Here is a 40,455-nt window from a genome sequence, read left to right as displayed (position 1 = left end):
CGCCACCGGGCATTGAAACGGGAAGGGGACTGGATGCCTGTTGCCGGGCGGCGCTGCACTTGCCCGGCCTACAGGAGCGCGCAGGGAGAATGTAGGCCCGGTAAGGCGCAGCCGCCACGGGGCGTTGAAACGGGAAGGGTGCTGGATGCCCATTGCCGGGCGGCGCTGCGCCTGCCCGGCCTACAGGAGTGCGCAGGGAGAATGTAGGCCCGGTAAGGCGCAGCCGCCACCGGGCATTGAAACGGGAAGGGGACTGGATGCCTGTTGCCGGGCGGCGCTGCACTTGCCCGGCCTACAGGAGTGCGCAGGGAGAATGTAGGCCCGGTAAGGCGTAGCCGCCACCGGGCATTGAAACGAGAAGGTTGCAGAATGCTCATTGCCGGGCGGCGCTACGCTTGCCCGGTAAGGCGGGTTACGTAGCGGGTGGAGACAGAATGTTGGCCGGGGTAACAGACGCTGCTGAACGGTTCCCTCTCCCTCCGGGAGAGGGTTAAGGTGAGGGAAACTGGCGTGACACTGTCACCGAACAACCCACTCCTGCAGGGCCTCGGACATCAGTTCGCCGAGCAGCGTGACCGCGGCGGAATGGGGTTCCTGACGCGGGGTTTGTTGCAGACTGACGGCCAGGTTGCCGGGGGATGGCAGTAATCCGCCGGCGGGGCGCAGATTGCCTGGCATGCCGATGCGGGTGCGTACCGTCAGCCCCAGGCCGGCCTGCACCGCCGCCCAGATGCCGCTCAGGCTGTGGCTGACGAACACCACCTGCCAGGGGATCCCTGCGGCATCGAGACAGGCAATAGCGCGGGAACGCATCAGGCACGGGCTGTCGAACATCACCAGCGGCAGCGGCTCGCCGGACGCCAGCCGCGCGCGAACGTCAAAGTCAGGATGCGCAAACCACGCCAGCGGGCAGCGGCCCAGCCCAAGGCCCTGATCTTCGGTTTGCCACAGCAGCGCCAGATCCAGCGTCTGCTCCGCCAGCGCCTGGCGCAGCGGGCCATTGCGATCCACCCTGGCGACGATCCGCACCTGCGGATGGTGGCGGGTAAACTGCCCAAGGATCCCCGGCATCAGCGATTCGCCAAAATCTTCCTGCATGCCAAGGTGAATTTCGCCAGTGAGCCGTTCGCCCTGCAGCGCGCGCAGGGTTTCATCATTGAGCGCCAGCAGCCGTCTGGCGTAGCTCATTAGCTTTTCGCCCTCCGCGGTCAGCGCCAGGTGCCGCCCCTGTTTAACCACCAGCGCGGCGCCGCACTGACTCTCCAGCTTTTTGAGCTGGGCGCTGACGGCGGAAGTGGAGCGCGCCAGACGCTGCGCCGCCAGGGCGAAGCTGCCGCACTCCATGCCGGTCACAAAGCTGCGCAGGGCGTCGAGATCGAGGCCGGGTAAGCGTTTCTCCATTATCATCCTTATTACCGGGACGTTGGATTCTGGCGATTGCCATTATCGGGATCCTACTGTGGCATCGCGGCGGGCAGGCGTCAACGGACCCTGCGGCGAGAAGCGTAGAAGTCGCGCAGGCAGGCATAAAAAAAGCCGATAAGGGAACTTATCGGCTTAGTACAGGCAGGGCTGGCCGCTGAGCGGGGCGACAGGCGCCGCCTCGCTCAGGCAGATTATTGCGCCAGCAGCTCCTGAGCGGTGCGCTCCACCAGGCTCAGCAGGACCTTCACATCATCCAGCGTCACCACCGGATTCAGCAGGGTCAGCTTCAGGCAGGTAACGCCGTTGTGCTCGGTCACGCCAACGTTGGCGCGGCCGGAAGCCAGCAGGGCGTCGCCGACGCGCTGGTTGAGCAGGGCGATAGCCGCCGCGTCGCTCTGCGCCATCTGCGCCGGACGAGAACGGAACAGCACGCTCGCCAGCTGCGGCTGCATCACCAGCTCCAGCGTCGGCTGCGACTTCACGTACTCCGCGACGTTTTTCGCCATGGTGACGCCGTGATCGATGATCGCCGCATACTGTTTCTGCCCCAGCGCTTCGAGGCCCATCCACAGCTTCAGGGCATCGAAGCGGCGGGTGGTCTGCAGCGATTTAGAGACCAGGTTCGGCACGCCGTGTTCTTCATCGAACTCGGAGTTCAGATAGGCCGCCTGATAACGCATCAGCTCGTAATGGCGGGCATCCTTCAGCAGGAAGGCACCGCAGCTTATGGTCTGGAAGAACTGCTTGTGGAAGTCCAGGGTAACGGAATCCACTAGCTCCAGACCGTCAAGATAGTCGCGATACTGCTCAGACAGCAGCAGCGCGCCGCCCCAGGCCGCGTCAACGTGCAGCCAGATCTGATGCTCCGCGGCGATACCGGCGATGTCGCGCAGCGGGTCGATAGCCCCCGCGTCGGTGGTCCCGGCGGTGGCGACGATCGCCATGATCTGTTCGCCGTTAGCCTGCGCCTGCGCAATCTTCGCCTTCAGGTCGGCCACGTCCATCCGCGCGAATTCGTCGGTTTTCACCAGCGTAACCGAGCGGTAGCCGAGGCCCATCAGCGCCATATTCTTCTGCACCGAGAAGTGGGCGTTTTCCGAGCACAGCACTTTGTACTGGCGGATATCCCCCGGCAGTCCATCCTGCTGGATGGAGTGTCCCTGACGGGCGAAGAAGGCGTCGCGCGCCAACATCAGGCCCATCAGGTTGCTCTGGGTGCCGCCGCTGGTGAAGACGCCGGCGTCGCCTGCCGGATAGCCGACCCGGGCGCGCAGCCACTCGATCAGCTTCATCTCAATGATGGTCGCCGACGGGCTCTGATCCCAGGAGTCCATGCTCTGGTTGGTGGCGTTGATCAGCACTTCCGCCGCCTGGCTAATCACCAGGCTCGGGCAGTGCAGGTGCGCCACGCACTGTGGGTGATGCACCGACAGGCTGTCTTTCAGGAAGTACTCGATCGCACGATCAATCGCCGCCTGGTTACCCAACCCCTGTTCGTTAAATTCAAGGGAGATACGCTCACGCAGTTCGTCAACGCTTTTCCCCTGATACATCTCAGGTTGCTTCAGCCACTGCACAACGGCCTGACTGGTCTGCTCGATAACCTGCTGATAGGCCTCAACGCTCTGCGCCGAACCAGCAAGAATCGGATTCAATGTGGACATGGTGGTCACTGACTCCACTCAGACCGGTTTCACACCGGCGGCCAGCAGGGCCTGTTCAAATTTGTCGAGGAACACATTCAGTTCCGCGTCGCTGATCAGCAGGGACGGCAGCAGGCGCAGCACGCAGCCGTGACGGCCACCGCGCTCCAGAATCAGGCCCGCTTCGAAGCATTTCTTCTGCAGCAGGGCAGAGAGTTCGCCGTCAGCCGGGTAGCAGCCCATGTGATCCTGCGCGTCGTTCGGCTTGACGATTTCGATACCGATCATCAGACCGAGACCGCGAACGTGGCCAATGACCGGGTAGCGCTTCTGCAGCTCCGCCAGTTTGCCTTTCAGCCACTCGCCCTGGGCGGCGACTTTGTCGGCAATGTTGTTGTCGCGCAGGTGACGCAGGGTGGTCAGGCCGGTAGCCATCGCCAGCTGGTTGCCGCGGAAGGTGCCGGTGTGGTGACCCGGTTCCCAGGCGTCGAACTGCTTTTTAATGCCCAGCACCGCCAGCGGCAGACCGCCGCCAACCGCTTTCGATATCACGATGATGTCCGGCTGAATACCGGCGTGTTCGAAGGCGAAGAATTTACCGGTACGGGCAAAGCCGGCCTGCACTTCATCGACGATCAGCAGAATGCCGTGCTCTTCGGTCACTTTGCGGATGCGCTGCAGCCACTCGACCGGCGCCGGGTTCACGCCGCCTTCGCCCTGAACGGCTTCGAGGATCACGGCCGCCGGTTTACGGACGCCGCTCTCCACGTCGTTGATCAGGTTTTCGAAGTAGTAGGTCAGGGCTTTGACGCCGGCTTCGCCGCCGATGCCCAGCGGGCAGCGGTACAGGTGCGGGTAAGGCATAAACTGCACTTCCGGCATCATGCCGTTGACCGCCGCTTTCGGCGACAGGTTACCGGTGACCGACAGCGCGCCGTGGGTCATCCCGTGATAGCCGCCGGAGAAGCTGATCACCGACGTACGGCCGGTGTATTTTTTCGCCAGCTTCAGCGCCGCTTCCACGGCGTCAGCGCCGGAAGGACCGGTGAACTGCAGGCAATACTCTTTCCCTTCGCCCGGCAGGCAAGAGAGCAGGTATTCGGAGAAACGATCTTTTAACGGAGTAGTCAGATCGAGAGTATGTAACGGCAAGCCGCTGGTAATGACACTTTGGATGCTCTGCAATACATCAGGGTGGTTGTGGCCCAGAGCGAGAGTACCGGCGCCGGCGAGGCAGTCCAGGTACTGTTTGTTATCCGCATCCGTCAGCCACACGCCTTCAGCTTTAGTGATAGCCAGCGGTAACTTTCGCGGGTAACTCCTGACATTCGATTCGAATTCGGCCTGACGGGCCAAAAAGGTTTCGTTGTTTGCGTCTAATAAATCGGCACGTAAAGTATCAATACGGACTTTATCCGTCATCATATCACTCCCACAACCAGCATTGCGGTTGAACGCTGGTTGAATAATTGGTGTAAGGAATTGAATTGGCATTCATAAAGCGCGCACAATATATGGCTTTTTAAATCCGCATTCAACGTTTTATTGATTGCGTTATTTTGACGCTATTCTTACCGGGGTAAAAATTAACGTAACCTGCTGAATTATAATAAAACAACCCAAGGTAACGATAACCCTTTAAAGTGTAATTATTAGTGAGAAAGTCTCTATATTTTTATTGCCGCTGCGTTAAAGCGCTGACGGAAAGCCTTCCGTCAGCGATAGCAAGAGTCAATGCAGCTCAACCGCATAATTTGTTAAAGGTGTAACTTTTTTCACCAACTTATTGTTATATAAAAACTGTTCGTAAGTGTCGTAGCGCGCTTTATCCAGCGCCGCCGGATCGGCGGCGAACAGGGGCACGGTTTGCAGCCACGCCTGATGGTTAAGCTCGGTCTTCAGCTCCGGATGCGCGGCGGCGAACGCCTCCCAGCTCTCCTGCGGATGCGCGCGCAGGTAGCTGACCCCGGCCTGCAGGGCGGTGAGGAATTTACGGATTTTCGCCTCATGAATCGCGTCGCGGTGGGCGACAATCACCAGCTCGTCATAGGCCGGTACGCCATAATCCTCAACGTTCATCACCACCGGGGCTTTGCCCTGCAGCTTCAGCTCCTGCGCTTCTATATTACGATAGCCGCCGATGACCGCATCCACCTGGCCCGCCAGCAGAGCGCTGGTCAGCTGAAAATTGACGTTGACCAGCTTGATACTGGCCGGATCGATCCCCGCATGCTGCGCCATGGTCGACAGGGTGGCCTGCTCAATGCCGCTGACCGAGTACCCCACCTTCTTGCCTTGCAGATCCGCCGGGGTTTTGATCTGCTTATCCAGGGCGATCACCGTGTTCAGCGGCGAGCCGATCAGGGTGCCCACGCGCACCAGCGGTAACCCTTCGTCAGCGAAGAAGTGCACCTGCGGCTGGTAGGTGATGGCCAGGTCCGCCTGACGGGCGGCCACCATGCGGGGCGGCAGCGCCGGATCCGACGGGGGAACAATCTTGACGTCCAGACCCTGGGCCTTAAAGGCGCCGATCTGCTCGGCCACCATAATCGGCGCATGGTCGGGGTTAATATACCAGTCCAGCACCAGGGTGAGCGGTTCATTGGCCAGCGCGTGACCGCTGAGCAGCGCCGTCAGGGTTGCTCCGGCGAAAAGCGACGTTTTCATCTGTTTTCCTTTATTACTTCATGATTATTCCGGCGACCAGTCGATCAGCCGGTGCAGCAGGGTGTCTACCGCCAGCCACAGGAAGAGGGTCAGCAGTACTAAAATAAACAGCGCGGCGAAGCAGATATCGGTTTGCAGCCGCGCGTTGGCATTGAGCATGACGTAGCCCAGCCCCTCGGCGGAGCCGACCCATTCGCCGATAATGGCGCCGATGGGGGCCACCGCCGCCGCCATGCGCAGGCCCGAGCCCAGCGCCGGCAGGGCGGCCATCAGGCGGACATGCCGCAGCTGAGCGCCGAAGGAGGCGTTCATGCTGCGCGCCAGATCGAGATACTCGTGGTTGACCCGTCGCAAGCCGTCAAAGAAGGCGGACGTGACGGGAAAGAAAATCACCAGCACCGCCATCGCCACTTTGGCGCTCATGCCAAACCCCAGCCACAGAACCAGCAGCGGGGCGAGGGCAAAGACCGGGATCGCCTGACTGGTGAGCACCAGCGGCATCAGCCAGCGCTGCAGGCGCGGGGAGAGGATCATGCCCAGCGCCAGCGTGACGCCGAGCGCCACCCCCAGCGCCAGGCCGCTGAGGATCTCGCTCAGGGTAATCAGCGTGTGCCAGCCGAGATAGGCGCGATTGACCCACAGCGCCTCGGCGACCGCCGCCGGGGAGGGTAAAAGAAAGTGCGGAATGCCGCTGCGGCTGGCCAGACCCCAGAGAAGCATCAGTCCGCAGAACACCATGCCGCCGCGCCAGAGACGTCCAGTCATGAGTGGGCCCTCATCAGCTGCTGCAGCAGCGCCGCCTGGGCGTTTAACAGCTCGGGCGCATCCGGCGCGCGCGGAGGCGCGCCGGTGAGGTGATGGCTGTCGTCGATCTCCCCGTCGGCGGCCGAGAGGACCAGCAGACGGTGGCTCAGCCGGCAGGCTTCCAGCGGATCGTGGGTGATCAGCACCACCGTGCGCCCCGCCAGCAGAGTGGCCGCGAGGGTCTGAATGCGCGTGCGGGTGAGGGTGTCCAGCGCCGAGAAGGGCTCATCCATCAGCACGATGGGCCGGTCCTCATACAGGGTGCGGGCCAGCGCGGCGCGCTGACGCATCCCGCCGGAGAGCGTCGCCGGCCGGGCGTCGGCGCTGGAGGCGAGCCCCACCTGTTCAAGCAGGGTGGCGACCCGGGCGTGATCCACTTTCTCACCGCGCAGCCGCGCGCCGAGGGCGACGTTCTCCCGAACGCTCAGCCAGGGGTAAAGCAGGTCTTTCTGCCCCATCCACGCCAGGCGGCCGGGTATCGGCTTTCCGTCGCTGGCGACCACTTCCCCGCGGGTGGCGGGGGCCAGGCCGGCCATGACCCGCAGCAGGCTGGTTTTACCGGCCCCGCTGGCGCCGAGCAGCGACACCCACTGGCCGCCGGGGACCGTCAGCGACAGGTTGTCGAACAGGCGGCGGTCGCCGAAATGGAGGCTCAGCTTGCGGACCTCGATACCTGGCGCCGTCACGCCCGGGACTCCGACGCGGCGTTAAGCCCCATCTGCCAGAACTGCGCCTCCAGGCGGGTGGCGGTGGTGAAGATGTCGCTCAGCCCGGCGAGGCGGGCCTCGCTTCCGCGCTGTTGCCACACGGTCTCCAGCAGCGCCAGCGCGGCGCTGACGCCCTGCAGATAGCCTTCATCGCCATAGTTACGGATCCACGAGGCGTAAGGATTATCCTCCAGGCGGGTGGCGGGGTGATGCAGCAGGCCCAGACCGATTTCGGCGTAACCCGCCACGCAGGGCATCAGGGCGACCAGCAGATCCAGCGCGTCGCCTGAATGACCGATATCCAGCACGTAGCGGGTATAATTGATGGTTTCTGGCGCTTCGGGCTGGGCGGCCATCTCCGGTTCGCTAATGCCCCACTGGGCGCAGTAGCCGACGTGCAGCGGCACTTCGTTAAGGATGGCGTTCATGGAGGCGGCCGCGGCGCGCATCTCCGGCAGCGTGCGCAGTTTACTCACCAGCAGCGCGTAGCTGCGGGCGAAATGGATCAGAAACAGATAATCCTGGGTCAGATAGCGACGGAACGCGCTTTTCGCCAGGGTGCCTTCGGCAAGCTGCTGAACGAAAGGGTGCGCCACATAGTGCTGCCAGTCAGCGGCGGCCAGCTGGCGTAAACGGCCATAAAGACCTTGGCTAAACGCGGGAACAATCACAGGACCTCCATTTATGCAGGGGAGATCCGGGCGTGCAGGGGTGTGAACAGGCAATGGCGGTAATGCTGGCAAAATTGCCGACCCGTCCCTTCGCTGGCATGACCCAGATCAGGTTCAAAGGGTTCGGCTTGCGCCATCTCAGCCCTCACGGGACACCCCTCGGTAGCGCTATGTTATACGACATTCACCTTATGAATACAATCATCGCGCCGACCGGCGGCGCGAAGGCGTTTTTCTGTGACGGCCAGCTCTTTTTTGTACAAAAATACCCGAAAAACAAGCCGCTGCGCGTTGGTGAGGGTTCTCCGGTTACGTTATATTTTCATTATTCCGTTGTAATAATCCTGTTCGCCACGCGTGTCGTGCGCGCCCCAACGCCCTGGAGTGAGCATGAAATTCCCGCTGTCCGCGCTGGCGCTTCTGTTCCTGTTGTGCCCGCCTGGCGATGCCGCCGATCTCTTCGATGCGGAAGATAGCATGCTCGACATGAGTCATTATCTGGCGGAAAACCGTTACGGTTTTCTGCCGGTGCCGCTGGCGATAACCGAGCCGGCGATCGGCTATGGCGGTGGACTGTTTGGCCTGTTTTTACACGGTAAAGGCAGCCGGGAGGGCGGGCAGTTTATTCCTCCGCCGCTCACCGCTTTCGGCGGGGCCGCCACGCAGAATGGCACCTGGTTTATTGGCGGCGGCCATCGTCACACCTGGCGGCATGATCGCATTCGTTACCTGGCGGGAGCCGGCTACGCTAACGTCAATCTGGATATCTATTCCGGCGACATCGGCGGCTTCAGCCATGCTAAACCGGTGCAGACGCAGACCAAAGGGGTCGCCGCGCTGCAAAAGCTGCTGTTTCGCGTGGGCGATACGCCGGTGTTCCTCGGGGCCTCCCAGGTGTATGCCCGGGCGGATGTCGCTTTCGATAATCCGCGGGTCAACCGGGTCTGGCAGCAGGTGCTCGGGCAAAACAGCACCTCTTCGGCGCTGGGGGTGGTGGCGGAATATGACACTACCGATAATATTTTCTATCCTCAGAGTGGGTTAGCGCTGAAGGGCGAATATCGGTTTTTCCGTTCGCTGCTCGGGGGCGATTATCACTACAACACGTTTTCGCTGGACGGGAAGGTGTTTATTCCGCTCAGCCAGACGCTGACCCTGGCGGTCGCGGGCAATTATCAGTCCTTAACCCACCATGATAAGCACCTGATGCCGATGGCGCGTCCTTACATCGCGCTGCGTGGGATTTCGCGCTACCGCTATCAGGGCGACTACGTGGCCACGGCGCAAACCCAGCTGGCCTGGGCCGTCACTCCGCGCTGGATCCTGCAGGGATTCGTTGGCGCCGGGAGCGCGGCGGACGCGGCGGAAACGCTATGGGAACAGTCAGAGGTGGCATGGGGGGCCGGTTTTCGTTACCTGATCGCGCGACAGTACGGATTGCGTACCGGGATTGACGTGGCGTTCAGCGAGCATGAGCAGGCGGTCTATTTCAATGTCGGTTCGGGTTTATAACTACACATGAGAACAAAAATGAGAGCATCCGGCGCGGTGTTAACGCTACTGTTAGCGGCCTGGGGCACGTCGGCTGCGGAGCCGGACGAGAGCGACAGCTATTTTCCGATCTGGGGCGATGAGGCTCGCGCCAGAGGATATTCCATTCCGTTACCCTACGGCGTCAACCTGAGCTATATGAATATCCGCCAGGATATCATGGTCGACAGTATTACCTTTTCCGGGCTTAAGCTCGGCAATCATCCCATTCCCAGCGATATGTTCGCCATCGATGCCGGACACACCCGCGAGAAAAGCAAAACCGAAAACCTGCGCCTGGATATGTGGGTCTTTCCGTTCCTCAACGTATACGGACTGGTGGGGCATACCCGCGGGTCGTCCGTCTCCCAGGTATCAGTGGATTCAGACCCGTCGCAGTTTCGCGGCCTGGATCGGGCCATCGCCGGCGCGGTTCACCAGCTTTATCAGAGCGGGAAGTTGCAGGATATTGATTTTAAACTTGATTTTAAAGGGACCACCTGGGGGGCCGGCTTTACGCTCGCCGGCGGCTACGGCAACTGGTTTGGGTTAGTGGATACTAACTATACCCGCACCGACTTCGATATCCTCGACGGCAGCATTTCGGCGGTCACCGTCTCGCCGCGCGTCGGCTACCGTTTCAGTTTTCAGGGGATCGACGGGCCGTCCCATCTCAGCCTGTGGGTCGGCAGCATGTATCAGGACGTGCAGCAGGAGTTTAAGGGCGATCTCGCCGACCTGCACATGCCGCCAGAGCTGCAGCCCCTTATTGCCGCGGTCAATAAAGACGGCGAGGGCAAATTCGACGTTAAGCAGAAGCTGACCTCGCCGTGGAATATGCTGATTGGCGCCCAGTATGAGGTCACCAAAAACTTTAACGTGCTGACTGAATTCGGTTTTAACGACCGCAACAGCTTCTTTGTCTCCGGTGAATACCGTTTTTAACTAAAACTGCAGGCGCCGTCTGCCGGTAAGATGCGCGCTCTTTTGTTGCTGTGGAGAGGCTGTTGATGCGTAAAGCCTTATGGCTGTTATTCGCGCTGGCGCTGCCGGCGCTGGCGCAGGACCCGGTGTTGCCCGCCGTGACGGCGATCCATCCTGCGCCCACCCTGGGCGAGCTGTCGCCGCCGGAATCGCTGCGGCCATGCTGCGCCTTTGGCTACGACCTGCACGTGCGGGCGGTGGGCATTCCGATCCCGGTGTATCAGATTGGTAACGTGCTGACCCTGGATACCCTGGGCAAGCACCATTACAACGACAGCGCGCTCGGCGCGGTGAAAAATCTGCTGGGGCTGAGCGAGGAGCAGAACGGGCTTATCTATACCCGTCGCGGCGGGTTTATCGATATTGCCCATGTGCGCGACACGGCGGATTACACCTTTTATCTGTTCAATCGCATTTCGCCGACGCTGGGCCAGGCGGGGCGCATATTCTACAGCGAAGAACTTGGCGTGCGCCGCGTTCAGCTCAATGCCTTTACGCCGCCGGCGGGGGTCAGGCAGCGCTATCAGCTGGCGGCCTGGCTCGCCGGGCATCTGGCCTTCGAAATCGCCCAGTGGCATGAGATCGCCCAGTGGTATGGCTTCCAGTCAGTGCCCGGGTTTTCAGAGGAGATCTCCGCGTTTTCGCCGGAGGATCTCTACTCCAACTTACTGGGCGCCAGACTGGCGATTAACGTCATCCTTAGCGGCCACGGCGGGTCAGTGGAAGCGTATAACCGGGCCATGGAGGCGGCGCTGAAAAAGGCGCTGACCCGGCTGATGGTGGCCACGCGAGGGGAGACGGAAGCGATGTTCCAGCGGATCGATGGCGACTGGTGGAACAGTCGCCGCCGGGTGCCGGATAAGTTTCTGGTGCTGAAGCGTAATTACGATCTACAGGAAAACCGGCTGCCGACGCCGGTCCCTTTCGAAACCATGCCGCCATATCGCCTGACCATGCCGGCGCAGGTGGGGGGATTCCGCTTGCGCGACCTCGGCGAGCTGCAGATCTATCCGGGGCACGATATGCAGGCGCTGCCGGTTCCTGAGCAATACTATGGCGCTGCCGCGTTTCAGGGGCTGGCCGATCGCGCCCGCGAGGCCGATAAAACCCAGCTGGCGCGCATTGAGAAGTAGCGAGAAAGGCTCAGGGCGAGGCCCTGAGCCGGCGAATTAGCGGAAGTTGACCCAACAGGCGCCGTTGTCGGCAGAGCGTACGCAGTTTTCCACCCAGCGGACGCCGAACGCCCCGGCGCGGGCGTCCGGATACCAGAAGTCCGCCAACAGCGCCTCGTCACGCCGGTCAGCGGCGTCCATGGCGATGGCGAAGCGGCGATAGAGATTCGACCAGGCGTCGAACAGCCCCTCCGGGTGGCCACCGCCGATGCGATCGTCCTGGCGCGCCAGCGGATCAAGATAGCCCATGCCGCGCTCCAGAACGCGCGCCGGTTCGCCCTGCACCTCGTAGCGCAGCTGGTTGGGCTGTTCATCCCACCATTCAAGACTGGCTTTTTCCCCCACGATGCGCACCTTTTGCCCGTGCATGGAGCCGCAGTTAACGGCGGAGCTCCACAGCGAGCCGACGGCGCCGTTGTCATACTCCATCAGCACATGCGCGTTATCTTCCAGCGGGGCGCGGCTTTTGACGAAGCTTTGTCTGGCGCACATCAGCCGGGCGATCTTCAACTGCGGGACCATGGTTTCGACCAGAAACAGCGGGTGAGTGGCAAGATCCCCCAGCACATAGCTGGGGCCGACGAAGCGGGGATCGACCCGCCAGCGGGTACTGGCGTTTTCCTGCTCCACCGGCTGGGCGTGGAAGCCATGAGCAAACTGCATGTTGACGATACGAATGTCGCCCAGCAGTCCGTCGGCGATCATCTGCCGGGCCTGTAGGATCATCTGATGGCCGGCATAGCCGTAGGTCACGCCGATGATCTTACGCTGCCGCTGGCTGAGGGCCACCAGTTCGTCCGCCTCTTCGCTGCTGAAGCACAGCGGCTTTTCACACACCACGTGCAGCCCGGCCTCCAGCGCCGCCCGACAGATGGCATAGTGAGTGTTATTCGGCGTGGCAATCGACACGGCCTGAATACCGTCCGGGCGGGCAGCCTCGCCGCGAAACAGACTCTGGTAATCGGCGTAACAGCGTGCGGGATCCACCCCCAGCTGTTGACCGAACTGGCGCCCGCGATCGGCATCAATATCAAAGGCGCCGGCCAGCAGCGCAAAGGTGTTATCGCGCAGGGCGGCAGAGCGGTGAATATAGCCGATTTGGCTGCTGCCGCCGCCGCCGACCATGCCCCAGCGCAGGGTGCGGTCGAGCGGTCTTAAACCGTTAATCATGGGGTTCTCCTGTCAGAATCCAACGCCGCGCAGATAGCGCAGGCTCTCCGTGACCGCCTGCAGGCTGCCGGCGGCATGGCGCGGATCACGCTCTTGTTCAATGGTTATCCAGCCCTGATAGCCGCGGCGGGCAAGAAAATCGTTAATGGCCGGGTAGTCAATGGCGCCGCTGCCAAGCGGGCACATCACCCCTTCGGCGCAGGCGGTGAAAAAGTCGATGCCTTCGGCGACGGCGCGCTGGTAAACCTGCGGATCCACATCCTTGAAGTGCAGGTAGTCGAGCCGCGCGTAATAGCGATCCAGCCAGGTGAGCGGATCCATTCCGGCGTAGTAGAGATGCCCGGTATCCAGACACAACCCTGCCACGTCGTGCGGGATAGCGTTGGCCAGCCGCTCGATTTCATCGGCAAATTCGATGCAGCCCCCGGCGTGGGGATGGATAACCGCCCGCACGCCGTACTCCCGCCAGGCGAGGGTGCTGAGGGCGGTAATGTGCGCCATCATCCGCTGCCAGTCTGCGTCATTGAGGCGCGGAGCCAGCGCGCTGCGTCCGGCAAAGCGCGCCCGCTCGGGGTTGCCGAAGTCGATAATCACCAGATAGGGCGGCTGGAAAGGGTGCCCCGGGATGGGGTCGGCGGCCGGAACCTGCGACAGATTGCGGCAGATTTGATGGGTCAGCGCCTCCAGAGTGGGATAATGGTCTTCGCTCACCAGATCGTCAAAGATCGTCCCGGCGACCAGCGACAGCTGATGCTGTTCCAGCGCCGCGCGCAGGCTGCTCGGGTCGGTGGGCAGGTAGCCCCACGGGCCGAGCTCGATGCTGCGATAGCCGGCCTGTGCCGCCTCCTTCAGCACGGTAGCCCAGGCGGGAAGGTCAGGGTTTTTCGGGTCATCCACGCCCCAGCTGCAGGGGGCGTTGGCGATAGGATAGGTCATGTCGGCTTCCTTTTATCACAGGGGATGCCGCTGAGTATTGAATGAAAATTTCATGCTCAACAATATTGGAATGATAATTTTATGATGGCCGTCATGATTTGTATTGAGGTTGTTTTTGATAGTTATTTATCAAAATGAGTCCAGGCGTGGTCCAGGCGTGAGGCCGCCCCGTCGGCGACGGGGCGGGCGTTTACATATTTTCTTTGGTGATGATATCGAAAGGCTGAGGGTGCGAAATCGCTTCGCTGGGCGGCCGCGAAACGGCTTCCGTCATGGCGCGCAGGGTGGCGGCGGCAAAGTCATCCAGCCGGTGGTTGAGAATGACATCGATGGTGCCATCGATCAGCGCCAGTTCACTGTCGCTTAGCGGGCCATGGCAGACCAGGGTGACGGCCTGCTGGCGGCCGCTGTCGCGCAGCGCCCCGACAATCCCTTCAATGCCGCCGCAGGGAGCATAGATCGCCTGCAGGGCCGGGTACTGGCTGAGCAGCTGTTCCGTTACGCTTCTGGCGACATCCGCCCGTTCATGGCTGCGAACCGGCTCAAGGATCTGCTGCCCTTTACCCTGCTCGCGCAGACAGGAGCGGAAGCTGATCTCACAGCTTTCCTGACAGGTAAAACGATTATCGCCAATGATAATGGCTATTTCGCCTTTGCCACGGCATAAGCGGTCGATAAACCAGGCGGCGGTGCGCCCGGCTTTTTGGTTATCAAGGCCGATATAGCCGCTGCGCTGGGGAACCGACAGATCCGAAAGCAGGGTGAATACGCGAACGCCGCGGGCGGCGGCCCGGCCCACCGCATGGCGAATCAGCGGGTGATCCAGCGCCACCAGGCCGAGCACCTCCACCTCATCGCTGAGCCGGTGAATGGCCTGGGCCATCGCTTCCACCGCATCAATGGCAAAATGCAGGATCGTCGGCGTCTCGCCCGCCGGCAGCCACGGCGCGGCCTCTCTTGCGAGCGCCCTCGCCAACGGCAGGTAGAAGGAGTGGGTCTCCTGCAGCAGAATAAAGCCCATCCTGACGGTAACCGGCGCTTTGCCGGCGGCCAGGCGATAGTGCGGCTGTTCGAGGGTAAACCCCAGCCGCCGGGCGGCCTCCAGCACGCGGTACGCGGTAGATTCTTTCACCGCCGCGCGCTTGTTGAGTACCCGGTCGACGGTGGCCACGCCGACGTTGGCTTCGCGCGCAATGTCGGTAAGCGTGATTTTGCTGGCGGATTTTTTCACTGTGATGACCATTGAAAATGAGCGTTATGATAGAAACTATCATGGTAACGCTGAGCAGAACAACGGCCATCTGCGTGCCACGGCACAAGCCTGCCCCCCTGCAGCGTAAAGTGTGACGGGTATACACAGTCTGTGATCAAAAGCGACTACCCGTTCTGGCATTGCTGCTATGCTATTGAAATAAAATTAATAATAAAGGCAGTGTCTCCTCTGTCGGTTAAACCGTGCGCAAAGTCGCTCCGGGTGGGCGTCGCTGGGCCAGGAACCGACTATACTTGCCGCGCACGCGCGTAATGACGGTTACTCGATTATTTTTGCTATCACTTTATGCCAGCGTCAGGGCTGCACTGAATGATGTGCCGTTCCGCGCCGGGAGTGGGTCGGTTTGGGGCCTGTATGTTATTAAAAGAACTGGCTGTTTTTGATGTATTAAGCACCCCGATCTGGGTAGTCCATCCTTTTACAGAGTGTGTGGTCTATGCCAATCAGGCTTCCCGGACGCTGAGCGGCGATATGTCGCTGAATGAGATGCGCAACGGTATCTATTCCACCTGCCCGGAAACGCAGCTGCAGCATTATTTGCGCTATCTCGACGCCATGACTGAGATATTTGAAGTCTGGACGCTGCAGACCGCCAAAGGGTTGCAGTCGGTATATTGTAAAACCACCCTGGTGGAGACCGAGGACAGCGGCACCTTACTGTTATTCGAAGCGGTGAAGCTGCTCGCGCAAAATCAGTCGATTCATACCGGCTCTCGCCGCTACCAGCGGCGGAACAATGGCTTTTTTGCCCGCTTTTTTATGACCAATACCGCGCCGATGCTGTTGATCGATCCTCAGAAAGAGGGCCGGATTGTCGATGCCAATATTGCCGCGCTGCGCTTTTATCATTATTCCGATGAGGAAATGCGCAATAAACATACCTGGCAAATTAATACCCTGGGCCGGGATGTGATCCCCATTATGAATAACATTGCCAATATGCCCGGCGGGCATAAGCCGCTTAATTTTACTCATATTCTGGCTGACGGCTCGCTGCGCCATGTTCAAACCTATGCCGGGCCGGTGGTGCTGTATAATATCCGGCTGATGTTATGCATCATTCACGATATCACTGAAGAAGTGCATCTGAAAAAAGAGCTGGAATTTTCCGCCGCCCACGATCCCTTAACCGGACTGTTAAATCGCCGCGAATTTTACCGGCTCGTCGACGCGCCGTCGTTTATCGCCCATGGTTTTTGTCTGTTGTTAATCGATATCGATCATTTCAAGAGTATTAATGATATTCACGGTCATCAAAAAGGCGATGAAGTTCTGCTGGTGATCTCCCGCATTCTGGAAACCTCGGTGGACCGTGAAGATAAGATATATCGCTGGGGAGGCGAGGAGTTTCTGCTCTTTTTGCCCCATTCGCCGATCGCCCGCGCGCTGATGGTGGCGGAGGCGATCCGCCAGGCGGTCAGCGAATATCAGACGCTGTCGGTCACCGTCAGCATCGGCGTCGCCGAGCATCATGATGGCGAAGCGATTGATCAGCTGTTTTACCGCGTCGATAAAGCGCTGTATGCGGCGAAAAATGACGGGCGCAACCGGGTAACGCGCATGCCTTTTGACAGTGCGGAACTGTTGCGCAATAGCGGTGGCGCAGCCTGATTCGCGCTCGCCGACTATACTGAGGATGAGCCAGCCTGCTGTAACGGGTGGTAATAAGATTAGCCTGTGTTTGAGGTGGCAAACAACGTATGCTGCGTCTTCTCGTTCTGCTGTCGGTAGTCTCTCTTTCTGCGCCGACGACGCTGGCGGCGGACGGGCACGCGATTAAACAACGTGCCGATGCGGTATTGACCTTGATGAGCTATACCGTGGTTCCCGACGTGACCGCCAGCGATCTCAACATCGGTTCCGGGAGCAACGATAAACACAACCTGACCATCACCCAGTTTGGCGGCGGAGCGACCCTGAGCGAGTCGTTTCCTCTTTACCTCGAAGGCACAATGGGCTACAGCCGTTACGACCCGCGATTCGTCGTCAGCAATGGCCAACAGACGCGAAATGTGCCGACCAAATGGAACAGTCTGACCACCACCGGCGGCGTCGGCTGGGATTTTTCGCTGCACCGGGACAGCCTCGGAGGTAACCTGGTGCTGCGGCCGATCGTCAATGTGATGCTCGGCACCCTGGCCAGCGATGTACGCCTTGGCCGCTGGGTCATAGAGCGAAAAACCAACGCCGATCTGCAGTTTCTTGATGGCGGACGCTTCAACGCCTGGGGGCTGGGCGGGGCGCTGATGCTGGATTATGAACGCTTCTCCGCCACCCAGGATATTGATGCCGAACTGCGTTACTCCTATATGCGTCTGCAAAGTTTCGGCAGCAGCGCCGAGGTGGTGCAGGGCGAAGCCAGCGCGGAGAACCTCGGCCTGTATCTGCGCCGCCGCGCGCCGATCGCTGACTGGACGCTGCTGGGCAACCCGTTGCGCTACGTGCTGGAGGGCGCGCATACTGAATTTATCGGCGACCAGCGAGGGGCGCTGGGTTTTACCGGTTTGACCTCCCTGGGGGTTGGTCTCGAACTGGACAGCAGTAAATACCCGGTCTTTATCACCCGCACCCGGCTGGTGGCGCGCTATATGTTCGGCAATAACACCACGGGCTATGGCCTCGGCCTGGCGATGAGTTTTTGAATGCCACTAACCCAGCCAGCGCCTTCTCCCTTTTGAAGAGGGCCAGGGCGAGGATCAATCCTGACACCACACCCGCTCGCCGTTCACCCACGTCTCGCTGATATTGCGCTCATCGCCCAGGGTCATCAGTACGAACAGCTGCTCATAAATATCATGGCAGCGGCCCATCCGCAGACGCTGCAGCGGAGTGACCGCCGGGTCAATGACCACAAAGTCGGCCTCTTTGCCCGGCTGAAAATTGCCAATCTTCTCTTCCAGCCGCAGGGCGCGCGCCCCGCCGAGAGTGGCGTGATAGAAGGCCTCGCTGGCGCGCAGGCGATAGCTCTGTAGTTGTCCTACCTTGTAGGCCTCACCCAGCGTTCGCAGCATGCTAAAGGTGGTCCCGGCCCCGACGTCGCTGCCGATGCCCATCCGCACCCGGTGCTGCCAGCAGGCGGGCAGGCGGAACAGCCCGCTGCCGAGGAACAGATTCGAGGTCGGACAGAAGGCAACGGCGGACCCGGTGTCATGCAGGCACTGCCATTCGGCATCATCAAGATGGATCCCGTGAGCAAATACGCTGCGTTCGCCGGTGAGCTGGTAATGATGATAGACATCCAGATAGCGTGCATGCTCCGGCCACAGCTGTTTAACCCAGGCGATCTCCTCCCGGTTTTCACTGAGATGCGTCTGCAGCCAGGTATCGGGAAACTCGGCCCGCAGACGCTGCACCGCCTCCAGCAACGCCGGCGTCGAGGTGGGGGCAAAGCGCGGGGTAATGGCATACCCCAGCCTTCCGCGCTGATGCCAGCGGTGGATCAGCGCCCGGGTCTGCTCGTAGCTTTCCCCGGCGGTTTCGCACAGATAGTCGGGCACATGGCGATCCATCATCACCTTTCCGGCGATCAGGCGCATATTGAGGCGCAGCGCTTCGCTGAACAACGCCTCCACCGAGGCCGGATGCAGGGTACAAAACACCAGCGCGGTGGTGGTGCCATGGCTTATCAGCTGATTGACAAAAAACTGCGCTATCTCCTGGGCATACTCCGCGTCGGCAAACTGGCTCTCCACCGGGAAGGTGTAAGTGGTAAGCCACTCCAGCAGCTGTTCGCCAAAGGCGCCGATCATCTCGGTCTGCGGATAGTGGACATGGGCATCGACGAACCCCGGCAACAGCAGCTTACCCCGCAGGTCAACATAGCCCTTCAGCGGATGCAGAAAGGCTTCACCCTCCTGCCATGGCAGCAGCGTAACAATTTTCCCGTCCTGCAAGAACAACAGGCCATCATTGAGATAGCGGGCCTGGGCGGCCACCTCATCCGGCGTCTCCGCCACGCCGGCGATATCAAAAAATGCACCGCGCACCGCGGTCTGGTAATCCATCATCGAACCTGCCTTCTCTTAACGCTCAGGGAATAGTGATAAACAGCAAGATTGGTGCCAGTTTGCAGCCTGCCGCGGCCAGTCGCCGCGGCAGAAGGGGAAGGTTACTCTTTTTGCGCCACCGCGCCGGAGCGGAAGGCGGCTTTCGCCGCCACTTCACGCTCGTCGCGAGCCAGCCAGCGGTAGGTGGTCGCGCCGAGGAAGACGCCGATAAACCAGCTGAAGTTCGCCACTTCGTGCAGGGCCGGAATAAAGCTGATAATCAGCCCCAGGCCCACCGACGGCAGCAGGGCGGCAATGGCTTTCGGATTAAAGCCGTTGCGGTACCAGTATTTACCCTTCGGCGTATCGTCAAACAGGTCGTCCACCGACACCCGGCCGCGTTTGATCAAATAGAAGTCGGCGATCAGGATGCCAAACAGCGGGCCAATAAAGGCGCCCAGCACGTCGAGGGTATAGTGGATCAGTTCCGGTGAGTTAAACAGGTTCCACGGCGTCAGAAGTATCGACCCCACCGCGGCGATCATCCCGCCGGCGCGGAAGCTGATTTTCTGCGGCGCGCAGTTGGAAAAATCGAAGGCCGGCGAGACAAAGTTAGCCACGATATTGATGCCGATGGTGGCGGTGATCATAGTCAGCAGGCCGATGGCCACCGCCAGATCGTTGCCCACGCGGCTGACGGTTTCAATCGGGTCGGTGATCATTTTGCCGAACAGCGACTGGGTGCCGGAGACAATCACCACGGTGACCACCGAGAACAGCAGGAAGTTAAACGGCAGTCCCCAGCGGTTGCCGCGGCGGATCTCGCCCATGCTTTTGCCGTAGCGGGAAAAGTCGCCGAAGTTAAGCAGCGGCCCGGAGAAGTAGGAGACGACCAGGGCCGTGGCGGTGATCATCTGCCAGGTCTGCTCTCCGGCGCTCAGGGATTTGCTGGCGAGGGTAAAGGAGATCCCGTCGAGACCGGTCTTGTATACAATCCAGCCCGCCAGGGCCAGCATCACCACATAGACCGCCGGACCGGCGATGTCGATAAAACGCTTGATGGCGTTCATGCCGTGCCAGAAAACCATCGCCTGCAGCAGCCACATGGTGGCGAAGCACAGCCAGCCGAGCGTCGACAGCCCGAGGAAACTGCTGCCGGTCAGCGAGGCAAGGGAGGGCCAGAACTTGAGCAGGACCAGCATCAGGGCGTTTGCCGCCAGATAGGTCTGAATACCGTACCAGGCGAAGGCGATCAGCCCGCGGATCACCGCCGGGATATTGGCGCCGAAGACACCGAACGCCTGGCGACAGATCACCGCGTAAGGCACCCCGGCCATCTGGCTGGGCTTCGCCACCAGGTTAGCGCACAGCTGCACAATACAGATGCCCACCAGCAGGCAGAGCAGAACCTGCCAGCTGGCCAGTCCAAGCGTAAAGAAGCTTGCCGCCACCACGTAGCCGCCCATGCTGTGCACGTCCGACATCCAGAATGAAAAGATATTGTACCAGCTCCAGTTCTGGTCGCGGGTGGGCGCCAGATCGTCATTACATAGCCGCGGACTGTAGCCGGCGGCCGCCTCGTGAGTCTTCGTCTGCTGCGTGTGGGATGAATGTGGCATGAAACCTGCTCCTCTGAATGAAAACCCTTTTGATATGGATTGCTGAGGCTATTGCAGGATCCAGGCCAGAATGATGAATCTTGTATACAAAAAATAAATTTTATGTATACGATCTGCTATCGATAAGTGAAACCGGAGTGGGTTAATGAATAATGAACATCGTCTCCAGGCCGCGCCAGCGCTGCAGGATAAGGACGAAAGCATTTACCAGGCGCTGATGACGGCTATCGTCGAACATCAGCTGCCGCCGGGCAGCAAACTGCCGGAAGAGGCGCTGGCGGAAGTATTCGCCGTGAGCCGCACCGGCATCAGAAAGGTGCTGCAACGACTCGCCGCTGTGCAACTGGTCACGTTAACGCCCAAACGTGGTGCACACGTCACCAGCCCGAGCGTGGAAGAGTCCCAGGCGATCTTTCGCACCCGGGCGCTGCTTGAGGTCGCTAATCTGCCCGATGTGATCGCGCGCTGTCAGCCGCCACATCTGGCGGCGCTGGAGAACATTATCCAGCGTGAACAGCAGGCCCATGAGGCGCACGACGGCCCGGCGGCGATCCGCCACTCCGCTGACTTTCATATTCAGCTGCAGGCTATCTCCGGCAACCCGGTACTCACCGAGATGGTGACCCGCCTCAGCCAGCGCTCCTCGTTAGTGATTGCCGCCTGGGGCGCACCCTGGCGCCAGGGCTGCCGCTGCGACGATCACCAGCAGCTGGTCGGTTTGCTGCGGGATAAAGCCCTGCAACCGCTTAGCGAGGCGCTGATGCACCATTTTGATCATATTGTCGCCAGCCTGTGCTTCGAGCGCGATGGCGTCAGTCTGCCCGATTTTTCCCGGCTGTTCGCCGGCCACAAGGAGTCGTGATGTCTTCCGTTTGTATACAAGTGATCAACCCCAACACCAGCCTGGCGATGACCGAAACGATAGGCGCCGCCGCGCGTGCGGTCGCCGCACCTGGCACCGAGATCCTTGCGGTCTGTCCCCGCGCCGGCGTGCCGTCAATAGAGGGCCACTTTGACGAAGCCATCGCGGCGGTCGGCGTGCTGGAGCAGATCAGGGCCGGACGCGAGCAGGGAGTGGATGGGCATGTGATCGCCTGCTTCGGCGACCCGGGGCTGCTGGCGGCGCGCGAGCTGGCTCAGGGGCCGGTGATCGGCATTGCGGAAGCGGCGATGCATATGGCGACGATGGTCGCCACCCGGTTCTCCATTGTGACCACGCTGCCGCGCACGCTGATCATCGCCCGCCATTTGCTGCACCAGTACGGCTTTCATCAACACTGCGCGGCGCTGCACGCCATTGATTTACCGGTGCTGGCGCTGGAAGACGGCAGCGGCCTGGCGCAGGAGAAAGTGCGTGAGCGCTGCATCCGCGCGCTGAAAGAGGATGGCAGCGGGGCGATTGTCCTTGGCTGCGGCGGGATGGCGACGCTGGCGCAGGAGCTGACCCGCGAGCTGCGGGTGCCGGTGATCGACGGCGTCAGCGCGGCGGTGAAGATGGTCGAGTCGCTGGTCGCGCTGGGGCTGGCGACCAGCAAGCACGGGGACTTAGCGTTCCCGGAGAACAAAGCGTTAAGCGGACAGTTTCAGTCGTTAAATCCATTTTAAAAGGGGCAGGTGATGGTTGAGAACCAGGAACACTATCCTCGCGATCTGCGAGGTTATGCAGGGCAGCCGCCGCACGCGCGCTGGCCGGGCGGGGCGCGGATCGCGGTGCAGTTCGTCCTTAACTATGAGGAAGGCGCTGAGAACCACGTCCTGCATGGCGATGCGGGTTCGGAACAGTTCCTGTCCGATATTATCGGCGCCGCCAGCTACCCGGCGCGCCATATGTCGATGGACTCGCTCTATGAATACGGCAGCCGGGCCGGGTTCTGGCGCATCCATCGCGAATTTAGCCAGCGCGGGCTGCCGCTGACGGTCTTCGGCGTGGCGATGGCGCTGGCGCGGCATCCGGAGATTGTGGCGGCAATCAAGGCCGCGGATTACGATGTGGTCAGCCACGGCTGGCGCTGGATCCACTATCAGCACATGGATATCGCCGAGGAGCGCGAGCATCTGCACAAAGCGGTGCAGGTGCTGACCGATCTGTTCGGCAAGCCGCCCACCGGCTGGTATACCGGCCGCGATAGCCCCAACACCCGCCAGCTGGTGGTGGAGCACGGCGGCTTTGACTACGACAGCGATTATTACGGCGATGATTTACCTTTCTGGAGCGAAGTGGCCTGCAGCGACGGCAGCCGTCGACCGCACCTGATCGTGCCTTACACCCTCGACGCCAACGACATGCGCTTTGCCACCGCCCAGGGGTTCAACACCGCGGAGCAGTTTTATACCTACCTGAAAGACAGCTTTGACGTGCTGTACGCCGAGGGGGAAACCGCGCCGAAGATGATGTCCGTGGGGATGCACTGCCGGCTGCTGGGGCGTCCGGGCCGTTTCCGCGCGCTGCAGCGTTTCCTTGACTATATCCAGCAGCACGACAAGGTATGGGTCTGTACCCGGCAGCAGATCGCCGACCACTGGCGCGAGTTCCATCCGTATCGCGGGTAGCTTGCTGCCACTCATCAGGCCCTCTCCCCAGGGAGAGGGCATCGCCCGAACGCGGCTCTCGCACCGATAAAACCTGAAAGACGCCGTGATGAATCTGCGTCCTCTTTCACCACCCTGTTCCGCCGCGTGACCGGGCAGCCGCCATCGTTTTATCACCCAGCTTGATGCTCCGGGGAAGAGGGCTCCCGGCAGCATGGGTCGGAAATGAATGTCACTTTTATGGCGTTGCTATGCGTTAACGCAGTCATAAGACAGACAATCCTGGAATGCCTGGCTTGCGTCTTCAGGTACCCCTACATTTAGTGGTGGCTGCCTCCAGGCGGTTTCTCTATTCTGTCTGTAACCGTGAGAAGACCGGAGTCTCTCTTTGTGAACCATCTTATCGTTGAAAAAGTCATCATCATCTTTCTTCTCATCCTGTGGGGATTCGATACATTCAGAACCAGGAAAAGAAAACGTTATGATCCCGCGATTGAAGCCGCTGATGCCAGCGAACGCCATCAATGGCGCTATCTGAGATGGGGGTTTCGGATCATACAGGCGGTAGCGGGAGTGTATATCGTCGTGCAGCTGATTCAGGTTTTACTGAGATAGCGGCCGCCGGCAGGGGCGGCTGAACATAACTCTTCTCAGCGACACGTGTTCCTGTTTTTCGCCGAGAGCTAAGAACTTGCCTGCATATAAACGGGGTGTTTTTAGTTTGTAACATTTCCAACAACAGCATACGTGACCTTTCAATGATGCAAGTGATACTGGTTCGACACGCAGAAACAGAATGGAATGTAAAAGGTAGTATTCAGGGACACAATGATAGCGCATTGACGCTTCGGGGGGAGCGTCAAACATCAGCCTTACTGGCGGCGTTTGCAGCGAGTAATTACCGGGTAGAATGTGTTTACGCTTCTCCGCTTGGCCGGGCCTGGCAAATGGGACAGCGCCTGGCGGAGAGTTTTTATTGTTCACTGATAGCTGAACCAGCTCTGAAAGAACAGGCTTTTGGTCAGTTTGAGGGCATGACAAGCGTAGAGCTCCTGCAGAATAATCCAGACGCCGCAGAAGCGTTATTCAACCTTGATGCAGAGTATTGTCCGCCAGGGGGGGAGTCTCTCTCACATGCTTCGCAGCGAATTATGCATTTTTTATCCAATCTGGAAAAAAAACATCATCATCGAACAATATGTCTTGTCTCTCACGGGCAGGTCATTCAGGGCGTGCTTGCGATGCTAACAAGCGGAGCTGTGGATGATTTTCACAGGTATGCGCAACCCAACGCGAGTTACTCCGTTTTCGAGTTGGTTAATGGAAGGTGTACCGCCCTTAGATGGGGGATCGCGACACATTTACGTCACCTGGATTGAACAGTCTGACTTACCCCAAATTAATATACTTCACTTCACGTATATCCCAGCTTTGATACAAATAAATGCCCCACGAAGCGGCAGGCTGAGTAACCAGGAACCCCTTAGAATATAGGATGATTTGTATCGGCACTTATTACACCATGCGTTCCGATTAACGCCGCATAGCCAGTTGAACTTTGCTACTCTGTGAAAGGTAGTGCCGTCTATCCAGTGCGGATTTAATTAATGGAATAAATGATTATGAGTGATAATGATACAACCCCGAAGAAGTCTACAAGCCAGATTAACAAAGCGGTATTCTTTACATCTGCTTTGCTAATTTTCCTTCTTGTCGCCTTTGCCGCCGTATTCCCGGATGTCGCCGACAAAAATTTTAAACTACTACAGCAACAAATCTTCACGAATGCCAGCTGGTTCTACATCCTTGCTGTGGCCCTGATTTTACTAAGTGTCACCTTCCTTGGACTCTCACGCTACGGTGATATCAAGCTGGGCCCGGACCATGCGCAGCCTGATTTCAGCTACCACTCCTGGTTTGCGATGCTTTTTTCGGCAGGGATGGGGATCGGCCTGATGTTCTTTGGCGTTGCCGAACCTGTAATGCATTATCTTTCGCCTCCCGTTGGCACGCCAGAAACCGTTGCGGCAGCCAAGGAAGCAATGCGTCTGACCTTCTTCCACTGGGGACTGCACGCATGGGCAATTTATGCCATTGTGGCGCTGATTCTGGCGTTCTTCAGTTACCGTCACGGTCTGCCTTTAACTCTGCGCTCCGCACTCTATCCCATTATTGGCGATCGCATATACGGGCCTGTAGGCCATGCGGTTGATATTTTCGCTGTTATAGGCACGGTCTTTGGCGTCGCGACATCGCTGGGTTACGGTGTTTTGCAGGTGAATGCCGGTTTGAACCATCTTTTCGGGGTGCCCATCAATGAAACGGTGCAGGTCATTCTGATCGTGCTCATCACGGGGTTAGCGACGATTTCAGTGGTGTCCGGCCTGGATAAGGGAATACGTATCCTGTCTGAGCTCAATCTGGGTCTGGCGTTGTTGCTCCTGGCGCTGGTTCTGTGTCTGGGACCAACCGTGCTTCTGCTGAAGTCATTTGTGGAAAATACGGGCGGTTATCTTTCGGAACTGGTGAGTAAAACGTTCAACCTTTACGCGTATGAGCCTAAGTCGAGCAACTGGCTGGGGGGCTGGACATTACTGTACTGGGGATGGTGGCTTTCATGGTCGCCGTTTGTGGGGATGTTCATCGCCCGGGTCTCCCGCGGGCGAACCATTCGCGAGTTTGTCACCGGCGTGCTGTTTGTTCCCGCGGGTTTTACGCTAATGTGGATGACGGTGTTTGGTAACAGCGCGATCTATCTCATTATGAACCAGGGGGCCACAGACCTCGCCAATACTGTTCAGCAGGATGTGGCGCTGGCCCTGTTTAATTTCCTCGAGCATTTCCCGTTCTCTTCCGTGCTGTCATTCATCGCAATGGCGATGGTCATCGTCTTCTTTGTCACGTCTGCTGATTCGGGGGCAATGGTTGTTGATTCTCTGGCATCAGGTGGAGTGGCAAACACACCCGTCTGGCAGCGAATATTTTGGGCATCGCTCATGGGCATTGTCGCAATTGCGCTTCTCCTTGCCGGAGGGCTAAGTGCGCTGCAAACAGTGACAATAGCGAGTGCATTGCCTTTCTCAGTGATCTTACTGATATCCATATACGGACTTTTAAAAGCTTTGCGCCGGGATTTGACCAAGCGTGAAAGCCTGAGTATGGCGACAATTGCTCCTACGGCTGCACGTAACCCAATTCCCTGGCAGAGAAGGTTACGCAATATCGCGTATCTGCCGAAGCGATCTCTTGTGAAACGTTTTATGGACGACGTCATCCAGCCCGCCATGACGCTGGTTCAGGAAGAGCTGAACAAGCAGGGGACGATAAGCCACATCAGTGACGCAGTCGAGGATCGTATTCGTCTTGAAGTCGATTTGGGTAACGAGCTGAATTTTATATATGAAGTGAGGCTTCGCGGGTATAGCTCACCGACCTTCGCGCTCGCCGCGATGGATAATAATGAGCAGCAGACTGAACAACATAGATATTATCGCGCTGAGGTTTATCTCAAAGAAGGCGGTCAAAATTATGATGTGATGGGCTGGAACCAGGAACAGCTGATTAATGACATACTGGACCAGTACGAAAAACATCTGCACTTCCTGCACCTGGTTCGTTAATAGCAACATGCCGTCCTGGGGGCGGCAATTATTTATCCCGGCCGCAATATGAGGAATGCAGAATGATTTCACGCTGGAAATGGATTCTGAAGCAGACATTTAAAAAGCTATGGTTCAGGGCAACGTTATTCGCCATTGTCGCGATAATAACGGCCCTTTTATCAATTCTTTTTAAATCAATGATACCTGAGTCGGTTTCCGTGAAGGTTGGTGCGGAAGCAGTCGATAACATTCTGAACATACTGGCATCGAGTATGCTGGCAGTGACCACTTTTTCGTTGAGTATCATGGTCACAGCCTACGGTTCAGCCACTACTAATGTGACTCCCAGAGCTACGCGTTTAGTTGTTGAAGACGTAACCACACAAAATGTACTGGCCACCTTCATCGGTTCTTTTCTCTTCAGTCTGGTAGGGATTATTGCCCTCAATATGGGAGCTTATGGAGAAAGGGGGAGAGTCATTTTATTCATTGTCACACTGGTTGTCATTGCCTTAATCCTCATCACATTGCTTCGCTGGATACAGCATTTGACCTCGCTGGGGAGGGTAGGTGAGACAACGGCAAAAGTAGAACAGGCGGCCATCGAATCATTTATTGCGAGAGCAAGAAATCCCTTTCTCGGCGGATATCCATGGCTTGAGAACAATGAACAGCCGAAAGGAACGGTTGCAGTTTATCCGAACAAGATTGGCTATGTTGAATATATTGATATGGTGCAACTTAGCAAGCTGCTGACCAATGATCCCCGTCATGTATACCTCGTGGCGCAGCCAGGCAGTTTCATACATCCATCCATGCCCGTTTTGTACCTGAGTCAAGGCCAGGAGTCATCAATCAGCGCCGATTTACTTGAGACGATTATTGTCTCGGATGTACGTTCATTTGCTCAGGATCCCCGATTTTGTCTTAGCGTCATGGCCGAAATAGCCTGCCGGGCCCTTTCCCCCGCAGTGAACGATCCTGGAACCGCCATTGATGTCATTGGCAGAGGTGTTCGTATACTTTCCACTTACGCGCAGAATAAATCTGATGAAATAGAAGTGAAATATCCTTCAGTTCATGTTGCACCACTTCAGAATAACGATCTACTGGAAGACTTTTTCTCACCTGTCGCGCGCGATGGTGCCAGTATGAGGGAGATTCAGATAAGAGTCCTTAAAGGACTGTCTATGCTGAGTAAGGGTTGGCCTGGGATATTTTCTGAGGCCGCGCATAATTTAGCATTTGAAACATTAGAGCATGCAACACGTGCTGACCATATAGATTCTGACAGATGTCTAATAAAATCAATTTATTATAATTTATTTGGTGGCGAAGATTCTAATAAAAAACCATAGTTGCGGAGCAAGCGATTCGGTTGTTGGCAAGTAAAGGGCAAAGCATTCGCGTGAGAATGGGCGTCTGCTTTGTGCCAGGGTCGGACTTTTTCAAAATCTCGCTAAGCTCAAACTCCTCAAAGACAAGTTCCATTTCCTCAGAATAAGTGCCTTCACGCTCAAAATAACGTTTGTGTCCTTCCTTCCAGTACTCCAGACTTAAATCACCTTGACCTTCTTTGCTGGCGAGTTCGCTTGTCATTTCACAAAAGCGAATGACCTGCAACCTGACAGTCTGAATCACGCACATTGGCTGTCCTGTTCCGTCGAGAATGATATTGTAACTTCCAGCGCAGGGAGCTTCGCCTCGTTCATATTCACGCTGAAAAGAAGTTTTCGAACAGCAGGTTGCTGTTTTACTCCCACTTAGAACCAGTTGTTTGCGCAGAGTGAACATCAAGGGTCCACAATTCGGTTAAGTACCAATCGCTCAAAGTAGATAATTGAAGGATGAAGTGCTTTATTAACCGGCTGTACGATTAATTACAGCCGGCCAAAGAGCCGTCGGGAATCAGACAGCCAATGATATGTCCTCTACTAACGGTGTTTAAATTTTCCTTCTTACTCCGGCAACATAACACCTGAAAGCTCAGCACAGATATGAAGCAGCCGCTCCTGCAGTGCAACATCATTGGCCTGTGGATTCGCGGTCATGCGCTTGAGGTGGTAGAAATATTTACCTGTTACCTTTGCCTGCGGATCATCACTGGCGGCAAGCCAGGCCTGAGTCAGATGCGCCTGTTCCATATCATCGGGCGCACCCGGGCCGCCCATTCTGGTGGGCACCCAGCCGGGCTCCAGAGCGTTGACGTGCACGTCCCGCCAGCGACGCGCCACGGCAAACGCCAGCATCGCGTCATGCAATTTACTCTCAGCGTAGGCGTCGGCGCCATTCCAGGGCCGCTTGCGCCAGAGAATATCGTCCAGACAGGCTCCGACATGATGATGCATACCAGAACTCAGATAGACGAGGTGCTGCGGACGCGCGATCAATGCGGTTAGTATGTAAGCGGAAAGCGTATTAATTGCGAACACATGCGGCAGCCCGTCCCGGGTGACACGGCTGGCTTCACGATAGCCCACTGCGGCGTTATGGATCACAGCATCGAAATGCCCGAGCTCGTTAACGCGTGATGCGGTTTCCTTCGCCCCCGCAATCGTTTCGAGGTCGCCGACGACGACCGCTTCGGCCTGCGGTAAAGCGCGCCGGGCATCTTCTGCACGGCTGCTATTACGCGCGTGCAGCACAACTTCATGCCCCTGCTGAACCAGCAGTTCAGCCGTCATCAGACCCAGGCCGGTGGACGAGCCGGAAATAAAAATACGAGACATAGAACTTCTCCAGAGTAGTGCGCCGCCAGACACGACTGACGGCACTGCGTGATATTCAGAATTGGGCGCGGCGGGAGACACTCGCCAGCAGCGCACCCAGCAGTGCACACAGCGCGCCAGAGAGATAAACGGCGGCATAACTGTAATGACCGGCGATAAACCCCGCAGCCGGGCCAGAGAGGCCATAGGCGATATCAAGAAAAGCGACGAAGGCGCCCATCGCACTACCACGATTGGCCGGTGGCACCCGCCGGAGTGCTTCGACACCCAGCGCCGGGAAAACCAGCGCACAGCCCAGTCCGGTCACCAGCGCACCGGCAAGCGCCGTCCATTCATTTGTGCCCAGCCACAACATGGCCTGGCCGATGGCTTCAACCGTCATCGACCAGATTGCCACGCGATAGCCTCCCATCCGATCGGGCAGATGGCCGAAGACAAGGCGAACGAAAATAAACCCGAGTCCAAAGGCGGTCATGACCAGACCGGCGTTCTGCCAGTGGTGTGCCGCAAAGTACAGCGAGGCAAAAGCGGTGAGTCCGGATAAGCCGACACCCTGCAGCATCAGCCCCAGCCCTTCGCGCCAGATGCGTCCGATCACCTGATAAAATGGCAATCGCGTGCCTCCCGGCGACACATAAGCAGAAGAGCCCAGCGCGATCAGCGCAGCCAGGACCGGTGCAGCAATGCAGGCCATCATGGCTACCGCGAGGCTGTAATGCTGATACAGCGCCATGCCAACCGGCGCGCCAATTGACAGGGCTGCGAACATGGCAATGCCGGTCCATGACATCGACATTCCGGCCCGCTGTGGGCCAACCGAAGCAATCGACCAGGAGACACACCCCGTGACGAACTGGCTTTCGCCAAAGCCAGCCATCAGACGACCGGCAATGACGATGCCGAGGCTGGCGGTGGGCGATAGATCTGACGCGGAAGCGGTCAGATACAACCCACCCGCCAGCGCCGAAAGTAGTGCCCCCTGCAGTGCAGAACGCTTGCCGCCCAGCTGGTCGGTTACCCGTCCGGCATAGCCACGTGTGAGCACGGTGGCCAGAAACTGAATGCCGATCACCAATCCCACGACGAGGTTACTGAAACCGAGGTGACCATGTATGAATAACGGAATCACCGGCAATGGCAGGCCAACCGCCAGATAGCCAAAGAACAGTGCGGCGATAACGCCCGAAGCCGGGCGGGGAAGCAGCGCGGGCGGATTGTTTTCCTGCATGCTCCGCTTTATAGCGAGATCTGGCATGGAAATCTCCTGTGCGAGAAAGGCGTAAAAGTGTGATACGGCCCGCTGCGACGGGCCGCTCTGACATCAGGCTGCGGTGAAGCGATCGACATGCCAGCCGCTGGCTTTGAGCAGGTAATCACGGGACGCTGTGGTATCCGCCTCCAGTGCGGCCAGATCCACGTCAATCAGCTGGCCCGCGCGCTTACGTAACTGTCCCGCCACCATTACCGTGTCCACATCCGCGCGTTCAATCGCCTGCACCACTGTTCCGGTTACATTCGTGACCGGGAAGACGGCGACGCCGCTGGTGCGTACCATGATGATGTCAGCCTGCTTACCTGGCGTAAGGGTGCCAATCTGGTCCTCCAGTCCGGCCGCGCGTGCGCCATTGACGGTTGCCGCCTTCAGTACCGCTGCGACCGTAATAGGCGCCGGTACACTCTCTTCGCCACGGAAGCGCCGGTAGCGCATCGCTGAGCGCTGTTGTCCAAACAGCGCATGCATTTCTCCGAACATATCGCTGCCAAACGCGGTATCCAGATCAATGCCCAGCGCTGGCGTCAGACCATAATTAACGGCCTTCTGATAGGCGAAGCTCTCATCGTCGAAGCCAAACAGCGCATCTGAACGCGGATTAACGGTGACGTTAACACCTGCTTCGGCCAGTAGCTGCCATGTCTCATGCGGAACCCGAGAACAGTGGTTAAATATATTGTGCGTACCCAGCACACCCGGTTTGGCAAATTCCGGGCCGAGCTTCGCCAGATCGCCGATGAATTCCGTCAGAATCCGCATGTCGAGATCACGCGCGACCTGCCACCAGTCCAGATTAAGTTGCCCGAACAGGCCCACGCGTACCCGGCTTTCCGGGGTATTCCAGCGCTGCGCCAGCCGCGGCAGATCGCCCGGCAGATGCGCGGCTGAGGCTTGCTTGTCCATCGCCGCACCCACCATGTGTAATGCGCGAATACCGCTCTCCTGCAGGGCATCCAGCGCGGCATCAGTGTGGGCCGGGCTGCGCGCGTTGTGGCAGGCATCAATAACGGTAGTGATACCGGCGTCCAGACAGGCGGCCGCGGTCAGTCTGGTACTCAGAAACATGTCCAGCGGCCGATAGTGGGCACCCAGTTTTTCAGCGACAACATCAATGTAAGCAAACAGATCGTCCACATCTGGCATCATGCGACGCATGACACCCAGCCACATGTGATGATGAGCATCAATCAGTCCTGGCATAACAATATGATGAGTGGCATCAATCACCTCAGCGTCATCCGCCTGCAGAGCCGGACCAACAGCCGCGATCCGATCGTCCTCGACAAGGACATCGCCGACGTCAAGATTAGGAACATTGGCATCCAGCGTAAGGATAATGCCGCCTTTGAAAAGAGTGCGCTTTGTTGTCATGTCGTATTCCTCAGAATTAAGGGGTGCCGTTCGTTGCGGAATTACCCTGCCTGAACCAGGTAAACTGCGAGTCGCAACGATGTGGACGACACAATAGGTTGCGCACCATCTTTGATAAAGGTAGTTTTATTCAAATTATTTTTGCTAAAAATCAAAGATGGGTGCTTATGAGTTTTGACGGACGACTTCTCTCGGGGCTAAGTGTGTTGGCAGCTGTCGTCGAGGCTGGTAGTTTCAGCCGCGCTGGCGAGATACTGGGACTTTCAGCTTCCGGCGTAAGCCGATCTATTGATCGGCTTGAAGCACGGCTCGGTGTACGTCTGCTGAACCGCACCACGCGCACCCTGAACCTCACCAGCGAAGGCAGGGCTTTATATGAGCGCGCTGCGCCGCATCTGGAAGGTATTGAAGTAGCGGCAAGCTATGTTTCTGGTGCTGCCGTGGCGGTGCGTGGTGCATTGCGTGTTAGCGTGAATCCCATCTTTGCTCGTTACATTCTGGCACCCAAATTGCCGCTGTTGCGTCAGCGTCATCCGGATCTGAAACTGACGGTGGTGCAGCAACCCGATGTCGGCGATCTGGTGACGGAGGGGATCGATGTCGCCGTGCGCTTTGGGCCTCAACCTCCCTCTACCATCACATCAAAGCTGCTGCTGAATACGCGCGTGCTGACGGTAGCCGCGCCGGCTTATCTGGCACAGCACGGAAGACCACAGAATCCCCAGGATCTTACCAGGCATGAATGCATTCAATATATTGATCCGCGCAGCGGTAAACCGTTCAGTTGGGAATTTCGGCGCGGTCGGGAATGGCTGTCTGTAGAGACACAGGGGCATCTGATCACCACTGATGTCGATCTTATGGTGCAGGCCTGCGTGAGCGGCACCGGTATTGCGCAGGTGTTATCACTGAGTGTCGCGCACCTGATAGCAGACGGGAAGCTCACAGAACTGTTTCCGGAATGGCCGGATGAAACCTATCCACTGTACGTTGCCCGCCCATCGCGTCGTCTGGCACCAGCGGCTGTCGAGGCCTTTTTGAATTTTTGCACTGAAATCAGTGACGATTTTGAAGAGTTCCAGCCCAGCGGACAGCGATGACAAGCATATATTCAGTCTGCTTCGGGGAAGAAAGCTATTTAGCCGAAGTGTCGGGAGATTGAAGGTCCGCTCCTCGCTCATAGCGGACCTTCAAATCAGTTAGTTCGTCCGCTCTGTACCAGGACCGGACATGACAATCTCAACCCGATGGCAAGCTCACCGGGCATGACATTATGCTTGAGCGGCGTTGTAACGTGCTTCCAGCTTGTCCAGAAAGCCAAAAAGCACTTGATTCATTTCACTGTAATCGTGGGCCCGGAGCGCTTCAGGCGTGTCAACGAAACGGTAGTCTGCTGCACGGCTCAGGTCTTGCTCAGAATGAGCGATCAGCCGTTCTACAACGTCCAATGTGAGCTCCATGTGGCACTGGAAACCAAAGACGCGGTCTGAATAGGCAACGATCTGCCGGGGACAGCCTTCGCTGTAAGCGATAATCTTAGCCTCCGGCGTCAAGCCTGGCATATCGTTATGCCAGTGACCCACTTCCAGTGTTTTCCCAAAGTGTGAGAACATCTCATCCTTTCTACCGTCTTCGGTCAATGTGATCGGGAATTTACCAATCTCTTTTTCCGGGCTATGAGAGAACGGCGCGCCCAGCGCTTCACCAATGAGCTGTGAACCCAGGCAGATACCGATCACCGCCTTACCGGTTTTAACCGCGGAAGCAATCAGCGCCTGTTCCGCTTTAGCATTAAAGTGCGGGCACGCTTCAAGCGTTGTGTCCGGATCTTGCGGACCGCCCATCACGATAAGAAAATCGATGCCTTCGGCGTCAGCAGGTAGCCGATCGCCTGCATAGACGCGTGAGTAAGTTACATCATGACCTTGGTTTATTGCCCAGGTTTCATATGCGCCCGGGGCTTCAAAACTTTCATGTACGATAAAGTGTACACGCATGAGGTTAAGCTCCTGTAATATCTTTGACGATCAGAATGATAAGTCACGCACCCATTGCCTAAGGCTCTACTCCGGGTGGTTCCAGTTTCGATATGATAAATGCAGGGGCTAAATCTGAAATGCCAGGTAGTATAGATAAAGCGCCAAGACATGATGAAGTCACAGGCTGGTCCAGTACTGCGATAAGCTATCAACGTGGTGAGGTAGATCCTCCCCATCATCATGTTGAGGGGCAGCTACTCTTCGCCACCAGAGGGGTGATGCTGGTGCAAACAGAGAGTGACCGTTGGGTGATCCCTCCTCAGCGGGCATTATGGCTACCGCCTCTGCATATCCATAGTTACCATCTGCTTTCACAAACCGATCTCAGGGCGATCTATTTCAGCAGTAGCCTTATCGCAGAATGTATGAGCTTTACGAAGAGTCAACAGGTGCATGTGATCACGGCTACGCCGTTAGTCAAAGAACTTATCGCAGGGCTGTTCAGTGAGGACTACGCCAGACCGATTCAACGGAAGATAGCGTTGTTGCTTCTGGAAATTCTCAGCGAGTCGCCACCTTTAACGATGGCGCTACCCATGCCGAATGATGAGCGATTATTCAGCGCGGCCAGATCGCTACTGGTCAATCAGCGCTGGGAAGCATCGCTGAGCGAGCTGGCTTTTATGTCGGCCATGTCGGAACGGACCTTTTCCCGATTGTTTATGAAGGATACAGGCTTTAGTTTTCGAACATGGAAGCAGAGAGCCAGAATTTATGCTTCGTTGGATCTTCTCGCGAACGGCGTTCCAATCAAACAGGTCGCTTACCAGCTTGGTTTCTCATGCCCGGCGGCATTTACCGCTGCTTTTCGTTCCATTCTTGATTCAACGCCGCGCGATTTTGTGCCTTAAACCGGGAAACCATATCCGCTTTTTGCTCATCGCAGCCGTTCGGATATTTTGCACGACAAAGAGGGGATGGCAGGGGAGCCATCTGCGAGGAACAGAATCACCGTAAAATCCCTGGGGAAGAGAATGATATTTACCCCTGTAATCCTGTGCACGGGCGGCCTGGCCTGCGCCTGCCAGCGCGGTGGTGAGCAAAAAGCGCCCAGCAGAAGATAAGGTGAATAACTGGCTGCCGGCACCGGACGGTAAGTTATCACTGTATATTCGCGCTTATTGGGGTGAGCAGTCGATTCTGGACGGGACCTGGCAGCCGCCGAAAATTGAAACCGTGAAATAAGCGAACCAAGTGGCCCTCTGTTTATGAAAGGGGGCTTTTTCTAACTCCTTTTGACCGTTTGTCCCTCGCACACTCCAGACCTTTTGCTCGATAGCTTGTCCGCTCCGCGCCAGCATCGAATATTGTTATCAAGGCGATTGATAAAACGTCAGCCCGTTAACCTTGTCTCACAGCACCTCAACCACTTCAAACTCTTCTGCGATCAACTCCATATCCTCAGAAAAATGACCTTCACGAATGAAAAAACGCTGATGCTCTTGCTGCCAGTATTCAAGGCTTAAATCGCCTTCACCTTCTTTGCGGGCGAACGCTTCAGTCACATCACAAAAACGCACCAGCTGCATCGAAACCAGTCTGATCACGCAAACTGGAACATTCTGGCCATCAAGAATAATGTTATAATCCCCAATCCTCGGGGCAGACGCTTCCTGCTGATAAGAGGCAAAAGATCCGCAAGAAGCCGTTTTGATCCCTTTTTTAATCAGCTCCGCAAGCTCGCTTGCCAGTTCCGGACTGTCACCCATTTGCCAGGCCCCTGCGCCTGGATATTTCCTTTTTATTTCCTCAACTTCAACCATGAAAATTCCTTCGTTATCGTCAATGAAAAGAAAGTTATACCTTTTTTAACCTGAGCGGTCCCAACATTATCAGCGATATCTTTCTTTAGATAGTGTGGTCCGTTCTTCGCTCAAAACGGACCTCAAGGGCATTTAACTCGTTGGCTCTGTGCCAGAAACGGAAATTAACTTCAGGACGAGCAATAACATCGCCTGTCTTATTCAGACTGCCAGTAAAGCGGTGAACCGAACGCGTCCAGGTAGTAATCGATAATCGCCCGAACGTTCAGAGGAGGGTGGCGGGCATTCGGATAGATTGCCGCGATATACTGTGGCTCCGTTTTTATGGACGTATCCAGCTCCGGCAGCAGTTCGACAAGCTCGCCGCGCTTCAGCCGGTCTCCAATCAGCCAGTCAGGAAACAGCACAATCCCCATTCCCCCGAGCGCGGCAATCAGCAGAGTTTCAGCATTATTCGATGACATCAGGGGCGAGACGGGGTAGTGCACCCATTCTTCTCCGTGCCTGCGCAGCAGCCATTGGTTTGGTCCTGACGAACCGCGATAGACCAGGCATTTATGCCGCGCCAGCTCTTCGGGTGATTCCAACATGCCGTGCCGGCGGATGTAATCCGGTGACGCGGCAAGATGATAGAACTGCTGGCCAAACACGCGCGCATGAAATGCGGAATCCGTCAGCACGCCAATGCGGAAAATTACGTCAGCCGGCTCGCGGTGCGGATCGATGTAATCATCAGTCAGGGTAAGCTCAATGCTGAGCTTCGGATATCGCGCCGTCAGGCCGGGTAACGCGGGGGCGACATGGCGCTGTCCAAAGAACACCGGTGCGTTTATGCGCACCATTCCGGAAGGCTCAAGGGTTCTCTCGTTGAGTTCCCGCCGCGCCTCCTCCATGCTGCCAGTCATGGCTCGCGCATAGCGGATAAAAAGATGGCCGCTTTCCGTCGGAATTATCGCCCGGGTATTGCGATAAAAAAGCTGCTGCCCGAGCACATCCTCCATCTGATGGATGACGCGCGAAACCTGAGAGGCAGATATCCCTTCCCGCCGAGCTACCACAGAGAAATTCTGCGTCTCATAAACGTCTATAAAAATCAGCAGGGCGCGAATACTGATGTTCCCGAGCTCATTCATTAATGCATATCCTGCACAGGTGTTTATCTCATTATGGCATTTTTCTCATCCATGTTAAGTCGTAATCTTCTCCGCCTGAACTACGGGAGACTGATTGCTATGCAACTCATATTGATTTTTATCGTCATTGCCGGAGGCATGGGACTGTCCATAGAGGCAGGATTGCTCGGGCCACTGGGTGGGGAGGTCGGTGACCTCTGGGCTACCTTTAGCATATTCGGCGTCGGTGCGGCGCTGACCTTTCTGCTGATGCTTTTTTTCAGCCCGCGCAACAGCCCGTCATTCTTTGCGCAACCTGCGTGGCAGCTGCTTGGCGGTGTGCTTGGGCCGATCTACGTCATCATCCTCACCGTGGTAACGCCTGCAATCGGCATCGCCATGACGATGATCGGCATTCTGGCAGGCCAGGTGTTCAAGAGCCTGATGATTGATCACTTCGGCCTGCTCGGTACGTCGCGCCGGAAAATTGACAGTAAGCGTATCATTGCGCTGATTTTTATCATTGCAGCGCTGGTTATGGTTGCCCAGGGGTAAAGTAACATTATGACTATTATCATGATTCTGCTCGCCGTCGCCGGTGGCGCCATGCTGAGTATCCAGGCGGCTATCAATGGCCAGCTGGGCAGCAAGGTCGGCGTATTCAAAAGCGCGTTCCTGACATTTTCTGTCGGCGCGCTGGTGACGGGATTGCTGATCTTCTTCTTCGAACCCAAACACACCCTGACGCTGATGGACGTGCCTAAATGGCAGCTGCTGGGCGCAATGTTTGGCGTACCGTATATCGTCATTATGGTACTGGCCGTCCAGCGTATTGGCGCTGCAGTGGCTACGGTCGCCGTCATTTTTGGCCAGTTAACCATGAGCATGCTGATCGATAACTTCGGCTGGCTGGGCAATGCGGCGATTCCATTCTCGCTGAGCCGAATCGGCGCCATTGTCTGCCTGGGTTTCGCGCTGTTCTTCATTTACGCCAGCAGCAGGTCAAAAGCCGCAACGGCGACACCCCCCCGGCAGCAGGAAAACGCTAACACATAAGCTCAGGTCTTCGTCATTAACATCGGTTTTGGTCTACAGGACGCCATAACCCCAACGCACCCGTTTTCGCAGCAACGCGTCAGTGCCCCCCATTTTTTGACCTTAAGAGAAAGGGGCCGCACACCCGGCTTCAGCGGTGGTAGCGAATTTTTTAGCTTCATCAGAGAACACAGGAGCAAGGTGGACAAGTGATACCAGCGACAGCGTATGCTGTCCGGGTGGAGCTCCTCCGCCAGCCAGCGCCGGCGGGGGAGTTGACGATTATTCCCAGCGTTTCAGCAACAGGCTGGCGTTAACCCCGCCAAAGCCAAAACCGTTCGACAGCGCATAGCGCATCTTCTGCGGGCGGGCCTCCAGCGCCACCAGGTTAAGACCGGCCGCCTCTTCATCGGGGTGATGCAGGTTCAGCGTCGGCGGCACCACCTGGTCACGCAGCGCCTGAATGGTGAAGATGGCCTCAATCCCGCCTGCCGCGCCTAACAGATGGCCGGTGGCGGATTTCGTCGAGGTAATGGCGACGGGATGGGCGCCAAACAGCGTTTTAATCGCCGCCAGCTCGCCTTTATCGCCGACCTGGGTCGAGGTGGCGTGGGCGTTAATATGGTCAACCTCTTCAGCGGTCACTCCGGCCTGGCGAAGGGCGGTTTCCATGGCCCGACGCGCGCCGTTACCGTCTTCCGGGCCCGCGGTCAGGTGATAAGCATCTGCGCTGGTGCCGTAGCCCACCAGCTCGGCCAGCGGCGTGGCGCCGCGCGCCAGCGCGTGCTCCAGCGACTCGATCACGATAAGCCCGGCGCCTTCTCCCATCACAAATCCATCGCGGTCGCGGTCAAAGGGGCGGGAAGCGGCTTCCGGCTGGTCGCTGGAGGCGCTGGAGAGCGCCCTTGCCGCGGCGAACCCGGCAAGGCTAACGCGATGTATTGCCGCTTCCGCGCCGCCGCAGAGGGCGATATCCGCCTCGCCGCTGCGGATCATCCGCGCCGCATCGCCAATGGCCTGGGCGCCCGCCGCGCAGGCGGTGACCGGCGCGCCGATGGGGCCCCGGAAACCGTGGGCGATAGACACATGCCCGGCGGCCAGGTTGGCCAGAAAAGAGGGAATGGTGAACGGGGAGAGGCGACGCGGCCCACGCTCATCGGTGGTATGTACCGCATTGGCGATCTCGCTGAACCCGCCGATCCCGGTGGCGATCACCGTGGCGGTGCGTTCCTGTTCGGCCGCAGATGCCGGCGACCAACCGGCCTGAGTCAGCGCTTCACGCGCGGCGACCAGCGCAAACTCGATAAAACGATCCATCTTTTTGCGCTCTTTCGCCGGGATGGTCGCCAGCGGGTCGAAGCCGTGCAGCGGATCGCTTTCAATGGACGGCACCTGGCCGGCCACTTTGCAGGGAATATCCGCGACCAGCTGCTCGCTGAGCCGGGTAATGCCTGATTTTCCTGCCAGCAGCGACTGCCAGACGTGCTGTACGCCGCAGCCCAGCGGGCTGACAATCCCCATCCCGGTGACGACAATGCGTTTAACGGAAACGCCCATAGTTAACTCTCCTGTAGTATCAGTGTGCCGGCGGCTTTTTCATCAAGGGAACCAGCTGCGCGGCAGGCAAAAAACCAATCATGATGAGGTAGAACGCATCGGAAAATGCCTGGGTTCGCGCCTCCCGCCGCGCCAGCGCGGCATCCGGTGAGATCCCCGCGTGGCGAAGTTTGCCGCGCTGCGCTGAACAAAATCCTGGCGTTATTCAGATGGCCGCCAGAACGACGACGCTTTTCTTACTGGCCGGATTCATTGCCGGCATCTCTGTAGGGTTCAGGCTGGAATTTTTGCCCGCTATCGCCTTCGCGTTTGCGCAGCAGATATTCATGACGATATTGCATCTGCGGCGAGGCGGCGGGGCCCGGCACCATGGCGTATTTACCCGGAATAATCTCTTCCCCGGTCGCTTTATCCACCATGACTGGCTCCACCCGTCGCTGGGTAGCGGTTTCCACCAGCTGCATCTGACGGCCTTCGGGAGCGAAGTGGCGATTACCCCATTCCGCCAGCGCCAGCAGCACCATGCGGAAATCGCGGCCGCGCGGGGTGAGGTGGTATTCGTAGCGCGGCGGCGTGCTGCTATAGCAGACCTTCTCCAGCAGCCCGTCGTCGACCAGCGCCTTCAGGCGGCGCGACAGAATATTGGGCGCGACGTTGCTGCTTTTCTGAAATTCGTCGAAGCGGGTAAAGCCCGCAAAGGCGTCGCGCAGGATCATGATGCTCCAGCTGTCGCCGATGCGGCCCAGGCTACGGGCGATGGGGCAGGGAGCGTGGCAAAGCGGTTCATTTTTCATGGGCGGTCCAGGGAGCAGGTGGCTGTTGCCAGCAAATTGACATAGTCACTATCAAAATGCAAGT

General features: G+C 58.0%; 36 protein-coding genes, 3 pseudogenes and 1 riboswitch. Of the genes and pseudogenes, 17 read left to right on the top strand and 22 right to left on the bottom strand.

Annotated features, from left to right (window positions below; genetic code table 11):
* Positions 1 to 519: 519 nt before the first annotated feature.
* The 7 genes from QLG03_RS23285 to tenA form a co-directional block, all read right to left on the bottom strand.
* Positions 520 to 1,413, bottom strand: a complete 894-nt coding sequence (locus QLG03_RS23285) for a LysR substrate-binding domain-containing protein (protein WP_255988011.1) — start codon at positions 1,411 to 1,413, stop codon at positions 520 to 522.
* A gap of 203 nt (positions 1,414 to 1,616) precedes the next feature.
* The gene (locus tag QLG03_RS23280) at positions 1,617 to 3,098 is read right to left on the bottom strand and encodes an aspartate aminotransferase family protein (RefSeq protein ID WP_072413243.1); all 1,482 of its coding nucleotides are present in this window, start codon (positions 3,096 to 3,098) and stop codon (positions 1,617 to 1,619) included.
* A 9-nt stretch (positions 3,099 to 3,107) separates the two neighbouring features.
* Positions 3,108 to 4,493, bottom strand: a complete 1,386-nt coding sequence (locus tag QLG03_RS23275; protein ID WP_282473670.1) for a diaminobutyrate--2-oxoglutarate transaminase — start codon at positions 4,491 to 4,493, stop codon at positions 3,108 to 3,110.
* Positions 4,494 to 4,799: 306 nt separating this feature from the next.
* Entirely contained in the window at positions 4,800 to 5,735 is a 936-nt protein-coding gene (locus tag QLG03_RS23270; RefSeq protein WP_032452954.1) for an ABC transporter substrate-binding protein, read from the bottom strand.
* A 24-nt stretch (positions 5,736 to 5,759) separates the two neighbouring features.
* Positions 5,760 to 6,500 (bottom strand): ABC transporter permease, encoded by a 741-nt coding sequence (locus QLG03_RS23265; RefSeq protein ID WP_032452953.1) that lies wholly within the window; start codon positions 6,498 to 6,500, stop codon positions 5,760 to 5,762.
* Positions 6,497 to 7,225, bottom strand: coding sequence for an ABC transporter ATP-binding protein (locus QLG03_RS23260; protein WP_048335802.1), 729 nt, complete (start codon positions 7,223 to 7,225; stop codon positions 6,497 to 6,499). The genes QLG03_RS23265 and QLG03_RS23260 overlap by 4 nt, the downstream gene beginning before the upstream one ends.
* Entirely contained in the window at positions 7,222 to 7,917 is a 696-nt protein-coding gene (gene tenA / locus QLG03_RS23255; RefSeq protein WP_048335800.1) for a thiaminase II, read from the bottom strand. The genes QLG03_RS23260 and tenA overlap by 4 nt, the downstream gene beginning before the upstream one ends.
* A 68-nt stretch (positions 7,918 to 7,985) precedes the next feature.
* A riboswitch (TPP riboswitch) is annotated at positions 7,986 to 8,087 on the bottom strand.
* Between the two features lie 220 nt (positions 8,088 to 8,307).
* Here tenA and QLG03_RS23250 point away from each other — a divergent pair.
* The 3 genes from QLG03_RS23250 (at position 8,308) to QLG03_RS23240 (ending at position 11,564) form a co-directional block, all read left to right on the top strand.
* Positions 8,308 to 9,429: a BamA/TamA family outer membrane protein gene (locus QLG03_RS23250; RefSeq protein WP_147733474.1), complete on the top strand. Its 1,122-nt coding sequence runs from the start codon at positions 8,308 to 8,310 to the stop codon at positions 9,427 to 9,429.
* A gap of 18 nt (positions 9,430 to 9,447) precedes the next feature.
* The gene (locus tag QLG03_RS23245) at positions 9,448 to 10,392 is read left to right on the top strand and encodes a lipoprotein (RefSeq protein ID WP_048335796.1); all 945 of its coding nucleotides are present in this window, start codon (positions 9,448 to 9,450) and stop codon (positions 10,390 to 10,392) included.
* A 65-nt stretch (positions 10,393 to 10,457) separates the two neighbouring features.
* Positions 10,458 to 11,564 (top strand): DUF4056 domain-containing protein, encoded by a 1,107-nt coding sequence (locus QLG03_RS23240; RefSeq protein WP_023289781.1) that lies wholly within the window; start codon positions 10,458 to 10,460, stop codon positions 11,562 to 11,564.
* Positions 11,565 to 11,600: 36 nt separating this feature from the next.
* Here QLG03_RS23240 and QLG03_RS23235 read toward each other — a convergent pair whose 3' ends face one another.
* The 3 genes from QLG03_RS23235 to QLG03_RS23225 form a co-directional block, all read right to left on the bottom strand.
* Positions 11,601 to 12,773: a Gfo/Idh/MocA family oxidoreductase gene (locus QLG03_RS23235; RefSeq protein ID WP_178944551.1), complete on the bottom strand. Its 1,173-nt coding sequence runs from the start codon at positions 12,771 to 12,773 to the stop codon at positions 11,601 to 11,603.
* A 12-nt stretch (positions 12,774 to 12,785) separates the two neighbouring features.
* Complete coding sequence (locus QLG03_RS23230) at positions 12,786 to 13,709, bottom strand: TIM barrel protein (protein WP_255987617.1); 924 nt, start codon at positions 13,707 to 13,709, stop codon at positions 12,786 to 12,788.
* Between the two features lie 190 nt (positions 13,710 to 13,899).
* A complete protein-coding gene (locus QLG03_RS23225) occupies positions 13,900 to 14,940 on the bottom strand; it encodes a LacI family DNA-binding transcriptional regulator (protein ID WP_255987615.1) in 1,041 nt (346 codons plus the stop codon).
* Positions 14,941 to 15,336: 396 nt separating this feature from the next.
* On the opposite strand from QLG03_RS23225, the gene QLG03_RS23220 reads away from it, so the two are divergent.
* Positions 15,337 to 16,593, top strand: coding sequence for a sensor domain-containing diguanylate cyclase (locus QLG03_RS23220; protein ID WP_032428856.1), 1,257 nt, complete (start codon positions 15,337 to 15,339; stop codon positions 16,591 to 16,593).
* A gap of 89 nt (positions 16,594 to 16,682) precedes the next feature.
* Positions 16,683 to 17,624, top strand: coding sequence for a hypothetical protein (locus QLG03_RS23215; RefSeq protein ID WP_060589541.1), 942 nt, complete (start codon positions 16,683 to 16,685; stop codon positions 17,622 to 17,624).
* Positions 17,625 to 17,678: 54 nt separating this feature from the next.
* Here the strand turns inward: QLG03_RS23215 and guaD are convergent, their stop codons facing one another.
* Positions 17,679 to 18,989 carry a guanine deaminase gene (gene guaD, locus QLG03_RS23210; RefSeq protein ID WP_255987612.1) on the bottom strand — a complete coding sequence of 437 codons (1,311 nt, stop codon included), beginning with the start codon at positions 18,987 to 18,989 and terminating at the stop codon, positions 17,679 to 17,681.
* A gap of 101 nt (positions 18,990 to 19,090) precedes the next feature.
* Positions 19,091 to 20,587: an NCS1 family nucleobase:cation symporter-1 gene (locus QLG03_RS23205; protein ID WP_023289774.1), complete on the bottom strand. Its 1,497-nt coding sequence runs from the start codon at positions 20,585 to 20,587 to the stop codon at positions 19,091 to 19,093.
* Between the two features lie 145 nt (positions 20,588 to 20,732).
* On the opposite strand from QLG03_RS23205, the gene QLG03_RS23200 reads away from it, so the two are divergent.
* The 8 genes and pseudogenes from QLG03_RS23200 to QLG03_RS23165 all read left to right on the top strand — a co-directional run bounded on the left by QLG03_RS23200 (position 20,733) and on the right by QLG03_RS23165 (position 28,076).
* Positions 20,733 to 21,449, top strand: coding sequence for a GntR family transcriptional regulator (locus QLG03_RS23200; protein ID WP_002905523.1), 717 nt, complete (start codon positions 20,733 to 20,735; stop codon positions 21,447 to 21,449).
* Positions 21,449 to 22,314: pseudogene (gene hpxA, locus QLG03_RS23195) on the top strand (allantoin racemase). Before QLG03_RS23200 ends, hpxA begins: the two are co-directional and overlap by 1 nt.
* Complete coding sequence (puuE, locus tag QLG03_RS23190) at positions 22,238 to 23,137, top strand: allantoinase PuuE (RefSeq protein WP_224252767.1); 900 nt, start codon at positions 22,238 to 22,240, stop codon at positions 23,135 to 23,137. The pseudogene hpxA and the gene puuE overlap by 77 nt, the downstream one beginning before the upstream one ends.
* Before the next feature lie 90 nt (positions 23,138 to 23,227).
* Positions 23,228 to 23,302: pseudogene (locus QLG03_RS23185) on the top strand (hypothetical protein); the annotation flags it as partial.
* A gap of 204 nt (positions 23,303 to 23,506) precedes the next feature.
* Entirely contained in the window at positions 23,507 to 23,731 is a 225-nt protein-coding gene (locus QLG03_RS23180) for a hypothetical protein (RefSeq protein ID WP_102006076.1), read from the top strand.
* A 143-nt stretch (positions 23,732 to 23,874) separates the two neighbouring features.
* Entirely contained in the window at positions 23,875 to 24,495 is a 621-nt protein-coding gene (locus tag QLG03_RS23175) for a histidine phosphatase family protein (RefSeq protein ID WP_085551109.1), read from the top strand.
* A 243-nt stretch (positions 24,496 to 24,738) separates the two neighbouring features.
* Positions 24,739 to 26,736 (top strand): choline BCCT transporter BetT, encoded by a 1,998-nt coding sequence (gene betT / locus QLG03_RS23170; protein WP_147733471.1) that lies wholly within the window; start codon positions 24,739 to 24,741, stop codon positions 26,734 to 26,736.
* 62 nt (positions 26,737 to 26,798) lie between these two features.
* The gene (locus QLG03_RS23165) at positions 26,799 to 28,076 is read left to right on the top strand and encodes a DUF2254 domain-containing protein (RefSeq protein ID WP_180263435.1); all 1,278 of its coding nucleotides are present in this window, start codon (positions 26,799 to 26,801) and stop codon (positions 28,074 to 28,076) included.
* On the opposite strand, the gene QLG03_RS23160 is transcribed toward QLG03_RS23165, so the two are convergent.
* The 4 genes from QLG03_RS23160 to QLG03_RS23145 form a co-directional block, all read right to left on the bottom strand.
* Complete coding sequence (locus tag QLG03_RS23160) at positions 28,060 to 28,512, bottom strand: ASCH domain-containing protein (RefSeq protein WP_180263570.1); 453 nt, start codon at positions 28,510 to 28,512, stop codon at positions 28,060 to 28,062. The genes QLG03_RS23165 and QLG03_RS23160 overlap by 17 nt on opposite strands.
* A 164-nt stretch (positions 28,513 to 28,676) precedes the next feature.
* Positions 28,677 to 29,447, bottom strand: coding sequence for an SDR family NAD(P)-dependent oxidoreductase (locus QLG03_RS23155; protein WP_180263434.1), 771 nt, complete (start codon positions 29,445 to 29,447; stop codon positions 28,677 to 28,679).
* A 55-nt stretch (positions 29,448 to 29,502) separates the two neighbouring features.
* Positions 29,503 to 30,702, bottom strand: coding sequence for an arabinose transporter (locus tag QLG03_RS23150; protein ID WP_241509230.1), 1,200 nt, complete (start codon positions 30,700 to 30,702; stop codon positions 29,503 to 29,505).
* A gap of 66 nt (positions 30,703 to 30,768) precedes the next feature.
* Positions 30,769 to 32,091: an amidohydrolase family protein gene (locus QLG03_RS23145; RefSeq protein ID WP_101861620.1), complete on the bottom strand. Its 1,323-nt coding sequence runs from the start codon at positions 32,089 to 32,091 to the stop codon at positions 30,769 to 30,771.
* Positions 32,092 to 32,189: 98 nt separating this feature from the next.
* On the opposite strand from QLG03_RS23145, the gene QLG03_RS23140 reads away from it, so the two are divergent.
* Complete coding sequence (locus QLG03_RS23140; protein WP_210726332.1) at positions 32,190 to 33,191, top strand: LysR family transcriptional regulator; 1,002 nt, start codon at positions 32,190 to 32,192, stop codon at positions 33,189 to 33,191.
* Between the two features lie 171 nt (positions 33,192 to 33,362).
* On the opposite strand, the gene QLG03_RS23135 is transcribed toward QLG03_RS23140, so the two are convergent.
* Positions 33,363 to 34,088, bottom strand: a complete 726-nt coding sequence (locus tag QLG03_RS23135) for a type 1 glutamine amidotransferase (RefSeq protein ID WP_186976414.1) — start codon at positions 34,086 to 34,088, stop codon at positions 33,363 to 33,365.
* Between the two features lie 92 nt (positions 34,089 to 34,180).
* Between QLG03_RS23135 and QLG03_RS23130 the strand changes: the two genes are divergently transcribed.
* Positions 34,181 to 34,981 (top strand): helix-turn-helix transcriptional regulator, encoded by an 801-nt coding sequence (locus tag QLG03_RS23130; protein ID WP_255987610.1) that lies wholly within the window; start codon positions 34,181 to 34,183, stop codon positions 34,979 to 34,981.
* Positions 34,982 to 35,482: 501 nt separating this feature from the next.
* Here QLG03_RS23130 and QLG03_RS23125 read toward each other — a convergent pair.
* Positions 35,483 to 35,839: an ASCH domain-containing protein gene (locus tag QLG03_RS23125; RefSeq protein WP_072096678.1), complete on the bottom strand. Its 357-nt coding sequence runs from the start codon at positions 35,837 to 35,839 to the stop codon at positions 35,483 to 35,485.
* 251 nt (positions 35,840 to 36,090) lie between these two features.
* Complete coding sequence (locus tag QLG03_RS23120; RefSeq protein ID WP_255987609.1) at positions 36,091 to 37,026, bottom strand: LysR family transcriptional regulator; 936 nt, start codon at positions 37,024 to 37,026, stop codon at positions 36,091 to 36,093.
* Between the two features lie 99 nt (positions 37,027 to 37,125).
* Here QLG03_RS23120 and QLG03_RS23115 point away from each other — a divergent pair, with 99 nt between their 5' ends.
* Together QLG03_RS23115 and QLG03_RS23110 are read left to right on the top strand one after the other, a co-directional pair.
* On the top strand, positions 37,126 to 37,560 hold the full coding sequence (locus tag QLG03_RS23115) for a DMT family transporter (RefSeq protein ID WP_023289765.1): 435 nt from the start codon (positions 37,126 to 37,128) through the stop codon (positions 37,558 to 37,560).
* 9 nt (positions 37,561 to 37,569) lie between these two features.
* Positions 37,570 to 38,061 carry a DMT family transporter gene (locus QLG03_RS23110; protein ID WP_023289764.1) on the top strand — a complete coding sequence of 164 codons (492 nt, stop codon included), beginning with the start codon at positions 37,570 to 37,572 and terminating at the stop codon, positions 38,059 to 38,061.
* A 261-nt stretch (positions 38,062 to 38,322) separates the two neighbouring features.
* Here QLG03_RS23110 and fabF read toward each other — a convergent pair whose 3' ends face one another.
* The 3 genes and pseudogenes from fabF to QLG03_RS23095 form a co-directional block, all read right to left on the bottom strand.
* Entirely contained in the window at positions 38,323 to 39,597 is a 1,275-nt protein-coding gene (gene fabF / locus QLG03_RS23105) for a beta-ketoacyl-ACP synthase II (protein ID WP_087827290.1), read from the bottom strand.
* A gap of 19 nt (positions 39,598 to 39,616) precedes the next feature.
* A pseudogene (locus QLG03_RS23100) lies at positions 39,617 to 39,792 on the bottom strand (EmrB/QacA family drug resistance transporter); the annotation flags it as partial.
* Between the two features lie 41 nt (positions 39,793 to 39,833).
* Positions 39,834 to 40,391 (bottom strand): helix-turn-helix domain-containing protein, encoded by a 558-nt coding sequence (locus tag QLG03_RS23095; protein WP_255987607.1) that lies wholly within the window; start codon positions 40,389 to 40,391, stop codon positions 39,834 to 39,836.
* Positions 40,392 to 40,455 lie beyond the last annotated feature (64 nt).

This window comes from Klebsiella sp. V115_8 (assembly GCF_029967715.1).
Classification (GTDB): domain Bacteria; phylum Pseudomonadota; class Gammaproteobacteria; order Enterobacterales; family Enterobacteriaceae; genus Klebsiella; species Klebsiella quasipneumoniae.
Note: the sequence above shows the minus strand (reverse complement) of the source record. Positions and strands in the feature narration are given on the sequence as shown.

What these genes read in the sequence shown, in the direction of transcription:
- fabF (WP_087827290.1), bottom strand. Translation starts at nt 39,597, where the DNA reads ATGGGCGTTTCCGTTAAACGCATTGTCGTCACCGGGATGGGGATTGTC.
- QLG03_RS23095 (WP_255987607.1), bottom strand. Translation starts at nt 40,391, where the DNA reads ATGAAAAATGAACCGCTTTGCCACGCTCCCTGCCCCATCGCCCGTAGC.
- QLG03_RS23135 (WP_186976414.1), bottom strand. Translation starts at nt 34,088, where the DNA reads ATGCGTGTACACTTTATCGTACATGAAAGTTTTGAAGCCCCGGGCGCA.
- QLG03_RS23165 (WP_180263435.1), top strand. Translation starts at nt 26,799, where the DNA reads ATGATTTCACGCTGGAAATGGATTCTGAAGCAGACATTTAAAAAGCTA.
- QLG03_RS23115 (WP_023289765.1), top strand. Translation starts at nt 37,126, where the DNA reads ATGCAACTCATATTGATTTTTATCGTCATTGCCGGAGGCATGGGACTG.
- QLG03_RS23120 (WP_255987609.1), bottom strand. Translation starts at nt 37,026, where the DNA reads ATGAATGAGCTCGGGAACATCAGTATTCGCGCCCTGCTGATTTTTATA.
- QLG03_RS23205 (WP_023289774.1), bottom strand. Translation starts at nt 20,587, where the DNA reads ATGCCACATTCATCCCACACGCAGCAGACGAAGACTCACGAGGCGGCC.
- QLG03_RS23220 (WP_032428856.1), top strand. Translation starts at nt 15,337, where the DNA reads ATGTTATTAAAAGAACTGGCTGTTTTTGATGTATTAAGCACCCCGATC.
- QLG03_RS23230 (WP_255987617.1), bottom strand. Translation starts at nt 13,709, where the DNA reads ATGACCTATCCTATCGCCAACGCCCCCTGCAGCTGGGGCGTGGATGAC.
- QLG03_RS23245 (WP_048335796.1), top strand. Translation starts at nt 9,448, where the DNA reads ATGAGAGCATCCGGCGCGGTGTTAACGCTACTGTTAGCGGCCTGGGGC.
- QLG03_RS23250 (WP_147733474.1), top strand. Translation starts at nt 8,308, where the DNA reads ATGAAATTCCCGCTGTCCGCGCTGGCGCTTCTGTTCCTGTTGTGCCCG.
- QLG03_RS23110 (WP_023289764.1), top strand. Translation starts at nt 37,570, where the DNA reads ATGACTATTATCATGATTCTGCTCGCCGTCGCCGGTGGCGCCATGCTG.
- QLG03_RS23275 (WP_282473670.1), bottom strand. Translation starts at nt 4,493, where the DNA reads ATGATGACGGATAAAGTCCGTATTGATACTTTACGTGCCGATTTATTA.
- guaD (WP_255987612.1), bottom strand. Translation starts at nt 18,989, where the DNA reads ATGATGGATTACCAGACCGCGGTGCGCGGTGCATTTTTTGATATCGCC.
- QLG03_RS23145 (WP_101861620.1), bottom strand. Translation starts at nt 32,091, where the DNA reads ATGACAACAAAGCGCACTCTTTTCAAAGGCGGCATTATCCTTACGCTG.
- QLG03_RS23270 (WP_032452954.1), bottom strand. Translation starts at nt 5,735, where the DNA reads ATGAAAACGTCGCTTTTCGCCGGAGCAACCCTGACGGCGCTGCTCAGC.
- QLG03_RS23215 (WP_060589541.1), top strand. Translation starts at nt 16,683, where the DNA reads ATGCTGCGTCTTCTCGTTCTGCTGTCGGTAGTCTCTCTTTCTGCGCCG.
- QLG03_RS23200 (WP_002905523.1), top strand. Translation starts at nt 20,733, where the DNA reads ATGAATAATGAACATCGTCTCCAGGCCGCGCCAGCGCTGCAGGATAAG.
- QLG03_RS23150 (WP_241509230.1), bottom strand. Translation starts at nt 30,702, where the DNA reads ATGCCAGATCTCGCTATAAAGCGGAGCATGCAGGAAAACAATCCGCCC.
- QLG03_RS23130 (WP_255987610.1), top strand. Translation starts at nt 34,181, where the DNA reads ATGATAAATGCAGGGGCTAAATCTGAAATGCCAGGTAGTATAGATAAA.
- QLG03_RS23235 (WP_178944551.1), bottom strand. Translation starts at nt 12,773, where the DNA reads ATGATTAACGGTTTAAGACCGCTCGACCGCACCCTGCGCTGGGGCATG.
- QLG03_RS23240 (WP_023289781.1), top strand. Translation starts at nt 10,458, where the DNA reads ATGCGTAAAGCCTTATGGCTGTTATTCGCGCTGGCGCTGCCGGCGCTG.
- QLG03_RS23160 (WP_180263570.1), bottom strand. Translation starts at nt 28,512, where the DNA reads ATGTTCACTCTGCGCAAACAACTGGTTCTAAGTGGGAGTAAAACAGCA.
- QLG03_RS23265 (WP_032452953.1), bottom strand. Translation starts at nt 6,500, where the DNA reads ATGACTGGACGTCTCTGGCGCGGCGGCATGGTGTTCTGCGGACTGATG.
- betT (WP_147733471.1), top strand. Translation starts at nt 24,739, where the DNA reads ATGAGTGATAATGATACAACCCCGAAGAAGTCTACAAGCCAGATTAAC.
- QLG03_RS23175 (WP_085551109.1), top strand. Translation starts at nt 23,875, where the DNA reads ATGATGCAAGTGATACTGGTTCGACACGCAGAAACAGAATGGAATGTA.
- QLG03_RS23155 (WP_180263434.1), bottom strand. Translation starts at nt 29,447, where the DNA reads ATGTCTCGTATTTTTATTTCCGGCTCGTCCACCGGCCTGGGTCTGATG.
- QLG03_RS23125 (WP_072096678.1), bottom strand. Translation starts at nt 35,839, where the DNA reads ATGGGTGACAGTCCGGAACTGGCAAGCGAGCTTGCGGAGCTGATTAAA.